General features: G+C 68.8%; 46 protein-coding genes and 2 riboswitches (1 of these 48 running past the window's edge). Of the genes, 21 read left to right on the forward strand and 25 right to left on the reverse strand.

Annotated features, from left to right (window positions below):
• Window positions 1–262 precede the first annotated feature (262 nt).
• Entirely contained in the window at window positions 263–979 is a 717-nt protein-coding gene (locus tag HWX08_RS03790) for an EthD domain-containing protein (RefSeq protein WP_174919378.1), read from the reverse strand.
• A gap of 50 nt (window positions 980–1,029) precedes the next feature.
• Complete coding sequence (locus HWX08_RS03795) at window positions 1,030–1,542, reverse strand: nuclear transport factor 2 family protein (RefSeq protein ID WP_174919379.1); 513 nt, start codon at window positions 1,540–1,542, stop codon at window positions 1,030–1,032.
• A gap of 212 nt (window positions 1,543–1,754) precedes the next feature.
• Between HWX08_RS03795 and HWX08_RS03800 the strand changes: the two genes are divergently transcribed.
• From HWX08_RS03800 to HWX08_RS03820, 5 genes are all read left to right on the forward strand, one after another.
• Window positions 1,755–2,255: a nuclear transport factor 2 family protein gene (locus tag HWX08_RS03800; RefSeq protein WP_174919380.1), complete on the forward strand. Its 501-nt coding sequence runs from the start codon at window positions 1,755–1,757 to the stop codon at window positions 2,253–2,255.
• 56 nt (window positions 2,256–2,311) lie between these two features.
• A complete protein-coding gene (locus tag HWX08_RS03805) occupies window positions 2,312–3,178 on the forward strand; it encodes an SDR family NAD(P)-dependent oxidoreductase (RefSeq protein ID WP_174919381.1) in 867 nt (288 codons plus the stop codon).
• Between the two features lie 9 nt (window positions 3,179–3,187).
• The gene (locus tag HWX08_RS03810; protein ID WP_069260018.1) at window positions 3,188–3,943 is read left to right on the forward strand and encodes an SDR family NAD(P)-dependent oxidoreductase; all 756 of its coding nucleotides are present in this window, start codon (window positions 3,188–3,190) and stop codon (window positions 3,941–3,943) included.
• 121 nt (window positions 3,944–4,064) lie between these two features.
• A complete protein-coding gene (locus HWX08_RS03815) occupies window positions 4,065–4,841 on the forward strand; it encodes a glucose 1-dehydrogenase (RefSeq protein WP_174919382.1) in 777 nt (258 codons plus the stop codon).
• 525 nt (window positions 4,842–5,366) lie between these two features.
• On the forward strand, window positions 5,367–7,232 hold the full coding sequence (locus HWX08_RS03820) for a phosphoenolpyruvate carboxykinase (GTP) (protein ID WP_174919383.1): 1,866 nt from the start codon (window positions 5,367–5,369) through the stop codon (window positions 7,230–7,232).
• 97 nt (window positions 7,233–7,329) lie between these two features.
• Here HWX08_RS03820 and HWX08_RS03825 read toward each other — a convergent pair whose 3' ends face one another.
• The 4 genes from HWX08_RS03825 to HWX08_RS03840 all read right to left on the reverse strand — a co-directional run bounded on the left by HWX08_RS03825 (window position 7,330) and on the right by HWX08_RS03840 (window position 10,537).
• Window positions 7,330–8,238: an NAD-dependent epimerase/dehydratase family protein gene (locus HWX08_RS03825; protein WP_069260015.1), complete on the reverse strand. Its 909-nt coding sequence runs from the start codon at window positions 8,236–8,238 to the stop codon at window positions 7,330–7,332.
• Window positions 8,239–8,296: 58 nt separating this feature from the next.
• Window positions 8,297–9,133: an SDR family NAD(P)-dependent oxidoreductase gene (locus tag HWX08_RS03830; protein WP_174919384.1), complete on the reverse strand. Its 837-nt coding sequence runs from the start codon at window positions 9,131–9,133 to the stop codon at window positions 8,297–8,299.
• Between the two features lie 126 nt (window positions 9,134–9,259).
• A complete protein-coding gene (locus HWX08_RS03835; RefSeq protein ID WP_174919385.1) occupies window positions 9,260–10,117 on the reverse strand; it encodes an SDR family NAD(P)-dependent oxidoreductase in 858 nt (285 codons plus the stop codon).
• A 3-nt stretch (window positions 10,118–10,120) separates the two neighbouring features.
• Window positions 10,121–10,537 carry a nuclear transport factor 2 family protein gene (locus HWX08_RS03840; protein WP_069260012.1) on the reverse strand — a complete coding sequence of 139 codons (417 nt, stop codon included), beginning with the start codon at window positions 10,535–10,537 and terminating at the stop codon, window positions 10,121–10,123.
• A gap of 458 nt (window positions 10,538–10,995) precedes the next feature.
• Between HWX08_RS03840 and HWX08_RS03845 the strand changes: the two genes are divergently transcribed.
• Both HWX08_RS03845 and HWX08_RS03850 read left to right on the forward strand, forming a co-directional pair.
• On the forward strand, window positions 10,996–11,205 hold the full coding sequence (locus HWX08_RS03845) for a hypothetical protein (protein ID WP_069261146.1): 210 nt from the start codon (window positions 10,996–10,998) through the stop codon (window positions 11,203–11,205).
• Between the two features lie 318 nt (window positions 11,206–11,523).
• Window positions 11,524–13,020, forward strand: a complete 1,497-nt coding sequence (locus HWX08_RS03850) for an FAD-dependent oxidoreductase (protein ID WP_174919386.1) — start codon at window positions 11,524–11,526, stop codon at window positions 13,018–13,020.
• A gap of 99 nt (window positions 13,021–13,119) precedes the next feature.
• Here HWX08_RS03850 and HWX08_RS03855 read toward each other — a convergent pair whose 3' ends face one another.
• On the reverse strand, window positions 13,120–14,784 hold the full coding sequence (locus HWX08_RS03855) for an acid phosphatase (protein ID WP_174919387.1): 1,665 nt from the start codon (window positions 14,782–14,784) through the stop codon (window positions 13,120–13,122).
• Between the two features lie 464 nt (window positions 14,785–15,248).
• Between HWX08_RS03855 and ftsH the strand changes: the two genes are divergently transcribed.
• Entirely contained in the window at window positions 15,249–17,219 is a 1,971-nt protein-coding gene (gene ftsH / locus HWX08_RS03860) for an ATP-dependent zinc metalloprotease FtsH (protein WP_174919388.1), read from the forward strand.
• 69 nt (window positions 17,220–17,288) lie between these two features.
• Here the strand turns inward: ftsH and otsA are convergent, their stop codons facing one another.
• The 3 genes from otsA to HWX08_RS03875 form a co-directional block, all read right to left on the reverse strand.
• Window positions 17,289–18,695, reverse strand: a complete 1,407-nt coding sequence (gene otsA / locus HWX08_RS03865) for an alpha,alpha-trehalose-phosphate synthase (UDP-forming) (RefSeq protein WP_174919389.1) — start codon at window positions 18,693–18,695, stop codon at window positions 17,289–17,291.
• A gap of 643 nt (window positions 18,696–19,338) precedes the next feature.
• Window positions 19,339–20,958, reverse strand: coding sequence for a methyl-accepting chemotaxis protein (locus HWX08_RS03870; RefSeq protein ID WP_174919390.1), 1,620 nt, complete (start codon window positions 20,956–20,958; stop codon window positions 19,339–19,341).
• A gap of 465 nt (window positions 20,959–21,423) precedes the next feature.
• A complete protein-coding gene (locus HWX08_RS03875; protein WP_236858336.1) occupies window positions 21,424–23,502 on the reverse strand; it encodes a TonB-dependent receptor in 2,079 nt (692 codons plus the stop codon).
• Between the two features lie 339 nt (window positions 23,503–23,841).
• Between HWX08_RS03875 and adhP the strand changes: the two genes are divergently transcribed.
• Complete coding sequence (adhP, locus tag HWX08_RS03880; RefSeq protein WP_174919391.1) at window positions 23,842–24,870, forward strand: alcohol dehydrogenase AdhP; 1,029 nt, start codon at window positions 23,842–23,844, stop codon at window positions 24,868–24,870.
• Window positions 24,871–24,919: 49 nt separating this feature from the next.
• Here adhP and HWX08_RS03885 read toward each other — a convergent pair whose 3' ends face one another.
• Window positions 24,920–25,351: a MarR family winged helix-turn-helix transcriptional regulator gene (locus HWX08_RS03885; protein WP_069260004.1), complete on the reverse strand. Its 432-nt coding sequence runs from the start codon at window positions 25,349–25,351 to the stop codon at window positions 24,920–24,922.
• The gene (locus tag HWX08_RS03890) at window positions 25,348–26,265 is read right to left on the reverse strand and encodes an alpha/beta hydrolase family protein (RefSeq protein WP_174919392.1); all 918 of its coding nucleotides are present in this window, start codon (window positions 26,263–26,265) and stop codon (window positions 25,348–25,350) included. The genes HWX08_RS03885 and HWX08_RS03890 overlap by 4 nt, the downstream gene beginning before the upstream one ends.
• Window positions 26,266–26,583: 318 nt before the next feature.
• On the opposite strand from HWX08_RS03890, the gene HWX08_RS03895 reads away from it, so the two are divergent.
• Both HWX08_RS03895 and HWX08_RS03900 read left to right on the forward strand, forming a co-directional pair.
• A complete protein-coding gene (locus tag HWX08_RS03895; protein ID WP_069260002.1) occupies window positions 26,584–27,531 on the forward strand; it encodes an ABC transporter substrate-binding protein in 948 nt (315 codons plus the stop codon).
• Window positions 27,532–27,583: 52 nt separating this feature from the next.
• Window positions 27,584–28,678 (forward strand): LLM class flavin-dependent oxidoreductase, encoded by a 1,095-nt coding sequence (locus HWX08_RS03900; RefSeq protein WP_174919394.1) that lies wholly within the window; start codon window positions 27,584–27,586, stop codon window positions 28,676–28,678.
• A gap of 99 nt (window positions 28,679–28,777) precedes the next feature.
• Here HWX08_RS03900 and HWX08_RS03905 read toward each other — a convergent pair whose 3' ends face one another.
• The 6 genes from HWX08_RS03905 to HWX08_RS03930 form a co-directional block, all read right to left on the reverse strand.
• Complete coding sequence (locus HWX08_RS03905; RefSeq protein WP_174919395.1) at window positions 28,778–29,710, reverse strand: ABC transporter substrate-binding protein; 933 nt, start codon at window positions 29,708–29,710, stop codon at window positions 28,778–28,780.
• A 34-nt stretch (window positions 29,711–29,744) separates the two neighbouring features.
• On the reverse strand, window positions 29,745–31,535 hold the full coding sequence (locus HWX08_RS03910) for an amino acid ABC transporter permease/ATP-binding protein (RefSeq protein WP_174919396.1): 1,791 nt from the start codon (window positions 31,533–31,535) through the stop codon (window positions 29,745–29,747).
• A 73-nt stretch (window positions 31,536–31,608) separates the two neighbouring features.
• Window positions 31,609–32,961, reverse strand: coding sequence for an LLM class flavin-dependent oxidoreductase (locus HWX08_RS03915; protein WP_069259999.1), 1,353 nt, complete (start codon window positions 32,959–32,961; stop codon window positions 31,609–31,611).
• A gap of 7 nt (window positions 32,962–32,968) precedes the next feature.
• Complete coding sequence (locus HWX08_RS03920; RefSeq protein WP_069259998.1) at window positions 32,969–34,018, reverse strand: LLM class flavin-dependent oxidoreductase; 1,050 nt, start codon at window positions 34,016–34,018, stop codon at window positions 32,969–32,971.
• Window positions 34,019–34,095: 77 nt separating this feature from the next.
• Window positions 34,096–35,043 (reverse strand): ABC transporter substrate-binding protein, encoded by a 948-nt coding sequence (locus HWX08_RS03925; protein ID WP_174919397.1) that lies wholly within the window; start codon window positions 35,041–35,043, stop codon window positions 34,096–34,098.
• A gap of 56 nt (window positions 35,044–35,099) precedes the next feature.
• A complete protein-coding gene (locus HWX08_RS03930) occupies window positions 35,100–35,660 on the reverse strand; it encodes a GNAT family N-acetyltransferase (RefSeq protein ID WP_174919398.1) in 561 nt (186 codons plus the stop codon).
• Between the two features lie 426 nt (window positions 35,661–36,086).
• On the opposite strand from HWX08_RS03930, the gene HWX08_RS03935 reads away from it, so the two are divergent.
• Window positions 36,087–36,545 carry a GNAT family N-acetyltransferase gene (locus HWX08_RS03935; protein WP_069259995.1) on the forward strand — a complete coding sequence of 153 codons (459 nt, stop codon included), beginning with the start codon at window positions 36,087–36,089 and terminating at the stop codon, window positions 36,543–36,545.
• Window positions 36,546–36,657: 112 nt separating this feature from the next.
• Here HWX08_RS03935 and HWX08_RS03940 read toward each other — a convergent pair whose 3' ends face one another.
• The 3 genes from HWX08_RS03940 to HWX08_RS03950 form a co-directional block, all read right to left on the reverse strand.
• Entirely contained in the window at window positions 36,658–37,692 is a 1,035-nt protein-coding gene (locus HWX08_RS03940) for a succinylglutamate desuccinylase/aspartoacylase family protein (protein WP_069259994.1), read from the reverse strand.
• A gap of 266 nt (window positions 37,693–37,958) precedes the next feature.
• Window positions 37,959–38,234, reverse strand: a complete 276-nt coding sequence (locus HWX08_RS03945; RefSeq protein WP_069259993.1) for a hypothetical protein — start codon at window positions 38,232–38,234, stop codon at window positions 37,959–37,961.
• 259 nt (window positions 38,235–38,493) lie between these two features.
• The gene (locus tag HWX08_RS03950) at window positions 38,494–40,044 is read right to left on the reverse strand and encodes a sensor domain-containing diguanylate cyclase (protein ID WP_174919399.1); all 1,551 of its coding nucleotides are present in this window, start codon (window positions 40,042–40,044) and stop codon (window positions 38,494–38,496) included.
• Window positions 40,045–40,544: 500 nt separating this feature from the next.
• Between HWX08_RS03950 and HWX08_RS03955 the strand changes: the two genes are divergently transcribed.
• From HWX08_RS03955 to HWX08_RS03965, 3 genes are read left to right on the forward strand one after another with little or no spacing between them, the layout of a single operon-like run.
• Window positions 40,545–43,421: a xanthine dehydrogenase family protein molybdopterin-binding subunit gene (locus tag HWX08_RS03955; protein WP_174919400.1), complete on the forward strand. Its 2,877-nt coding sequence runs from the start codon at window positions 40,545–40,547 to the stop codon at window positions 43,419–43,421.
• Window positions 43,418–44,113 (forward strand): (2Fe-2S)-binding protein, encoded by a 696-nt coding sequence (locus tag HWX08_RS03960; RefSeq protein ID WP_174919401.1) that lies wholly within the window; start codon window positions 43,418–43,420, stop codon window positions 44,111–44,113. The genes HWX08_RS03955 and HWX08_RS03960 overlap by 4 nt, the downstream gene beginning before the upstream one ends.
• Window positions 44,110–45,369, forward strand: coding sequence for a cytochrome c (locus HWX08_RS03965; protein ID WP_174919402.1), 1,260 nt, complete (start codon window positions 44,110–44,112; stop codon window positions 45,367–45,369). Before HWX08_RS03960 ends, HWX08_RS03965 begins: the two co-directional genes overlap by 4 nt.
• Before the next feature lie 85 nt (window positions 45,370–45,454).
• Here the strand turns inward: HWX08_RS03965 and HWX08_RS03970 are convergent, their stop codons facing one another.
• The 3 genes from HWX08_RS03970 to HWX08_RS03980 form a co-directional block, all read right to left on the reverse strand.
• Window positions 45,455–45,619, reverse strand: a complete 165-nt coding sequence (locus tag HWX08_RS03970) for a hypothetical protein (RefSeq protein WP_167375399.1) — start codon at window positions 45,617–45,619, stop codon at window positions 45,455–45,457.
• A gap of 280 nt (window positions 45,620–45,899) precedes the next feature.
• On the reverse strand, window positions 45,900–46,391 hold the full coding sequence (pal, locus tag HWX08_RS03975) for a peptidoglycan-associated lipoprotein Pal (RefSeq protein ID WP_174919403.1): 492 nt from the start codon (window positions 46,389–46,391) through the stop codon (window positions 45,900–45,902).
• Between the two features lie 407 nt (window positions 46,392–46,798).
• Window positions 46,799–48,010: a porin gene (locus HWX08_RS03980; RefSeq protein ID WP_174919404.1), complete on the reverse strand. Its 1,212-nt coding sequence runs from the start codon at window positions 48,008–48,010 to the stop codon at window positions 46,799–46,801.
• Between the two features lie 209 nt (window positions 48,011–48,219).
• On the opposite strand from HWX08_RS03980, the gene HWX08_RS03985 reads away from it, so the two are divergent.
• Window positions 48,220–48,408 carry a hypothetical protein gene (locus tag HWX08_RS03985; protein ID WP_174919405.1) on the forward strand — a complete coding sequence of 63 codons (189 nt, stop codon included), beginning with the start codon at window positions 48,220–48,222 and terminating at the stop codon, window positions 48,406–48,408.
• Between the two features lie 188 nt (window positions 48,409–48,596).
• Here the strand turns inward: HWX08_RS03985 and HWX08_RS03990 are convergent, their stop codons facing one another.
• The gene (locus HWX08_RS03990; protein ID WP_174919406.1) at window positions 48,597–49,619 is read right to left on the reverse strand and encodes an ABC transporter substrate-binding protein; all 1,023 of its coding nucleotides are present in this window, start codon (window positions 49,617–49,619) and stop codon (window positions 48,597–48,599) included.
• A 137-nt stretch (window positions 49,620–49,756) separates the two neighbouring features.
• Window positions 49,757–49,878, reverse strand: a riboswitch (guanidine-I (ykkC/yxkD leader).
• A gap of 432 nt (window positions 49,879–50,310) precedes the next feature.
• Window positions 50,311–50,445: riboswitch (guanidine-I (ykkC/yxkD leader) on the forward strand.
• A gap of 57 nt (window positions 50,446–50,502) precedes the next feature.
• Here HWX08_RS03990 and HWX08_RS03995 point away from each other — a divergent pair.
• The 5 genes from HWX08_RS03995 to HWX08_RS04015 form a co-directional block, all read left to right on the forward strand.
• A complete protein-coding gene (locus HWX08_RS03995; RefSeq protein ID WP_174919407.1) occupies window positions 50,503–51,258 on the forward strand; it encodes an urea amidolyase associated protein UAAP1 in 756 nt (251 codons plus the stop codon).
• Window positions 51,259–51,269: 11 nt separating this feature from the next.
• Window positions 51,270–51,926: an urea amidolyase associated protein UAAP2 gene (locus HWX08_RS04000; protein WP_174919408.1), complete on the forward strand. Its 657-nt coding sequence runs from the start codon at window positions 51,270–51,272 to the stop codon at window positions 51,924–51,926.
• A gap of 130 nt (window positions 51,927–52,056) precedes the next feature.
• Entirely contained in the window at window positions 52,057–55,656 is a 3,600-nt protein-coding gene (gene uca / locus HWX08_RS04005) for an urea carboxylase (protein ID WP_174919409.1), read from the forward strand.
• Window positions 55,653–57,569 (forward strand): allophanate hydrolase, encoded by a 1,917-nt coding sequence (gene atzF, locus HWX08_RS04010; RefSeq protein WP_174919410.1) that lies wholly within the window; start codon window positions 55,653–55,655, stop codon window positions 57,567–57,569. Before uca ends, atzF begins: the two co-directional genes overlap by 4 nt.
• Window positions 57,570–57,633: 64 nt before the next feature.
• Window positions 57,634–57,671, forward strand: the 5' end (the start) of a protein-coding gene (locus HWX08_RS04015) for an ABC transporter permease (protein ID WP_174919411.1). The gene runs 937 nt beyond the window's last position; 38 of the gene's 975 nt are visible here — the first part of the coding sequence; its start codon is at window positions 57,634–57,636; the stop codon falls past the right edge of the window.

A 57,671-nucleotide genomic window follows, 5' to 3' on the forward strand; every position in this document is an offset into this window, starting at 1 on the left:
GTGGGTCGGCAGTGGTCTGATGTTGATTTTGGCAAGTTCGCGTGACGGGAGGAAATCCGGAGAAGCTCGCGCAACAATGTCGAACGACTGCTCCTGGAGGCCGGCAACGCTTGCCCCCGGTCGATCGACACCCACCACGGAACTCCGCAAAGCGGAAAGGTACAAGCCGGCGACACGCAAAAAGCGTTCCACCGGGCCGGGCCGCAACGCAACGCCGCAATCGATCCAGACAAAGACGACCGCACCGCGCGGTCGCCCAAGCTCACCCCCGCACAGCCTTCACCACATACTGACTCGTCGGCACCACGTCGATCTTGTCGAAGTCGATGAAGCGCCCGCAGCTGTCCATCATCTCGGCCACGTTCCGTTGGAATTTCTCTTCATCGCCCACCGCATCGAAAAACGCATGCGGATCGGTCATCGCCGCGGCGGGGAAGCACTCTTCGACGATCGCGTCGTAACCGGGCGCCGCATGCGTGAGCGCGCGCACGACGACGTTCTGCACGTACTGGAAATTGTCCTGCGTATCGATCGCGACGCGCGTGTGATGCCCATGCCACACGTCGAGCCACGCTTCGTGCGTCAGCCGCGGCGGCCGCTTCAGAAATGCGAGCTGCGAAAACCCGGTCGTGCGCTCGCCCGGCCGCGCCGGAAAGCGCGTATTCGGAATCGGCTGCGATTCGGTGACGAGATACGCCGCCATGTGCGGGACCACGGCGCGCACCGCATCGTCGAACGGCTGGCGGAACATCGCGTTCGCGCTGTCGAGCCACACGGCGACGATCCCGTCGATGCCCGGGTGCGTGCTGGTCTGCTTCAGGCCGGCGGCCGGCGCGACATCCGCGTCCGCGACGTTCACCTGTACGCCGTGCGCGCCGAGCGACAGCAACCTGTCGCCGAGTTGCGCACGCACCGTGCGGCTCCACTGATCGGGCGCGGCGTGCGTATCGCGCCACAACACGTAAATGACTTTCTCCATTGCTCAGGCTCCGGGGGGAATGACGGGATCGGCGGCGTGGCCGCCGGGGTTCAGGAAGCGGTTTCCGGCGATCCGGCCGCCGGGTGCGCGTTGGGCGCGAACCGGTTCGCGGTCAGCGTGAACGACGGCGGGATCGGCGACGTGACGGTTTCGAACAAGCGTTCGTGACGCGTCGCGTGAATGCGCCACACGCCGTCGCGTTTCACGTACTGATCGTCGTAGAACGCGCTGCCGTGCAGCAGGTAGTTATCCTCAAGATTGATCGCGTGATCCTCGAGAAACCACACACCGCACGCATGCTCGGCGGACACCAGCGTGAGCTCGGGATGGTGGCCGTGATGCATCGTCAGGAACGTCGGCTTTCCGATCAGCGCGCGCAGGTTCGATACGAACGCATCGCGGCTGTCGTACGCATAGCGGCCGCCGTACAGCCGCACCTCGCAGTCTTCGGTCAGGCAGTCCGCGAGCAGCGCCCAGTCGTGCGTGTCGACCGCGCGGAAATACCGGTACTTCAACTGTCGGATCTGCTCGTACTCGTGGAGCGTGCGGGTCGTGTCGTCCATCGCCGGGTCTCGTGGTGGTGTCGTTCGATAGTAGGAACGAAGCCGCCCGCATCACATCGTCTGTTCAGACGAACGCCGTCGTCGCGCGCATGCCGCGCTGCCGGGACGAATCGCCGACTTCATCCGAACGGGTGATGGCTGCCGCAGCGCGCGGCGGTAACGTGGCATCGACGCGGCGTTCGAAGCGCGCCGGCACCGAATCAGGAGACAGCATGACCCTCATCGAATCGCTGGAAGCGCGCGTGCGCCGGCTCGAGGACGCCGACGCGATCCGCCGGCTGAAAGCGCGCTATTTCACGTGCTGCGATCGCAAGGATCCGCAAGGGATGCGCGACTGTTTCGCGCCCGGCCGCGTGCACATCGACTACGGCCGCATCGGCACGTTCGACAACCCCGACGCGCTCGTCGACGTATTCGTGCAACTCGGCTGCCATGCGCACATCGTCGAGATGCATCACGGCGTGAATCCGGAGATCACCGTACTCGACGACGCGCATGCACGCGGCACGTGGGGCCTGCACTACCAGATGATCGACACGAACGCGCGCACGCTCACGCAGCTCGGCGCGTACTACGACGACGAATACCGCAAGGTCGACGGCGAATGGAAGATCGCGGGCACGCGCTGCGTCGTCACGTCGACGCTGTCGGCCCGCTACGAAGGCGATGCGCGCGGCGTGCTGTTCGCCGGCGCGCAGCCGCCGGCCGCCTGACGCACGCGAACGCTATCCACGCGGCACACAGCACATTCCAACAGGAGACATCGAACATGACACAGAACCACGATGCGCCGGTCGCCGTCGTGACGGGCGCATCGCGCGGCGCGGGCAAGGGCATCGCGCGCGCGCTCGGCGCGGCCGGCATGACCGTTTACGTGACGGGCCGTTCGCAGCACGAAGGCGATGCGCCGCTGCCCGGCACGATCCACGAGACCGCACGCGAGATCGACGCGCTCGGCGGCCGCGGGATCGCGGTGGCCTGCGATCACGCCGACGACGCACAGGTGAAGGCGCTGTTCGAGCGTGTCGAGCGTGAAAGCGGGCGGCTCGACATTCTCGTCAACAACGCGACCTACCTGCACGATCAACTGATCCTGCCGGGCCCGTTCTGGGAGAAGTCGCTCGACCTCGTCAACATCCTCGACGTCGGGCTGCGGTCGGCCTATGTCGCGAGCTGGCACGCTGCGCCGCTGATGGCGAAGCGGCGCAGCGGGCTGATCGCGTTCACGTCGTCGTTCGGTGCGAGCTGCTACATGCACGGCGCGGCTTACGGTGCGCAGAAGTCCGGCGTCGACAAGTTCGCGAAGGACATGGCCGTCGACCTGAAACCGTTCGACGTCGCGGCCGTGTCGATCTGGATGGGCCCGCTGCGCACCGAGCGCACGACGCGCGTGTGGGAAGAACATCCGGATCTGTACAAGGAGTTCTCGCTCGTCGCGGAAAGCCCCGAGTTCACGGGGCGCGTGATTCACGCGATCCACGGCGATCCGCAGCGCATGACGCTGTCCGGGCAGGTACTCGTCGGCGCGGAAGCCGCGCTGCGATACGGCATCGCCGATCTCGACGGCAAGCAGCCGCCGTCATATCGCGAGCTGCTCGGCGGGCCCGTGCAGGCGCATCCGGCGATCGTCGCTTAAGGAGCGCACATGGGCATCCTGACAGGCAAGGTCGCGCTCGTGACGGGCGCGGGGCAGGGCGTTGGCCAGGGCATCGCGCACGCACTCGCGGCGGAGGGCGCGCACGTCGCGGTGGTCGGCCGTACCCGCGACAAGCTGCTCGCGACCTGCGAAGCAATCCGTGCGCGCGGCGGCGTGGCCGAGCCGTTCGTGTGCGACGTGATGGACGCCGCGCAGATCGTGCAGTGCGTCGGCAATGTCGTCGCGCGATTCGGCAGCGTGCAGATCCTGATCAACAACGCGCAGGTCGTGCCGCTCGGCCGCCTGCTCGACGTGACCGATGCGGATTTCCTCGCGGGGCTCGAATCGGGGCCGATCGCGACGCTGCGGATGATGCGCGCGTGCCATCCGCATCTGAAGGGCGACGGCGTGATCGTCAATTTCGCGTCGTCGGCAGCGGTGCGCTGGGATGCGTCCGGCTACGGCGCATACGCGGCGACCAAGGAGGCGATTCGTGCGCTGACGCGCGCGGCGGCCTGCGAATGGGGCGCGGACGGCATCCGCGTGAACGCGGTTGCGCCGCATGCGTTGTCGCCGGGCCTGAAAGGCTGGGTCGATGCGAATCCGCAGGAAGCCGCCGCGTTTTTCCGCACGATTCCGCTTGGGCGCGTCGGCGACTGCGAGCAGGACATCGGGCGCGCGATCGTGTTTCTCGCGAGCCGCGACGCCGCGTACCTGACGGGCGCGACGCTGCCGCTCGACGGCGGGCAGGCTTACTGGGGCTGAAAGCGGGACTGACGGCGCAAGCCGCCGGCATGCGGCGCCCGCCGCGTGCCGATCATGATCCGGCACGCGTGCGCACGCCGGTGCGCGGCAGCCGGCAAACCGGATTCGAGGAGAGAACGACATGGGTCGACTGGAAGGCAAGGTGGCGATCGTCACGGGCGGTGCGCGTGGCATGGGGGCGGCGACGTGCCGGCTGTTCGCTGCGGAGGGCGCGCGCGTGGTGATCGGCGACGTGCTCGACGAGCCAGGCGAAGCGCTTGCGCGCGAACTCGGCGACGCGGCGCGCTTCATGCGGCTCGACGTCGCGGACGAAGCGAACTGGATACGCGTGACCGAAGCGACGATCGAGCAGTTCGGCCGTATCGACGTGCTGGTCAACAATGCGGCCGTGCTGACGTTCGGCGGCATCACCGAACTGTCGAAGCGCGATTTCGAGCGGGCGGTGTCGATCAATCTCGTCGGCACGTTCGTCGGTATCCGGACGATCGCGCCGCACATGATCGCGCGGAAGAGCGGGTCGATCGTCAACATTTCGTCGGTGGACGGGCTGCGCGGCGTGAACGCGCTGGCCGCGTACGTGTCGAGCAAATGGGGCGTGCGCGGGCTGACGAAGGTCGCGGCGCTCGAACTCGGCCATCAAGGCGTGCGGGTGAATTCGATTCATCCGGGCGGCGTGAACACCGCGATGTCGAACCCGACCGGCGCGCCGCTCGACGAAATCAACAAGCACTACGCGAACGTGCCGCTGCAACGCGTCGGCCTGCCCGACGAAATCGCGCGCGCGACGCTGTTTCTCGCGAGCGACGAAGCGTCGTACTGCAACGGCGCCGAGCTGGCCGTCGACGGCGGGATGGCGGCGGGCGCGTATTACCCCGGATTGCCCGGCGCGCCGTTTTGAGCGGTGGCGCGTGTCATGCGTTTGCGTCCGATGTTTGTGGACGCAACCTAATTCGGGGTTTCCCTCAGTAGCGAAAACGCGAATTCGCTCGACCCGGGTTCGCGTGTGCCGCGCGCGGGCGCGCTGCGCCGCCTTTTCCGCTTCCGCGAAACCCTTGCCGGACGGCGGTCCCGGCCGTTTCGTCGCCGAATCGCGCACAACGGTGCTGTAAAAAAGACTCACATGCAACCGGCGTGCCGGCTCGCCGACACGGTTGTTTCTTGTTGCAACGCAACGTTTGCCGAATAACGGCGATGGTATGCTGGCCGGCATGGAGTTGTACGGCAGGTTGCTTGCATGGCGAAACTCGCGTTCGCACCCATTACAGAGACATCACCTTCTCTCGCCCGCATCGCGGCATCGACGCGCGCTCCGCTCGCGCGTCCCGTCCTGCGCGCCGCCGTACCCTGCGCTCCAATCGCATACCCCATCTCGCGGGCCCGCCCCGCAACCCCCATCCCCGCCCAATAATCTGGAGACATTGTCATGTCGCAAAACACCTTGGCCGAAGCGACACACGGCCCGCTGATCGCTCCGCCGGCTTTCGTCAAACATCGCAAGCTGATCGACTGGGTGTCGCGCATCGCGGCGCTCACGGAGCCCGAGCGCATCGTATGGTGTGACGGTTCGCAGGAAGAAAACGATGCGCTGTGCCAGGCGATGGTCGACCAAGGCACGCTCAAGCGCCTGAACCCGGCGAAGCGCCCGAATTCGTATCTCGCGCAATCCGATCCGTCCGACGTCGCGCGCGTGGAGGATCGCACGTTCATCTGCGCGGCCTCGCGCGACGACGTCGGCCCGACCAACAACTGGATCGAACCCGCCGAAATGCGCGAGACGCTCAACGGCCTGTTCCGCGGCTCGATGCGCGGCCGCACGCTGTACGTCGTGCCGTTCTCGATGGGCCCGCTCGGCTCGCCGATCGCGCACGTCGGCGTCGAACTGTCGGACAGCCCGTACGTCGCGGTGAACATGCGGATCATGACGCGCATGGGCCGCGACGTGTACGACGTGCTCGGCGAGGACGGCGATTTCGTGCCGTGCGTGCACAGCGTCGGCCATCCGCTCGAAGCGGGGCAGAAAGACGTGCCGTGGCCGTGCAACCCGGTCAAGTACATCGTGCATTTCCCGGAAACGCGCGAGATCTGGAGCTTCGGCTCGGGCTACGGCGGCAACGCGCTGCTCGGCAAGAAATGCTTCGCGCTGCGTATCGCGTCGACGATGGGGCGCGACCAGGGCTGGCTCGCCGAACACATGCTGATCCTCGGCGTGACGTCGCCGGCCGGCAAGAAGTATCACGTCGCGGCCGCGTTCCCGTCCGCGTGCGGCAAGACCAACTTCGCGATGCTGATTCCGCCGCAGGGCTTCAACGGCTGGAAGGTCACGACGATCGGCGACGACATCGCGTGGCTGAAACCGGGCCGCGACGGCCGGCTGTATGCGATCAACCCGGAAGCCGGCTTCTTCGGCGTCGCACCGGGCACCGGCGTGAAGACCAACCCGAACGCGATTTCGACACTCACCGAAAACGTGATCTTCACGAACGTCGCGCTGACGGAAGACGGCGACGTGTGGTGGGAAGGGCTGACCGACACGCCGCCCGCGAAGCTGACCGACTGGCAGGGCACCCCGTGGACGCCGGAAATCGGCAAGGAAACAGGCCGCAAGGCGGCGCATCCGAATTCGCGCTTCACGGCGCCGGCCGCGCAGTGCCCGTCGATCGACGCCGACTGGGAGAACCCGGCCGGCGTGCCGATCGACGCGTTCATCTTCGGCGGTCGCCGTTCGACGACCGTGCCGCTCGTGACCGAGGCGCGCGACTGGGTCGAAGGCGTGTACATGGCCGCGACGATGGGCTCGGAAACCACCGCCGCGGCGGTGGGCCAGCAGGGCATCGTGCGCCGCGACCCGTTCGCGATGCTGCCGTTCTGCGGCTACAACGTCAGCGATTATTTCGCGCACTGGCTGAAGATCGGCAAGCAGCTCGAAGGCGCGGGCGCGAAACTGCCGAAGATCTACTGCGTGAACTGGTTCCGCAAGGATGCGAACGGCAAGTTCGTGTGGCCGGGCTTCGGCGAGAACATGCGCGTGCTGAAGTGGATGCTCGATCGCCTCGAAGGCACGGGCGGCGGCGGCGAGCATGCGTTCGGCGTGTCGCCCGCGTATGAAGACCTGCACTGGGACGGCCTCGACTTCACGCGCGAGCAGTTCGATGCGGTGACGTCGATGAACGCCGACGAATGGCGCGAGGAGCTGAAGCTGCATGCGGCTCTGTTCGACATGCTGAAGCTGCGTTTGCCGGCTGAAATGACCGACACGATGAAGAAGATCGAGCAGCGCCTGGGCGCCTGACGGTTCGTATCCGCGGCATCGTCGCGACGTCCCGCCGCCGGCATGCATGGCCGGCGGCGGGACGTTTTTGCATCGGCCCCGCCATCGCATCGTTGGCTTACTGCGCGCGGCAATGCGCGACGACTTCGTCCACCGCGCGCTGCACGTCGCCGCGCCGGTAGCGCAGAAGCGCGCTGTCGGCCGGATCGGGCTCGTACGACACGACGTTGCCGCGCCCGGTGTAGATCGCGATGTCGGGCAGCAGCGGATGCTCCTGGTCGAGCGACGGCACCGGCTGCGGGTTCCCGGCCGCGCGGAAGAACGCCGCGAAGTAGTCGGCGAAGCTCAGGTTCTCGTCGCCGACGAGGTATGCCTTGCCCGCTTCGCCGCGCTGCAGCGCGCCCCAGATCGCTTCCGACAGCGATTGCGTCGAGATGAAGTTGCTGCCGCCGGCCGGCCCGAATACGGGCAGCCCCGCGAACTGGCCCTGCGCGTAGCCCGTATAGGCCGCGAACATCTCGTTGCGCAGCCCCGGCACCGACCCGACGACGAACGGCGCGTTGACGCTGCATACCGCGAACGACGGCGTCGCGAGCGCGCGCACGCGTTCGTCGGCGAGATGGCGCGAGCGCACGTACGGCACCGTGTCGACGAGCGCCGGCGCGACCTGCGGATAGAAACTGCCGACCAGCACCGCGCGCTTCACGCCCGCGTCTCGCGCGAGCGCGAAAAAGCGCGGCACCGCGTCGACGTTCGCGCGTTCCCAGTGCGCGGCTTCGTCGGTGCCGGGCGGCAGGTGACGGATATCGTTGCCGGCCGCGAACACCACCGCGTCGAACGGCGCGAGATCGTCGCGTGTGAAGTTGCCGGCCACGTAGTCGCGCAGCAGCACGTCGAATTGCGCGAGCGCGCTGCCCGGTGCGGGCGGCTTGCGCGCGGCGAGCGTGACGAGATTGCCCTGCGCGTGCAGGTGCAGCGCGGCGTGGCCGCCGATCAGGCCGGTGCCGCCGACGATCAGGATCTTCATGGTATCTCCGGTAAGGGCGCATTCGCGCCACATGAAATCAACGGGCGAGCGGTGGCGCTCAGAAATCGAAGCCGTTGCCCGTGACGACGGGCAGGTTGGTCCAGAAGCCGTTCGGGTCGCGATACCAGCCGGCCGCCGCGAGCGCGCCGCCGTCGACGTGCAGCGTCGTGCCGGTGACCCATGCGGCGAGCGGGCTCGCGAGGAACAGCGCGGCGCCCGCGATATCGCCGGCCGTGCCGAAGCGCCCGAGCGGAATCCAGCGCGGGATGTGTTCGCGATGCGCGGCCGCGACCATCGCGCTGACGGGCACCTGCGGCGTTTCGGTGGTTTCGGGGGCGATCTGGTTCACGCGTATGCCGGCCGGCCCGAGTTCGACGGCAAGGCTTTTCGTGAAGCCGGTCAGCGCGGCCTTGAACGACGCGTACACGGTGCAGTTCGGAATCGCGCGAAAGCCCTCGATCGACGACACGCCGACGATGCTGCCGCCCGCGCCGCGCTTGCGCAGCAACGGCAGCATCGCGCGCGTGACGATGAAGACCTGGCGCAGATTCACGTCGAACAGCCGCGCGATGTCGTCGTCGGTGCAGGCGTCGAACGGTTTCGCGATCTGCAGGAAATCGCCGACGTTGTTGACGAGCACGTCGAGGCCACCGAAACGTGCGTCGACGGTTTGCGCGAACGCATCGACGTCGTCGCGGCGCGTGACGTCCACGGTGCCGACGAGCGCATCGACGCCCGCTGCTTCGAGCGCGTGACGCACGTCCTGCGCGCGGGCCGGGTCGATCTCGGCCACGGCGACGCGCGCGCCGGCCGCGCCGAATGCTTCCGCGCACGCACGGCCGATGCCCGCGCCGCCGCCGGTGACGAGTACGGTCTTGCCGGTGAATGAAATCATCGATGAACTCCTTTGAACGGGAAAGCAGCGGGGCGCGTCACAGCGACGACACCCGTTGCGCGTGGTCGATCCGCAGCGTCGCACCGTTCACGAAACGCGATTCGTCGGATGCGAGAAGACAGGCGCTCATGCGGCGCCCGGCGCGCGGCCGGCCTTGATCGCAGCGAGCGCGGCCGCGCCGTAGATCTGCGCGATCGTGTCGTCGACGCGCGGGTTGGTACGCAGTTCGTGGCCGCCGTCGACCGCGAAGCTCTGGCCGGTCACCCAGCCCGACTCGGGGCCCGCGAGATAGCGCACCGCATGCGCGATCGCCTCCGGTTCGCCGAGCGTGCCGAGCGGGATCTGTTCGAGAAAGCTGTCGACGAGTGCAGGGTTATCGAACATCGGCGCGGTGGCCTCGGAGCGCGTGAGGCCCGGGCGCACCGCGTTCACGCGGATCTTCGCGCCGGCCAGTTCCTCGGCCGCGCCGCGCACGAGCGCTTCGAGCGCGGCCTTCGCGGTGCAGTACGCGGACAGCCAGCGGAAATTGATCTGCGCGGCCGTCGACGAGATGCAGACGATCGCGCCGCCGCCGCTGTCGGCGAGGCGCGGCGCCGCATGACGGATCGCGGTGAACGCGCTGTGCAGGTTCAGGTCGATTTCGGCGCGGAAGGTGTCGGCGTCGTGCAGCAGCAGCGGCCGGAAGCCCGCGCCCCCGACGGTCGGCACGACGATGTCGAGGCGCCGGTCGAGCGCCCACGCGCAGTCGAGCGCGGCCTGCAGGTCGCCTTCGTCGCACGCGTCGCCCGCGTGGATCGCGACGCGGCTGCCGGGCACGGTGTCGGTCAGTTGCCGCTGCGTGCGTTCGAGCGCGTCGCGGCGCCGGCCCATCAGCACGACGGCCGCGCCGTCGACAACGAGTGCCTGCGCGCAGGCCGCGCCGATGCCGCCGGCGCCGCCTGTGACGAGCGCGGTGCGGCCTTCGAGGGGAGCGGAGGGGCGCATCGGTCAGCCCTCCAGCGGCAGGTCTTGCGCCCAGTCGACGTGCAGCGTGCGCGCCGCGAAGCGCCACGTGCCGCCGTCGAACGTGCAGCGGTCGCGATAGCGCAGCCCCCAGTCGAGCTTGCGTTTCACGCCGTCGCGCACGTAGACGTGGCAGGCAACGCCGTAGGTCTCGACGTCGGCTTCGCCGCCGTCCAGCGTGACGAGCTGGTTGTGCACGTGGTGCTGGGTCGCGTCATAGCGCTCGATCACGCGCATGCCGGCGACGATCGCGTCGCGGTCGTCGAAGCGGAAGCCGGGGCCGGCTAGCGTGGCGTCGTCGGTGAAGAGCGCGGTGAGTCGCGGCCAGTCGCGCCGGTCGACGGCTTGCGCATAGCGGCACGCGAGGTCGTACAGCGCGTGGCGGGGATTGGAATCGGTCATGGGGGCTCCCGTGGAAGAACGGAACGTGTCGGCCGCGCGACGCGGGCCGACGCGGCGGCATTGCAGCGTCGACGCGCAGGTTCGCACCGGGCCGTCCGCGATTCATCATCCATACGGAGCAGGGCGAGGGTCGGGGAAAACACCGGGGCGCCCGCCGCGCATCACGTGAAGGCGCACGGATGCTGCGGTGCGGCAGCCCGCGTGCGCCCCGCGCCTGATGATCGGCACGGCAGGCCGCGACAGGCGCGTGGCGTCCCGCGTTGCTTCAACGAGCGCGACGGCTTTACTTGCCATGGTGCGATGCATCAGGCCACCCGCGCGGCGCTCAGCGTTTGCCCCTAGTCGAAACGGACGATGGCCGGCGGCCCGGTGCTGGCTACCGTGCAGTCATCCGGCGCCGCATGCGATGCGCGCCGGACACGAACCGCACCAGCGGGCAACCGGAGGGGACGACGATCATGAGACTGACGACTCGCAAACTGTGCGTATTGGCGATGGGCACGTTCGCTGCGATGGCGATGGCGCGATACGGCGCCGATCGGGTCCCGTCGCCGCCGTATGCGGCCGGCATCCTGCAATGCCGCTCGGTCGATGCGAACGGCCTGCCGGCCGGCTGCGTGCCGATCGATCCGTCGCACTTCGGTTTCGCCGCGCTGCGCGGCATGTGACGCCGGGGGGGCCGCGCGCCGCATGGTCGACCGTCGTTGCAATGCGACGGTGTACGAACGGTTTTCGCCATTGCCACGGCGTGTTCGTCGCGCGCCGGGCGGGTGGCGCTGCCGATACGGCTTCACGACGTTTCATCGCCGTTCGGCTTCGACCGCCGAAGCGACGGCGCGCGGTTTCCGAATACGCACCGTCGCACGCATACGGCGGCAGCGCGGCAACACAACGACGTCCGCGTCAGGCCGCTTGCTCTTGCAAGACCTAAGCCCTCGCCACATCCGCCGCTTCCCACTCATTTCCTACACGCTGATCCATTCCTCATGTCATCCGACCATTCCCCGACTCACCCCCTGAATACCCGCGACGTGCATCGCTGGGATGCCGAACACGATGTCGTGATCGTCGGCTTCGGCGCGGCCGGCGCGTGCGCGGCGATCGAAGCGGCGAGCGCCGGCGCCGATACGCTGATCGTCGAGCGCGCGTCGAGCTACGGCGGCACGAGCGCACTGTCGGGCGGCGAGATCTACCTCGGCGGCAGCGGCGGCACGCCCGCGCAGCGGCAGGCCGGCTTCACCGACGACACCGAGGATCTGTACCGCTATCTGATGCTGGCCGGCGGCCGCGATGCCGACGAAGCGAAGGTGCGCCTCTACGCGAACGAAAGCCTCGCGCACCACGACTGGCTCGTCGCGCAGGGCCTCACGTACAAGAACACGTTCATCGCCGAGCGGATCGTCGAACCGGAAACCGACGATTGCCTGATCTGGTCGGGCAGCGAGGAAGCGTGGCCGTTCAGCGACGCGGCGAAACCGTGCCCGCGCGGGCATACGCCGCAATGGCCGGGTTGGGGCGGCGGACAGATGCTGATGCGCGTGCTGGCCGATCGCGTGGCGGCGCTCGGCGTGGCGACGCGCTACGACACGCGCGCGCTCGCACTGATCGTCGACGACGACGGTGCGGTGCGCGGCGTCGTGCTGCGCGCGTATGGCGAGACGGCGTTCGTGCGGGCGCGCCGGGCGGTGATCCTGTGCGCCGGCGGCTTCGCGATGAACCGCGACATGGTGCGTCGGCATGCGCCGCAATTCCTGCGCTCGGACGAACCGATCGGCAGCCCCGGCGACGACGGCTCGGGCATCCTGCTCGGCCAGAGCGCGGGCGGCGCGGCGATCCACATGGATCAGGGCTTCGTCAGCCTGCCGTTCTATGCACCGGAATCGTTGATCAAGGGCATCTTCGTGAACGCGCGCGGGCAGCGCTTCATCAACGAGGACGGCTATCACGGCCGCACCGGCCATCACGCGTTCCATCAGCCCGACGATCGCATCTACCTGCTCGTCGACCACGCGACCTACCAGGAGCCGCCTGCGATCGCGCGAATCGGCATCGCGGCGGCCGGCGACACGTGGGAGGAAGTCGAACGCGACCTGGGCATGCCGGCCGGCACGCTCACCGCGACCGTCGACGTCTACAACCGCCACGCGGCCGAAGGCGTCGATCCGCTGTTCCACAAGGCGAAGAAATGGCTGCAGCCGCTGATCGAGCCGCCGTTCGTCGCGCTCGACTGCCGGATCGACTACGCGTTCTATCCGCACTTCACGCTCGGCGGGCTCGACACGCTGCCGACCGGGCAGGTGGTCGATGCGCGGCGCGCACCGGTGCCGGGGCTCTATGCCGCCGGCCGCACGACCTGCGGGTTGCCGCGCTGGGGCGCGGGATACAGCTCGGGGCTGTCGCTCGCCGATGCGACGTTCTTCGGCCGGCAGGCCGGCCGTCATGCCGCGCAGACGGGGTGCGGCGCGCTGCGCGACGCCGCGTAGCGTTGGCCGGCTGGAAACGAACGACGCCCCGGGCAACGGCATGCACCGGGGCGTCGTCGTTTCAGGCGGCCGGCGGCGGGTCAGCCGGGCGGCCCGCCGTCAGCCGAGGTCGAGCGCATTCGTCAGATCGCCCGGCGGCGTCGCGCCGCGCGCGGCGAACGCGTTGTCGCGCCGGACCACGCCGTCGAGCGGCGCGAGTCCGTGCACGCGGCTGATGAAGCGCAGGATCGAGTTCGTGTCGTACAGCGTGTGATCGACGAAACCCTTTTTCGCGAACGGCGAGATGATCAGCGCCGGAATCCGCGAGCCCGGCCCCCAGCGGTCGCCCTCCGGCGGCGCGACGTGGTCCCACCAGCCGCCGTTTTCGTCGTGCGTCATCACGATCACGGTGTTCTCCCACTGCGGCCCGCGCCGGATATGGTCGATCACGGTCGCGATGTGACGGTCGCCCGATTCGATGTCCGCGTAGCCCGCGTGCATGTTCAGGTTGCCCTGCGGCTTGTAGAACGCGACGGCCGGCAGGCGGCCCGCGTCGATGTCGGCGATGAAGCGGTTGGTCGACGGATCGTCGCCGAGCCCCGCGTCGCGCAGATGCTTGCTGCGCGCCTCGGTGCCGGGCGCGTAGTTCACGAAGTAGTTGAACGGCTGGTGGTGATACTGGAAATCGGGCACGGTGCCCGTGTCGCGATGCTCGAGCGCGTATTGCCACGCGCCGCTGTACCACGCCCAGTCGACGTGCTTCTCCGACAGGCGGTCGCCGATCGTCGCGTAGCCCTGCGGCGGCATCACGCGATGGTCGGCCGGGTCCGCGTACGCGGCGTTGCCCGGATCGGGCGGCGGCACGTAGCTCGGCTGATACGGCGGCGCCATCGTGTTCACGCCGTAGCCGTCCGGCGTCAGCGGGCCGTCGGCCGCGAACTTCGGCGGACCGTCGAGCGCGGACGCCGGCGAATCCTTCGCGAGCTTCAGGCGCGTGCCGGCCGGATCGTCGCCTTCGACCTGCGACAGCAGTTTCGCCGCATGCGGATGCTTGTGGGCGTCCGGATACAGCGGCGGCTGCGCGGAGATGAGGAACATGTGGTTCATCCACGAGCCGCCGAAGGCCGCCATGAAGAAGTTGTCGCACAGCGTGTATTGCCGCGCGAGATTCCACAGTCGCAGCGTGTCGGCCGAATTGCGGTAGTGGCCCATCACGAGGCCGCCCGAATCGGCCCATGCGGCGAACTGGTTGTTGCGGCCGGCCGCGATCTGCATCTGGTTCTGGTAGAAGCGGTGCCACAGGTCGCGCGTGATCACGCCGTTCGGCAGCGGCTGGCCCTGCGCGTCGGCGATCCGGAACGGTGCGTTCGGCAGCTTGTCGATGTCGCGCTCGGCGATCGCGTAGCGCTTGCCGCCCACTTCCTGCGCCTGCGGCACGAGCCCGCCCCAGATCTTCGGCAGCACGGGCAGCGGCGTCTTGCCGTCGCGATCGAGCTGTTGCGCGTGTTCGGGCCGGACCTCGCCGAGCGGATGCTGCACGCCGGGGAAATCGCCGTACAGGTTCGAGAAGCTGCGGTTTTCCGCATAGATCACGACGATGTGCCGCACCCGCTCGCGCAACGCTGCGTCGATGCGCAGGTCGGCGGCCGAACGCGGCGCATGGCCGGCAGTGGTTTCGCAGCCGCCGAGCGCGACGCCCGCACCGAGCGCGGCGAGGCCGCCGAGTACGCGGCGGCGGTCGGGATCGGCGGGCAGGTCGTCGGGGCGATCGGGGGTGTCGGTCACGTCGTGGGGCTCCTCGAATGGGCGGGTGGGCGGCGTCGCTCGGGCTGCCGCGATGCGTGATGCAATGCATGACGCAATGCAACGCCTGGGGGCCGCGCGGCAGGCGCGTGATTTCTTTGTCACACAAATGTCACGAGCGCGACTATAACGCGCCGGGCGCCGCGAGTGAAAGCCGTTTGTCGGACGAATCGCCGCGCGCGGCGGGCGGTGCGCGACGCCCTTGCGCGAACTAGACTGAATTCAGGGGCGGCGCGTCGCGGCGTGCCGCCCGGGCGACGATCGCCCCGCGGCGCCGGCCGACGGCGTCGCCGCGGCATCGTCGACACGACGAGCGACACCACACAGCGAGGCGACGATGGCAACGATGCGTGCCGTTTTCGCATGGCCGCCGGGGCCGCGCGCCGGTTGCGCGTGCGCGCCCGCGTGAGCGCACGCCGCGCAGCGCATCCGTCCGGCCCGATGCCATGGACAGGAAATTCGACTACCCGGGATTGCTGATCGCGGCGGGCTTCTTCGTGCTGTTCGCCGCGCAGTTGCTGATGCTGCGCCCGTCGTCGGCGTCGATCGCGTACAGCGATTTCCACCGGCTCGTCGCCGCGCGGCTCGTCGACGATCTCGAGATCGCCCCCGCGACGATCTCCGGCACGCTGAAGATGCCGCAGGCCGGCACGATGCTGCCGGCGTCCGAAGCCGCGGCGGTGCAGCAGGGCGGTGCGCCGTGGCACTTCACGACCAATCGCGTGAGCGACGACCATCTCACCGACACGCTGACCGCCGCCGGCATCCGCTATCACGGCGCACCCGATACGAGCTGGGTCGCGTCGCTGGCATCGTGGCTGCTGCCGCTCGTGCTGTTCGTGTTCATCTGGAACATGATGCTGCGCAAGCGCGGCGGGCTGCAGGATTTCACCGGGATGGGCAAGAGCCGCGCGCGCGTGTACGTGCAGCAGGAAACCGGCATCACGTTCGACGACATCGCGGGCATCGACGAAGCGAAGGCCGAGCTGCAGCAGCTCGTCGCATTCCTGCGCAACCCCGACCGCTACCAGCGGCTCGGCGGCAAGATCCCGAAGGGCGTGCTCGTGGTCGGCGCGCCGGGCACCGGCAAGACGCTGCTCGCGCGTGCGGTGGCCGGCGAGGCGGCCGTGCCGTTCTTCTCGATCAGCGGCTCGGCGTTCGTCGAGATGTTCGTCGGTGTGGGCGCGGCGCGCGTGCGCGACCTGTTCGAGCAGGCGCAGCAGAAGGCGCCGTGCATCGTGTTCGTCGACGAACTCGACGCGCTCGGCAAGGTGCGCGGCGTCGGCCCGATGTCGGGCAACGACGAACGCGAGCAGACGCTCAACCAGTTGCTCGTCGAGATGGACGGCTTCCAGGCCGGCTCCGGCGTGATCATCATGGCCGCGACGAACCGGCCGGAGATACTCGATCCCGCACTGCTGCGCCCGGGCCGCTTCGATCGCCACATCGCGATCGACCGGCCCGACGTGAACGGCCGCAGGCAGATCCTCGGCGTGCACGTGAAGCGCGTGAAGCTCGCGGCCGACGTCGATCTCGGCGAGCTCGCGTCGCGCACGCCGGGCTTCGTCGGCGCGGATCTCGCGAACGTCGTCAACGAGGCCGCGCTGCATGCGGCCGAACTCGGCAAGCCGGCGATCGGCATGGCCGATTTCGACGAGGCGATCGACCGCGCGCTGACGGGCCTCGAGCGCAAGAGCCGCGTCATGAACGCACAGGAGAAGCTGACCATCGCGTATCACGAAGCGGGCCACGCGCTCGTCGCCGAAAGCCGTAAGCATTGCGACCCGGTGAAGAAGGTGTCGATCATTCCGCGCGGCGTGGCTGCGCTCGGCTATACGCAGCAGGTGCCGACCGAGGATCGCTACGTGCTGCGCAGGAGCGAGCTGCTCGACCGGATCGATGCGCTGCTCGGCGGGCGCGTGGCCGAAGAGCTGGTGTTCGGCGACGTGTCGACGGGCGCGCAGAACGATCTCGAACGCGCGACGGCGATGGCGCGCCACATGGTCATGCAGTACGGGATGAGCGAGAAGATCGGGCTCGCGACGTTCGACGACGGCGATGCGCACGCGGGCCTGCCCGGCGCATGGCATGCGGGCGACAGGCGCTGCAGCGAACACACCGCGCGGATGATCGACGACGAAGTGCACACCCTGCTCGCCAATGCGCACGCGCGGGTCGCGGCGACGCTCGGCGAACGCCGCGATGCGCTCGAACGGATCGCGCGCCGGCTGCTGCAATGCGAGGTGCTCGAACGCGACGCGCTGCAGGCGCTGATCGACGGGCGTGTCGAAGCGCAGCCGGCAACGGTGCCGGACGACGCAGCCGGTGCACGCGGCGGCGCGATCGAAAAGGAGCAGGGGCGGGCGGCCGCGCGCGATTTCGTCGCGTACGGGCCGCCGCGCGAACCCGATCGTTGAAGAGGCGGTTCAACCCGCGAGCGGCACGCGAAGATGCGACGACGCACGCGTGAGCGTGCGTCAGGTGGGTCAGGATTCGGCCGCGGCCGCGACTTCGGCCGCTTCGGTGAGCGCGTCGAGAAAGCGCGTGCGCCACCAGTGCACGTCGGTCTTGCGTACGATCGCCATCAGCGCCGCGTGACGCTGGCGGCGTTCTTTGAGCGGCATCGCGAGCGCGCGCTGGATCGCCTGCGCGGTGCCTTGCGTGTCGTACGGATTGACGAGCAGCGCCGGCTTCAACTGCTCGGCCGCACCGGCGAAACGCGACAGCACGAGCACGCCCGGATCGGCGGCGTCCTGCGCGGCGAGAAATTCCTTCGCGACGAGGTTCATCCCGTCGCGCAGCGGCGTGACGAGCGCGACGCGGCTTGCGCGATAGAGGCCCGGCAGGCGCTTGCGCGCGACGGTGCGGTGGATGTAGCGCATCGGCATCCATTCGAGTTCGCCGTAGTCGCCGTTGATCGCGCCGCACAGGCTGTCCATCTCGCGTCGCAGGTCGTCGTACGCGCCGAGATCCTCGCGGCTCGGCGCGGCGATCTGGATCAGCGTCGCGCGGTTGCGGTTTTCCGGGTATTGCTCGAGCAGCTGGCGGAATGCGTGCACGCGCTGCGGCAGCCCCTTCGTGTAGTCGAGGCGGTCGACGCCGACCAGCAACTGCCGGCGCGAATATTCGTCGCGCATCCGCTCGAACATGTCGAGGCCGTCGCGATCGCGCGCGAGCGATTCGAACTCGTCGACGTTGATGCCGATCGGAAACGCGCCGGCCGACAGCGTGCGGCCGAACGCGCGCATGCGGCCGTCGGGCAGCCGCGCGGCGCCGGCTTCCGCTTCGACATAATGCTCGAAGTGGAGCAGATCCGATTCGGTCTGGAAGCCGACGAGGTCGTACGCGAACAGCGAGCGCATCAGCCATTCGTGTTCCGGGATCGCGGCCATGATCGGCGGCGGCGGCATCGGGATGTGCAGGAAGAAGCCGATCGGATTCGTGCAGCCCATCGCGCGCAATTCGGCGGCGAGCGGAATCAACTGGTAGTCGTGAACCCAGATCGTGTCGTCGGGCCGCAGCAGCGTGCGCAGCTTGCGCGCGAACAGCTGGTTCACGCGCCGGTAGCCGTCGGCGAAGCGGCGGTCGAACTGCGCGAGATCGAGCCGGTAGTGAAACACCGGCCACAGTACGTTGTTCGAATAGCCGAGGTAGTACGCGTCGTAATCCTGCGGATCGAGATCGATCGTCGCGAGCTGGATGCCGCCGACGTTCTGGATCTGCACGTCGTCGCCGTGCGCGGGCTGATCGTCGCCGCCGCGTAGCCTGCCGCTCCAGCCGAACCAGACGCCGCCGGATTCCTGCAGGCTGTCTTTCACGGCGACGGCGAGCCCGCCGGCCGCGGCTTTACGGGGATCTGCAATGCGATTGGATACGACGACGAGGCGGCTCACCAGCTCTCCTTACGATCGTTGAGGGAATGTTTCGTGCGGCCGTGGCGCGAGAAGCGGACGCCGCCATCGCAGCGCCGTGCGCGAAGCGATGAGGCCGCAATGCGTTCGGACGGGAGTCAGGGCACGCGATTCGCCGTCCGAGCGGGGTGTGCTTTTAAAGCATACTCGTCATTCGGTCGTTTTAAAAGTGTGCGTAGATGCGCAATGCGCGTGCGAATGGGCGGCGATACGCCGTGTCGCCGGGGAGACGGCGCGCGATGCAGGAGCGGGATCGAATCTTGCGCAGCGCTGCGAATGCAGCGTGCGCGAGGCGCCGCGCCGGCGGCCGCATGGCGTGCGAGCGAGCGTTCGTGGCGATGCGTATGGGCTGACACTCACACGATGTTGCGTCGGCCGCCTGTCGTCGTTGGCCACCGATTCCGATGCAGTGGCGCCGACGAACGCGCTACACGCACGCGAGCCGCAAACGCGCGATGCGAACCGGCGAAGCGCGACGTCGTGCATGTGAACGGGTCGCGCCGGACAACGATGCCCGGCCGCACCGTGTCCCGCGCGCAGTCGCACCGCGCGCCGTGCGCGCAAGCGTGACTCAGGCGCCCCGGTAAAACGCGTGCGCAGGATCGTCGTCGCGTCGCGACACCCGTTACACGGCGGCCGGTTGCCAGCGCGGCGCGGCGGGTTCCTGCGCGTGCAGGCCAGGCGACGTTGCCTGCGAACCGGACGGCATCCGGAACGCGGCGACCGTTTCGGACAGCTCCCGGCCTTGCGCTTCGAGCGACTTCGACGCGGCCGCGGCCTGCTCGACGAGCGCCGCGTTCTGCTGCGTGGTCTCGTCCATCTGCGTGATCGTCAGGTTCACCTGGTCGATGCCGCGGCTTTGCTCCGCCGATGCGGCCGCGATCTCGCCCATGATGTCCGTCACGCGCGCGACGGCCTGCGTGACGTCCGACATCGTCTTGCCGGCTTCGCCGGCGAGCGCCGAGCCGTCGCGGATCGTCTGCACCGAGGCGGAAATCAGTTCCTTGATTTCCTTCGCCGCCGTCGACGAGCGCTGCGCGAGACTGCGCACTTCGCTCGCGACCACCGCGAAACCGCGGCCCTGTTCGCCCGCGCGCGCCGCTTCGACGGCCGCATTCAGCGCGAGGATGTTGGTCTGGAATGCGATGCCTTCGATGATGCCGGTGATGTCGGCGATCTTCGACGAGCTGTGGCCGATCTCCGTCATCGTGTCGACCACGCGGCCGACCACCGAGCTGCCGCGATGCGCGACGTCCGATGCGTTCGCGGCGAGCGTGCTCGCCTGTTGCGCGTTCTCCGCGTTCAGCCGCACCGTCGACGTGAATTCCTCCATCGTCGCGGCGGTTTCCTGCAGCGACGCGGCCTGTTCCTCGGTGCGCTGGCTCAGGTCGAGGTTGCCCGATGCGATCTCGCTCACCGCATGCGCGATGCTGTTCGACGAATCGCGCACGCGGCCGACGATGCCGATCAAGCGCTCGTTCATCGTCCGCAGCGCATCGAGCAGATCGCGCGTCTCGTCGTTGCCGCTCACGTGGATGTGGCTGCCGAGATCGCCGTTCGCGACCGTGCGCGCGACGTCCACGGCCGTGCCGATCGGCACGGTGATCTTGCGCGTCAGCCACAGGCCGCCGCATCCCGCGACCACGATCGCGATCAGGCAGATGCCGGCCAGCAGGTTGCGCTCTATCTCGTAGCGGTCCGCGAACTGCTGCGCGATCGCGCGTTCGCGTTCGTGCGTATAGGTCGCGTAGGCGTCGGTCGCGCGCACCAGTTGCGCGAGCAACGGGCGGCAGTTGTCGTCGATGTCGGCGGCCGCCTCGTCTTTCTTGCCGGCCTGCGCGAGCCCGACGATGCGCAGCGCGACGGGCCCGTAGCGGGTTTCGATGCGCACGATGTCGGCCACGAGTTCGCGTGCGCGATCGGAGGTGTCGGTCGCGTTCGCCATCATGTCCTTGAGTTTCGCGAGGTGGTCCTGCACGTCCTTGTGCGCCTGGTTCACCTCGGCCAGTTCGAGCTCGACATCGGACGGCTTGGTCACGAGCACGAGGTTGCGCGCAGCGATCGCGCGCCGGTCGACCGCGGTGCGGATCTGCGCGGACAGCGTCGCGCGCGCATTGATGCCGTTCATGTAGCCGGAGAATTCGGTGTTCGTATCGGATAGCGCCTTGAGTGCCATGCCCGACACGATCACGACGATCGCGGCAAGCAGGCCGAAGCCGCCAAGGAGTTTTGTTTTGATGCTCATTCTGGCGATTTTCACAGTGTGCCTCTGTGCGTGTGGTTGGCGAATCGAGTTTATTGTTCGAACCGATACAGGCTCGTGCCGGAATTAACGGGTATATCGGATCAATCTTTACCCATTGAAAACCCTGATATTAGTTTTTTTAGCGATGGAAGCCTTGCCGGACGGACGTTCTTGATTTAGATCAAAAATCGCCGCAGCGCCCGTGATTCAAAGGTTTATATGTGGAATTGGGAACCTCTTTTCATGGGTGAAACAGAAGCAATGCTTTTGCTAATAATCGTATGATGAATCTGTTTCGATTTACGGATGAATAACCGGATTATTTTGAGAATTGAGAGGAAGGGGAGTCGGGACGCAGGTTTGGCCTGCACCGCGCGATTGGCGGGATAGACCGATAAATACGGATTCGCGGCGCAGGGGGCGCCGGAAAGCGGCCCGCGGCGGGCGCCGCGGGCCGTGGGAGGGTCAGAACGTGGTGCGCAATCCGGCCATCACGCTGCGGCCGCCTTGTGGCGCGAAGCCGCGCACGACCGACGTCGCATAGCGGATGTCCTGGTTCGTCAGGTTGTCGCCGCGCAGGTACGTGAGCCAGTGCGTCGCGCCGACGCGGAACTTGTAGGTCAGCATCACGCCGAGCGACGTGTAGCCGTCCGTCGAGAAGTCGTTGTCGGGCACGCGATGCTGCGACCACGCATGCGTGACCTGCGCGCGTGCGCCGAACGGGCCGTAGCCGTAGTCGGCCGCGAGCGTCGCACGCAGCGGCGCGATGCGCGGCAGCGGCTGGCCCGTGTCGACGTTGCGCGCGTGCGTGTAGTCGGCCGTCAGTTCCAGGTCGACCGTATGGCCGCGCCGCGCGAACGCGCGCCACTTGCCGTCCAGCTCGATGCCGTAGAACTCGGCGCGCACGCCGCGATAGATCGCCTCGTTGAGCGCACCGTCGGTGCCGGGCGCGACCGGTTCGTCGTCGCCGTCCACCACGCGGCCCGTGTTGTATTCGGTCAGGTAGTTCGAGAAGCGGTTGTAGAACACGCCGACGCTGCCGCGATTCGGGCCGCTCGCATAGCGCAGCGACAGGTCGGTCGACACCGCCTTTTCCTTCGACGCGTTCGGGTTGCCGATCAGGAACTGGCCGGTCGCATCGTGCGGGCCGTTCGAATACAGCTCGTAGAAGGTCGGCGCGCGTTCGGTGTACGCGACGTTGGCCGCCACCGACCACACCGGGGTGAGCGAGAACAGCGCGCCGGCCGACAGGCTGCCCGCATTGAATTCCCGCGGCTGCGCGCCCGCGAATTTCTCGACGCCGGCCGGATCGGGATCGACCTTCACGTGCTCGAAACGGCCGCCGACGCTCAGCTTGAGCGCCGGGACGACCTGCCATTCCTCGAGGCCGAACAGCGCGACGCTGTTCGTGCGCGTGGACGGCACGAGCATCTCGTCGCCCAGCGCGGAGAACGTGTTCTGCCCGAACTGCACGCCGATCGCGCCTTCGAACGGGCCGATCTTGCGATGCGTCGCCTCGATGCGCGCCTCGTAGCCGCGATTGCGGAAGGTGGTCGCGGTTTCGCCGTTGTCGACTTCCTTGTGGCGGTAGTCGGTGTACGCGAAATCGAACTTCAGCTTCGTGAACGGCCCGCTCAGGTTGCGCACCTCGGACGCGAGCGCGAGACGTTCCTGGCGCATCCGCAGCCGCACGTCGCTTTCCGCGACGGAACCGTAGTTCGATTCGTAGCCGCTGTAGGACAGTCCCGCGAAGCCGTCCGCCCACGTGTACGACGCGCCGACCGCGCCGCCGTGCACACGGCCGTCGCTGTTCGGCACGTTGCCTTCCGGCTGCGGCGTGTCGGGGCCGTCGATCGCGCGCTGCGCGCTGCTGCGCGCATAGCCGGGGATGCGCAGCTTGCTCGTTTCGTGGTCGAACGCGTCGACGTGGAACGCGAAGCGGCCGTTGCCGCCTTCGACCTGCGCGGCGCCCGCGCGCATCGAGTTCGCGCCGCCGTAGCGCGCGTCGAGCGCACCCGTCACGCCCTGGATCGCTTCGCGCGGAATCCGGTTGTCGATCGTGTTGACGACGCCGCCCACCGCGTTGCCGCCATACAGCAGCGCGGCCGGCCCGCGCACGATCTCGACGCGCTCGATCGACAGCGGGTCCTGCGGCACCGCATGGTCGTACGACAGCGACGATGCATCGTAGGCCGCGACGCCGTTCTGCAGCAGCCGGATCCGGTCGCCGTCCATCCCGCGGATGATCGGGCGGCCGACCATCGGCCCGTAGGTAGTGGTGGATACGCCGGGCAGCCCGTTGAGCGTTTCGCCGAGCGAATCGGCCTGGCGGCGCGTCAGCGCATCGCCGGAAAGCTGGACGGTCGGCGCGATCAGTTCGCCGTCGCCGAGCGGGTTCGCGGTCACGAAGATCGGCGCGAGCGCGGTGGTCGGCGGCGTGCCGGAGGCGGCTGGCGCATCGGTCTGCGCGTGCGCGACGGCGGCGAACAGCATCAGCGAAAGGGACGAGAGCGGGCGTAGCGGTAGACGAGGGAGGTCGCGCATGGTTGGTGAATCGGTTGGAATCGGATCGGATAACGAGCGATGCGGGTCACGGCTGGATACGATATATTGTTGCGTCTGCGACGCGCAGTGACCCGTTGGACCTCGCTCGGCGAGGCTCGACTACCCGAGGTTGAACGGCGTCAGGCGGGCGAGCACCCGGCATGATATGTTATATCATTGCAAATTCCAAGCAGCTGGCGGGATTCTGTCAGGTTTCCGTCGGATGGGTGAAATGGCGGCGGCCATCGCCGTGCATCGTCCCGCGTGTTGATACGTATCAACGTCGTTCGATTCCGAATCCGGATACTGGATCGCTTACCGACCAGGCAGGAGCGACCCATGACCCAGACCATGAAAGCGGCCTTCGTGCACGCATTCGGCGAACCGCTACGCATCGAGGAGGTGCCCGTGCCGATGCCGGGGCCCGGCCAGATTCTCGTCAACATCCACGCGTCGGGCGTGTGCCATACCGATCTGCACGCGGCCGACGGCGACTGGCCGGTCAAGCCGTCGCTGCCGTTCATTCCGGGCCATGAAGGCGTGGGCATCGTCGCGGCGGTCGGCGCGGGCGTCACGCATGTGCGCGAAGGCGATCGCGTGGGCGTGCCCTGGCTCTACACGGCCTGCGGCCATTGCGAGTACTGCCACACGGGTTGGGAAACGCTGTGCCACGGCCAGCAGAACACCGGCTATTCGGTGAACGGCAGCTACGCGGAATACGTGCTGGCCGATCCCGACTACGTCGGCCATTTGCCCGCGCAGGTTGCGTTCGACGAGATCGCGCCGATCCTGTGCGCGGGCGTCACCGTCTACAAGGGCATTCGCGTGACCGATACGCGCCCGGGCCAGTGGCTCGCGATTTCCGGTATCGGCGGCCTCGGGCACGTGGCCGTGCAGTACGCGCGCGCGATGGGCCTGCACGTCGCGGCCATCGACATTTCACCCGACAAGCTCGCGCTGGCGCGGCAGCTCGGCGCACAACTGACGATCGACGCGTCGGTCGACGATCCGGCCAAGGTCATCCAGAAGGAGATCGGCGGCGCGCACGGCGTGCTCGTCACGGCCGTGTCCCGCAGCGCGTTCGCGCAGGCGCTCGGAATGGTGCGGCGCGGCGGCACGGTGGCGCTGAACGGCTTGCCGCCCGGCGATTTCCCCTTGCCGATCTTCTCGACCGTGCTGAACGGCATCACCGTGCGCGGGTCGATCGTCGGTACGCGGCGCGACCTGCAGGAATCGCTCGATTTCGCGGCCGACGGCCTGGTGCGCGCACATATCCATCGCGACCGGCTCGGCAACATCAACGACGTGTTCGCGAAACTGCGCGCAGGCAAGGTCGACGGCCGCATCGTGCTGACCGACATGCATTGATGCGATGTACGCAGCACGTGCCGTCGACGGCGCGACGGCGTCGCGCTGCTTATCGTTCCGCCGGAAACCGCTCCTGCAGCGCATGCAGCCAGCGCGCGACGACATCGAGTTCGTCGTCGGAAAACCCGTCGCACAGCTTGCCGTTGAGTTCGCGCAGCAGCACGCGCGCACGCTTGAGCGCCGCATGGCCTTCGTCGGTCAGGTACAACCGCGTCGCGCGGCCGTCGTCCGAGTCGGCGTGACGCGTGATCAGGCCGGCTTTCGCCATCCGGTCGGCGAGCCCCGTCATCGCGGACGGCGCAAGCTGCAGCGCGGCGCCGACTTCGCCGACCAGCGCGCCGTCCTGTTTCGCGAGGCAGAACAGCGCGCCGGCCTGCGCGGCGCTCGCGTGCGTGTCGGTCTCCGCCTTGCGGTCGATCCAGCGCTGCACGCGCCGCTGGCCGATGTTCAACAGGAAAAACAGTCGTCGGTCTTCGCTCAAGCTGGGTTCCCGGCTGCAATGAAAAGAGAGGGGCGGCCCGCGGCGCGCGGCGTGTCCAGTGCCTGCGCGAGCCAGTCTGCCACGCCGGGCCACAGCACGGCGCCGGGGCGGCTGCGGAAGAAGCCCATGTGCCCGACCGGGCCGCTGCCCGCCGCATGCGGATCGATCTGGCGGCGCTCGACCGCCGCGCGGGTCAGATAGCTTACCAGCAGCCCGATCGCGGTCGGGTTCGCCCACGGGTCGTCGTCGAAGCCGAGCGCGAGGATCGGCAACTGCTGTTTCGCGTAGCGCTCGGCCGCGCCGAGCGTCGGATCGTCGAAGAAATAGTGCGGCAGCGTCGTCCAGCGGCTCCATTCGCGGAACACGCCGGCCGGCATGTCCTCGCCGAGCCCGAGCCGCTTGCCGGGCACGTAGCCGAGCAGCGCCGCCATCAATGGGCCGAGGACGCGCAGGATCAGCCGCACCTTCACGCGTTCGGCCGCCTGCATGATCAGCCGCGTGCTGCCCGCGTGCGCGGCGACGAGCACGGCCGCGCGCAGGTACGGCGTGGCGGCGGACAGCCCGATCGCATGTCCGCCGACGCTATGGCCGACCGCCAGCAGCGGCAAACCTTCGTACGCCTGCCGCGCCCACGCAGTCGCGCCGCCCACGTCGAGTTCCATCCAGTCGCGCATGCGGGCCTTCAGCGCGCTCAGGCGCGCGGGCCGCGACGCGCCGATGCCGCGGTAGTTGTAGGTGAGCGCCGCGAAGCCGCGTTCGGTCAGGAAGCGCGCGAAGCCCGCATACAGCCGCTCCGGCACGGCCGTGGCCGGATGGATCAGCACCAGCGCGCGCGGCTCGGCGTCGGGCGACCACAGCGTGCCGTGCAGCACGTAGCCGTCGGCGGCGGAAAACGTGATGGGTTCAGCGGTCATGGCCGTCCTCGTCCGGGGAGTTATTTCGTATGCGAAATATAGTTCGGGATTTATTTCGTGCGCGAAATATCTGTCGAGGATTCATTCGAACCGCGTTCCGGCAAGCGCGCCGGACGGCATTCGGCGCCGCCGGTCACGTCATAAAACATTTGCATCTTTGCATAGAAGAATATTGCGTTTGTTTCATGATGAAGATCGCCGTATCTTCACCGGTTCCATCCGTTCCGCCGGCCGCCGTGCACGGTGGATCGCGAGTCGCCGCCATCGCGCGGCCGTTTGCCAACTCTCCGGGAGATCACGTTGTCGAGCCGAATCGTCATGGCGCTCTTGCTGGCGCTCGCCGCGCAGCCGGGCATGGCCAAGGACACCGTCACGCTGCGCGTCGGTGAACAGAACTACTTCAACATCCAGGCGTCGATGGAGGCGTCCGGCGTGCTGAAGGACCTGCCTTACACGATCGAGTGGAAGCATTTCCAGGCCGCCGCGCCGGTGGCCGAATCGCTGAACGGCAATGCGATCGACGTCGGCTTCCTCGGCGATTCCGCGCTGCTGACGCTGGCCGCGCGAGGTGCGCCGGTGAAGGTGGTCGCCGTGTCGCGGCAGAGCCTCGACGGCGTCGCGATCCTCGTGCCGAAGGATTCGCCGGTGCGCACCGTGGCCGACCTGCAGGGCAAGACCGTCGCCGTCTGGCGCGGCGCGTGGAGCCAGCAGCTGGTGCTGCGCGCGCTGGAGCATGCGGGCCTGCGCGCGGATTCGGTCAAGTACGCATACCTGATGCCGATCGATGCGACCAACGCGCTCGCGAACGGCTCGGTCGACGCGGTGTCGCTGTGGGAGCCGTTCGTCAGCACGCTCGCGTTGCGGCAGGGCGCGCGGCCCATCACCACCGCGCAGGGCTTGATGCCCGCGCTGAGCTTCGTCGCCGCGAACGAGCAGGCCGCAACCGGCAAGCGCGCCGAGATCACGGATTTCCTGAAGCGCGTGGTAGCCGCGCGCCAGTGGGTCGACAGCCATCCGCGCGAGTACGCGGACCTGTGGGCGAAGCGCGCGAAGCTCGAACCCGATGTCGCGTATCGCTGGCTCGGCAACGCGAAGCAGCGCGTGGGCCCGGTCGACGAGACAGCCGCGAAGGACGCGCAGAACACGGCCGACTTCCTTCACAAGGCCGGCGTGATTCCGGCCGCGTACGACACGTCGAAGCTGCTCGACCGCTCGTATGCGGGCGCGTTCGCGGCGCCTGCGCAGAAGGCGGCCGCCGCGCAGTAAGCGGACCATCCCGACCACGAATTCCGATCGAAAACCACGAGGACACCCCGACATGCCAGTCGACATCATCGGCATGATCACCGCGACGCCCGGCGCGGAGGTCGACGTACCGGGCGGCGCGGCCGTCCAGCCCGACTACGTGCGCCGTTTCGCGCAGGCGCACGAGGCCGCCGGCTTCGACCAGATCCTGGTCGGCCATTTCAGCAACGCGGCGGACGGTTTCATCGTTGCATCGTTCGCGGCCGCCGCGACCGAACGCATCCGCATCCTGCTCGCGCACCGGCCCGGGGTGATCGTGCCGTCGGCCGCCGCACGGCAGATCGCGACGCTCGACGTATTCAGCGGCGGCCGGCTCGCGCTGAACGTCGTGTCGGGCGGCGACGATACGGACCTGCAGCGCGACGGCGATTTCGTGCCGCACGATGCGCGCTACCGCCGCACCGGCGAATATCTCGACGTGCTCAAGCGGATCTGGCAGGCCGACGCACCGGTCGACCACGACGGCGCGTTCTACCGGCTGCGCGGCGCGTCGCCGCTCGTGAAGGGCGTGCAGCGGCCGCACGTGCCGATCTATTTCGGCGGGTCGTCGCCGGCCGCGCTCGCGGTCGCGGGCGAGCACGCCGATGTCTACATGACGTGGGGCGAGCCGCTCGCGTCGGTGCGCGAGCAGATCGCACGCGTGCGCGCGGCCGCCGCCCCATTCGGGCGTGCGCCGCGCATCAGCGTGTCGTTCCGGCCGATCGTTGCCGACACCGAGGCGGCCGCATGGGAGAAGGCCGAGGCGATCCGCGCGCGCGTGCGCGCGGCACGGCTCGCGAACGGCCAGCCGATCGCCGGCCATGCGCCGCAGAATGCGGGTTCGCAACGGCTGATGGCGGCCGCCGCGCAGGGCGACGTGCTCGACGAGCGGCTGTGGATGGGCGTCGCGAACCTGACCGGCGCGCGCTGGAATTCGACCGCGCTGGTCGGCACGCCGGAACAGGTTGCGCGCGCGCTCGGCGCGTATTACCGGTTGGGCGTGTCGACGTTCCTGATTCGCGGGTTTGATCCGCTGGACGATGCACTCGATTACGGGCGTGCGCTGATTCCGGCGATTCATGCGCAGGTGGCCGAGCTTGACCGGTCTCACGCGGCGGTGACGGCGTAGGCCCGGCGTTCCACCCGACGGTGTCGTTTCACGCGCCCCGGCATTGCCGTCATGGAATGCCGGGGCGAAGTCGTGTCGGGCATCGTCCCGGCATCGCTCTCAGAACGACGGCAACCCCGGCGGATTGGTTTCCGCGTGCGCGATGGCCTCGCTCTGCAAGCCCCAGCGCGCGAGCGCCTGCCCATAGCGGCCGCTGCCGATCAGCGCGTTCGTCGCGAGCGTCAGCGCGGGCGCGAGCCCGCTGCCGCGCCGCGTCGCGATCGCCACATCGGCATGGGCCGGCCAGCCCGCATTGACGACGCCGACGCGCCGGATCTTGCCGGTGCGCGCCGCCTCGTACGCGAGCGACGCGTTCGGGTTCAGCTCCGCATCGGCGCGCCCCGACAGCAGCGCGACGCGCGCGGTCGCATCGTCGTCGAAATAGAGCAGCTCGGCCGGCTTCAACCCTTGCGCCACGTTGCGCTTGTTCCATTCGAGCAGGATGTGCTCCTGGCTCGTGCCCGCGCCCGTGATGATGCGCAGGCCGGCGATGTCCTTCGGCTGCGCGAGCGTCGCGATGGGGCTGCTGGTGCGCACGTAGAAGCCGTGCAGCCCGAGCCGGTAGGTCGTGAAATCGTATTTTTCCTTGCGCTTCTCGGTCACGCCGACGTTCGAGATCACCGCGTCGTACTTGCCGGACGTCAGCCCGAGCGGCCAGTCGGCCCACGCGATCGGCACCAGCGCGAGCGTGCGGCCGAGCGCGTCCGCGACGAGCTGCGCATAGTCGGGATCGGCGCCCACCACGGTGCGCGCGTCGGTCGCGTAGGTCGACACCGGCGGCGCGTGCGGGGAGATCGCGACCGTGAACGCGCCGTCGCGTACCCAGCGGTAGCCGGCTGCCGCGCGGATCGCCGCGTCGTCGCGTTGCGCGCGAATGCGGCCGGCCTGGCGTGGGTCGAGGTCGGCCGTCGCGGCGGCCGCGCGCGCGGCGTGCCACGGCAGGCCCGTTGCCGCGATCAATGCGGCGGTCATGAAGCGGCGTCGGTCGGTCATCGCGCGGCCCCTCGCAGGTGTGCAGCGGCGCGCATCACAGCACCCGCGACAGGAATGCACGCGTGCGCGGATGCGCGGGCGCGTCGAGCACGACGGCCGGCGGGCCGGCCTCGACGATGCGCCCGCGCTCCATGAACAGCACGTTGTCCGCGACTTCGCGCGCGAAGCCGATCTCGTGCGTGACGATCACGAGCGTCGTGCCCGAGCGCGCGAGTTCCTTGATCACGTCGAGCACCTCGTTGACGAGCTCGGGATCGAGCGCCGACGTCGGTTCGTCGAACAGCAGCACCTTCGGGCGCAACGCGAGCGCCCGCGCGATCGCCACGCGCTGCTGCTGGCCGCCGGACAACTGGCGCGGATACGCATCGGCCTTGTCCGCGAGACCGACGCGCGCGAGCAGCGCGCGGGCGATGCGTTCGGCCGCGTCGCGCGTGACGCCGCCGACGGCGACCGGCGCTTCGACCAGATTCTCGAGCACCGTCAGGTGCGGGAACAGGTTGAAGTTCTGGAACACCATCCCGACGGCGGTGCGCCGCGTCAGGACGTCGCGCTCCGGCAGCTCGTGGAGCACGTCGCCGTCGCGGCGATAGCCGATCAGTTCGCCGTCGATGTCGATGAAGCCGTCGTCGACGCGTTCGAGATGGTTGATCGTGCGCAGCAGCGTCGACTTGCCCGAGCCCGACGGCCCGACGATCACGGTCACGCTGCCGCGCGGGGCGACGAACGACACGTTGTCGAGCACGCGCTGCATGCCGAACTGTTTCGATACGTGATGCACGGCCACTTCGCCGCCGGCGCGCAGCGCGACCGCGGTCGCGGCGTCGCCGTCGCGATGAGCGGCCGCGACCGGGGCCGCGCGACGGGCGGCAATGCGCCGCCACAGCTTGCCGACGCGCGCGAGCGCGAACGTGACGACGGACGGCGGCGGGTTGCGCAGCGCGCCGCGCGCGTAGTGCCGCTCGACCTGCACCTGAATGGTCGACAGCACGGTCAGGATGATCAGGTACCAGACGGTCGCGACCATCAGCAGCGGGATCACTTCGAGATTGCGGCGATAGATCACCTGTACCGTATAGAACAGCTCGGGCATCGCGAGCACGTAGACCATCGACGTGCCCTTGGCGAGCATGATCAGGTCGTTGAACGCGGTCGGCAGGATCGCGCGCATCGCCTGCGGCAGCACGATCCGCGTGGTCTGGCGGCCGCGCGGCAGCCCGAGCGCGGCGGCCGCTTCGAGCTGGCCCTGGTCGACCGCGAGAATGCCGCCGCGGATCACCTCCGCGGAAAACGCCGCGTGGTGCAGCGTGAGGCCGAGTACGGCCGCGCAGAACGGGCTGATCAGGTCGGTGGTCGGCGCGTCGAACCACACGATGTCGGTGAACGGCACGCCGAGCCGCACATGCTCGTACAGGTAGCCGAGATTGTTCAGGATCAGCAGCAGCACGATCAGCGGAATCGAACGGAACAGCCACACGAAGGTCCACGCGCTGGCCGACAGCAGCCGCGAACGCGACAGCCGCGCCAGCGCGACGAACGCGCCGAGCACGAGGCCGAACACCGCGCCGAGCAGCGTCAGCACCAGCGTGCGCGCGAGCCCCGACAGCACCGGCGGCGACAGGAACCATTCGGCGAACACCGGCCAGCCCCATTGCGGGTTGCCGAGAATCGAATGCAGGACGATCGCGATTAGCGCAACGGCGAGCACGGTGCCGGCCGTGCGCGACCGGTGGCGCGCGGGCACGATCCGCAAACGCGTGCCGGCGTCGCGCGCGCCGGGAGAAGAGAGCGGCGGCAGCGCGCCGCCGAGGTGGGTCGTATCGCTCATATCGGTGGAAATCCTCGAATCGGTCGGGCGGGCGCGCCGCGCACGGGCGGCGCGGCGGCGGGTGTCGGGCGTCTCAGGCGTGCGCTTCGGCCGCGGTGGCCGGTGCAACCCCGGGCGCCGCGTGGCGGCTGGTCTTGCGCGGCAGCCCGAGGTGGTCGCGCAGCGTCGCGCCGGGCAGGTCGCGGCTGTAGCGGCCGCGCGCCTCGAGTATCGGGATCACGAGTTCGACGAAATCGTCGACACCCTGCGCCTGCACCGCGAAGCCGAGGATGAAACCGTCGCCGGCGCCGGCGTCGTGCCAGCGGATCAGCTCGTCGGCGACGTGTTCGGCCGTGCCGATGAAATTCGGGCGCGGCGTGGCGACCGCGAGCGCCGTCTCGCGCAGCGACAGCCCTTTCCGTTTCGCGTCGGCCTTGATCCGGTCGGTGGTCGAACGAAAGCTGTTGCGGCCGAGCTCGCCGAGTTCCGGGAACGGCGCGTCGAGCGCGTACTGCGTGAAATCGTGGTGATCGAAATAGCGGCCGAGGTACGCGAGCGCCTCGTCGATCGTCAGCAGGTCGCGGATCGCCTGGTATTTGTCCTCGGCCTCCTGGGCCGTGCGGCCGACGATCGGTCCGATACCGGGGAAGATCTTCACGTCGCCGGGTTGCCGGCCGTGCTCGACCGCACTTTGCTTCACGCGCCGCGTGAACGCGGCCGTTTCGTCGAGCGACGGCGAATGCGTGAACACGGCGTCCGCATACTTGCCCGCGAGCCCGATCCCGGTGTCGGACGAACCGGCCTGGAAGATCACCGGCTGCCCCTGCGGCGAGCGCTGGATGTTCAGCGGCCCCGCGACCTGGAAGAAGCGGCCGTGGTGATCGAGCGTATGCAGCTTGTCGCGATCGAAGAAGCGGCCGCTCGCGCGGTCGCGCACGAATGCGTCGTCGTCCCAGCTGTCCCACAGGCCCTGCACGACGTCGAGGTATTCGTCGGCAATCTCGTAGCGCAATTCGTGGTCGGGATGCGCCTTGCCGAAATTCTTCGCGGTGCCTTCGAGCGGCGTCGTCACGACGTTCCAGCCCGCGCGCCCGCCGCTGATCACGTCGAGCGACGCGAGCTGGCGTGCGACGGTGAACGGCTCGCTGTACGACGTCGAGATCGTGCCGGCCAGCCCGATCTTCTTCGTCGCGACCGCGAGCGCCGACAGCACGGTCAGCGGCTCGAAGCGGTTCAGGAAGTGGGGGATCGACTTCTCGTTGATGTAGAGGCCGTCGGCGACGAACGCGAACGCGATGCCGGCGGCTTCCGCCTTGCGTGCGATGCCGATCGCGAAGTCGAGGTTGATGCTCGCGTCCGGCGGGTTGCTCGGGTGCCGCCATGCGTTCATGTGGCTGCCTGCGCCCTGGAGCATCAGGCCGAAGGGGATCGATCGTCGGGTCGTCATGGGAGCGTCACGCGTTCTGGTCGGGGGAAAGGGAGCGGTCGGCCGCGACGGCCGCCTGCCAAGATGTGGCCGACTGCGCGCCGCCGAGCCATTCGGCCGACGCGAGCCGCGCCGCGTAGTCGGTCACCGGCGAATCGATCACGAATGCGTCGACGTCGAGCCGCCGGCTCAGCGCGTCGAGCGCGCGGTGCACGCGCTCGGGCGTGTCGGCCAGCACGGTCGGGCGCAGTTCGTCGATCCGGTAGTCGGATGCGCCGCTTTGTCGCGCGAATTCGGCGGCGGCCTGCGCGCTCGCGAGATTGAAGCTCTGGCCGCCCGCGAACTGCAGCTTGAAGATCTTCAGCGGCCCGATCAGTTGCTCGGCCGCGTCGCGCGTCGGCGCGGCCACCGCGTACAGCGCGACCAGCGGTTTCGTACCGCCCGCGCTGCGGTACGCGTCGAGCGAACGTTCGAGGTTCGCGTCGTCGCCGTTGAAATGCCCTGCGTAGCAGAAGCGCCAGCCGTTGCGCGCGGCGAGCGCGCCGCTGTCCGGCGAGCCGCCGAGCAGGATGCGTTCGGGCGCCTGCGGCGGCACCGGCATCGCGACGGCGCCGGCGAGCGGATGATCTTCGGCGACGCCCCAGCCGAGGAACGCGTCGAGTTCCGCGAGCTGGCCCGCGAAATCCGGCTTGCGCGCCTTGTCGTGGAACCACTGCAGCGCGCGCGTGGTCAGCGGCAGCCCGCCGGGTGCCTTACCGACGCCGAGGTCGACGCGGCCCGGCGCGAGCGCGGCCAGCACCTTGAACGTCTCGGCGACCTTGAACGGGCTGTAGTGCTGCAGCATCACGCCGCCCGAGCCGACGCGGATGCGCGACGTGTGCGCGAGCAGGTGCGCGACGACGATCTCCGGCGCCGAGCTTGCGAAGCCCGGCGCGCCATGATGCTCGGCGACCCAGAAGCGTTCGTAGCCGAGCTGTTCGGCGCGTTGCGCGAGCGTCGTGGTGAAGCGCAGCGCGTCGGCGGCGCTCGCGCCGTCGGCAATCGGACTCTTGTCCAGCAGCGATAGCGAGTAAGACATGGTGAGCGGCGTTCCTGCGGGAGCGTGAAATGAGCGTGAAGTGAACGTGACAGGGCGTGACGATGGGCGCGCGGCGCTCAGCTCTTCGGCAAGCCCGGCGGATTCGTGCGCGACCGGTCGATCGCCTCGGAGGCGAGGTTCCAGCGGTCGAGCACCTGCTGGTAGCGGCCGCTCCTGATCAGTCCGTTCAGCGCGACGGTGAGCGGATCGGCGAGCCCGCTGCCGCGACGCGTCGCGATCGCGATGTCGGCCGTGCGCGGCCAGCCGCCGCTGATCGCGCCGACGAGCCGGGTCTTGCCTTGCTGCGCGCTCTGGTACGCGAGCACCGAGTTCACGCTGAACACGGCGTCCGCGCGGCCGGACTGCACGGCGACGATGCGCATCGCCTGGTCGTCGTAATACTGGATCTGCACGGGTTTCAGCCCGTGCGCGATGTTCTCGCGATCCCACGCGAGCAGGATCTTTTCCTGGTTGGTGCCGGCGTCGGTCACGACGCGCAGCCCCGCGACGTCCTTCGGCTCGCGGATCGCCTGGATCTTGCTGTCGTTGCGCACGTAGAAGCCGACCTGGTCCTTGCGGTAGGACGAGAAATCGAACTTCTGCTTGCGTTCCTCGGTGACGGTGACGTTCGAGATCACCGCGTCGACTTTTCCGGATTCGAGCGCGAGTGGCCAGTCGGCCCACGCGAGCGCGACGATCTTCAGCTTGCGCCCGAGGCTGTCGGACACGAGCTGGCCGATGTCGGCGTCGAAGCCGATCACCGTGCGCGCGTCGGTCGCATACGTGCTGATCGGCGGCAGGCTCGGCGCGATGCCGATCGTCAGCGTGCCGGGTTCGGCGAACCTGAACGACGCGGGCACCGCGCGCTCGACGGCCGCATCGGCCGCGCCGCGCGGGCGGCCGAGCTGTTCGGGGCTCAGGTCGAACGTGGCCGCGGCGGCGGCCGCGGCGAACGCGCTCAGGCCGATCAACGCGGTGGCCAGCGTGCGCGCGGCACGGGAGGAAAGCGGTACGGCTCGTGGCATGAAAACGTCCTGTGATGGCAAGCGAAGAGAGGGAAGCGTCAGCGGTGCGGGCGCGGTCAGCGCGGCAGCGCCGGTTCGGGCGCGGGCGCCCACAGGTCGGCCAGCGTCGACGTGCGCAACGGGTCGACGAGATCCTTGCCGAAGCGCAGGTGGAAATACGCTTCGGGGGCGATCGACGCATCGAACAGCCGCGTATAGCCGGTGCGGTCGTACAGCGCCCACGCTTCGGGCTGGCGAAAGCCGGTGGTCAGGTAGACGCGCCGATAGCCTTGCTGCACGGCGCGCTGTTCGAGCGCGTCGACGATCACGCGTGCGAGGCCCTGGCGGCGCAGGTCCGCGCGGGTCCAGATGCGTTTGAGCTCGGCAGTGTGCGCGTCGTAGCGCTTGAACGCGCCGCCGCCGATCGTCTCGCCGTCGCGCAGCAGCAGCACGAACGCGCCTTCGGGCGGCGCGAACAGTTCGGCCGGATAGCGTGCGAGTTCATCGCGCGCGGACGCGCGGCTGTCGGGGCGATACGCGTTGTAGCGGGTCGCATACTCGTCTATCAGCGCGTCGATCAGCGGCTGCGCGCGGACGTCGAGCGGCGACGTGTCGATGATGCGGTCGGTCGTGGCCATGGGCATCGCGAAGGGCGCGCGATGCGGACGTTCCTGGCGGGGTGCGGGCACGCGGCCCGTCCGGTCTGTTCCGCTATCGCGACGGAGTTGTCGTGATGACGGTGGCCGGCGCGCATCCCGTTGCTGCGATGCCGATGGCGGGCCGCCGTCGTTTCGAACACGTTAGCGGCGCGGCCGGCAAAGACGAACGAAGCAATTTCGATAAGGATTTCGCGGGCGGCGTCAGAAGGCTTGCAGCGGGCGTGGGGTGGGGTAGCATCCGGTGTCGCCGATACGCTCGAGACGGCGACGAAGTCGTTCGGGCGAAGGGGAGCACGGCGCGTGTGCGCGGCTGACCGGTATCGGCCGGGATTCGCGCGCACGTGCTGTTCCGTTGCGATCGCATCGCGCCAGACGACACTTTTTCGACGATTCCGGAGTGGGTATATGCCGTTGATCTTGCGCCGGGCAACGCCGGCCGACGCCGCGGAGTTGGGCGACCTGTATCTGCGATCCCGCAACACGATGGCATCGTATGCACCGCTCGCGCACACGGAACCGGAAGTCCGCGACTGGGTCGCCAACATCCTGATTCCGTCGGGTGGCGTGATCGTCGCCGTCGACAACGATCGGTTGGTCGGCATGGCCGCATACTCCGTCACCGATCGCGTGACATGGCTCGACCAGTTGTACGTGTGTCCCGAGTCGACGCGGCGCGGGATCGGCACTTGGCTGCTGGAGGCGGTGAAGTCGCAGACCGATGGCACGCTCCAGCTTTACACGTTCCAGATGAATCGTGCTGCCGCCGCGTTCTACGAAAAGCAGGGATTCATTGCGGTCGCGTACAGCGATGGAAGCAGAAACGAGGAACGCTGTCCCGATGTTCTGTATGCGTTGATGCGGTAACCGGGGGCGACGCGGACCGTTTAGCGGATGGCCGGTTATCGGCTCTCGCGACAGCGTCGACGTGGGGCGTGGCCGACGCTCCCCGGTCGCGACTTCTCCCCAGTCACACGCATCACTCGATGACACGCGGCGGCGTCGACAACTCCGCCAGCTGAAACAGGCAATCTCCGCGCCGAACCTGCGCGGGCACGCGCTTGCACACCACTTCGCCGTCGCCCTTGAACCGGTGCAGCACCGGTTCGCGCAGCGGCGTATCGGGGAAATGCACCCACGCGGCCGGCTGTCCGGCCGTCACCTGGTCGCCGAGTTCGACGAGCGGCTCGTACAGCCCTTGCTCGTACGCATAGACGAAGTGACGCTCGCCGTCGACGCGCATGAAGCGCGTGACGGTCGGCGGCGCATCGGGCACCAGCGCGCCGCGCAGCAGCCCGATATGACCGAGGTAGTGCAGCAGCCCGTGGCGGCCCATCCGGATCAGCGACGGGTCGGCCATGCCGGCGCCGCCGAGCTCGGTCACGATCGAAATCGCGCCCTGCCGCCGCGCGGCCGACGCCGAGTGCACGGGGTTCGGCGCATGCAGCAGCGCATTGTGCAACCCGAACGCGACCAGCAGCCCGTTGAGCTTCGCGGCTTCGTCGTCGTCGAGCGGATCGATCGCGAGCATGTTGCCGCCCTGGTACAGCAGCGAGCTGCCGCCCGAATGCAGGTCGACCAGATACTGCGCGCGCGACAGCAGCATGTGCTCGATGTAGTGGGCGATCATCTGCGTCGGCGTGCCGGCCGGGTCGCCGGGGAAGCTGCGGTTCAGGTTGCCTTCGTCGAGCGGCGACACGCGCAGGCCCGCGTCCGCCGCCGGGAAATTCGCCATCGGCAGCAGGATCAGCTGGCCGCTGACCATGTCGGGCTCGATCTCGCGCATCAGTTGCGACACGATGATCTGGCCTTCGTACTCGTCGCCGTGGTTGCCGGCCATCACGAGCGCGACCGGGCCGTCGCCGTTGCGGATCGACGCGATCGGGATCGGCAGCCAGCCGTACGCCGAGCGATGCACGGAATGCGGCAGCCGCAGGTAGCCGGCGTGCTTGCCTTGCGCGTCGAGATCGATTTCGCAGTGGATGGGATTACGGGGTGAGGAAGAGGCGGTCATGGCGGCGTCGTTCGATGAACGGAATCTGCCATCTTATCGGGAAACGACCGCCGCGCGCCGCGCCGGGCGCGCGCCATGCCGAATGCGGTGGCGAACTGCGATCGACCGGCAAGCCCATCGATGCGTGCGGACGCGTTGCAACGTCGATACGTGGAACCCTTGCGATGTTGCAGCGGTGAACGCATGCGGGCACGTCGGCCGGCCGCATTCGAGCGTGATGTTTCGCGCCGGCCCCCGCCGCGAGAAGGCCGGCGCGCGCAACCGGCTTACCGGCCCGATGTTTCAGCTTCGAGACGACCTTCTTCCCACAGTGCCCAGAAACGGCTGCCGGCGCGATACGGATTCGCGCGGCGCGCGTGGTGATCGGCGATGCCCTGGCGAAATGCGCCGTACAGCGTCAGCGGCGGATTGTCGACGCATCGGGCTTCGCGTGCGGCCGGCATCCGGCGTTCCGACACGAGCCGGCGGATCAGCGATGCGCCGTCGATCACGTCGAGTTCGTCGATGGTTTCGCTGCGGCTGAGGACTTCGACGGTATTCATGCTGGGTCTCCCTGACAACCTGTTTCCGTGACAGGGAGCAATAAGAGTGCCAGGCTCGAAAAGCCTCGCGCTGCGTCGATCGTGCCGGCTTCTGCGGCCAACGTGACGCGTGGCGAGCGGCGATGTTACGGAACACGTCACGTGACACGCGAACGCGCGGCGCCACGCGCGGCCGCGCAAAGCGTTTCGGAATTGCATCGTCGGCAGGTGGCGGACGCGGGGGAAAGCGCGCGACGTCGCGGGCCTGCGTGCGGCCGGTTCAGCTCGCGGTGGCCGGCGCGACGCGGCGGCTGCCGCTCGAATAGAACCGGTAAATCCCCTTGCCGGCCGACTTCGCTTCATACAGCGCGCTGTCGGCCTGCCGGATCAGTTCGTCGGCGGAACCGTGGCCGTCGTCGAGCGCGATGCCGATGCTGATTCCGAGGCTCACGGTCTCGCCGATCGACAGCCTGTACGGTGCCGAGATCTGCCGGATGATGCGCGTGGCGAGGAGCGAGCACGCGTGCATCGTCGTGTCGTCGAGCGCGACGACGAACTCGTCGCCGCCGATTCGCGCCGCGAGCTCGCCGGGCGGCAGCGTCTTGCCGAGCCGCTCCGCGACCTGCGTGAGCACGTCGTCGCCGGCCTGGTGGCCGAACCGGTCGTTGATCGCCTTGAAGCCGTCGAGGTCGAGATACATGACGGCGAGCGCGGGGCCCGGCATGCGCGGCCGGCGCGCGAGCATCCGCTTGAGCCCGGCATGCAGTTCGTGGCGGTTCGGCAAGCCCGTCAGCGCGTCGTGCCGCGCGAGATGCCGGATGTGCTGTTCGGTCCGGCGGCGCGCGGTGACGTCCTCGACGATGATCACCGCGTTGCCGTCCGGCACGCGGTGGCGGGTCAGTTCGAGCTGGCGGCCGTCGGCGAGCGCGACGTCGAGCGGCGCGGGTTCGTCGCAGGCCAGCCACAGCTCGCACTGCGCGGCGAGCTGCGTGCCGCCGGGATCGGTCGCGTCGTTCGCGCCGAGCGTCGCGACGACGGCGGGCAGCGGCGTATCGAGCATGATTTCGCGCGGCGAGCCGAACAGTTGCGCGGTGCGCCGGTTCGCGACGATCACGCGGCGCTCGCCGTCGATCATGCACAGGCCGTGCGGCATGTAGGTGAGCGCGGCGTCGAAACGCGCGACGAGTTCGGCGTTGCGCTGGCGCGCGGCGATCAGCGCGACGAGCACACGATAGTGGCGCTGGACGACCGTGCGCATCGCGGCAAGATAGATCGCGAGCGGCGGCAGCAGCAGCCATGCGCCCGAGCGCTGGGCCAGCAGCGCACCGACACCGATCGGCAGCACGCCGAGCGTGACCTGCATCATCGCGAGTCGCGGCAGCGCCGCATTGCGCGACGCGATCCCGCCGAACACGCCGCCCGCGACCATCACCGACAGCGTGCCGAGTTCGACGTCGACGGCCTGCACGCAGCCCATCACGCCGAGGCCGAGCACGAGGCACGCAACGAGCGACACGGGCGCGTAGCGCATCGCCCAGTATTCGGCGCGGTCGTTGCCGGCGTTGCGCTGAACCGTGTACGCGCGCGCGATTGACAGCCGCGCGACGAGCAGGCAGACGTCGGCGATCAGCCATGCCACGCACCAGAGTTGCTGCAGCCGGAGCAGCGCGACGGCCGCGACGAAGCCGCTCGCGAGCCCGGACAGCGCCATCGGGCGGACGTCCTCGAACAGGGTGACGAGCATCGACGGACGCAGCGCGTCCGTCACACGGTGGTTGCCGGAGGGAGGAGTGGCGAGAACGGAGTGCAGGAGAGACGCCCTGACTGCCATGGTTGTTGACCTCGACACGATGTCGCGCGATGACGCGATGGCTGGCGGCTTCGCACGGCACGTGGCGAAGGCCCGGCCAGACCGGATGCGCACGACATTACCATGAAACACAAGCGGCGCGGCGCCGTGCGCGACGCCGGCCACTAGTCGTAAACCACGCCCGTGGAAGTCTTGCGCATTCGTCGGCGCGGAGGCAGCATCCTTGCGAACGGCATGCGGTGCGGGGGCCGGCAGGAGACAGGTCGCCGTGGGCACGGTGCGGACCCATCGGTTGCGGCCGACACGATCGAAACGGCTGCAACGGAGGGGCGCGACGCGCTCGAATCGCTTCGTGCGACCGGCCGTCGCAGCCCGGCTGAATACCGTTATAAGAGATTCAATAAGTATTTCATGCGAGAAATACTATAGGCGATATATCAAAAACAATGCCAGAATGCGCGCCGCTCCGAACGTCGCGACACCCGATCGCCGTCCGAGCCGCATCAGGAGGTTCTCCCCCAATGAAAAACCACGGCCTGTCACGGCGGGGTTTTCTGAAAGCCAGCGTGCTGGCGGGCGTCGCAGTGTATGTCGCGCCGCTGGGCAGCCGCGCATTCGCGGCGCTCTTCGAAGAAAAACTCCTCACCCCCGTCAAATGGGATAGCGTCACCGGCATCCCCCAGTTCCGCATCGACGGCATCGCGAAGGTCACGGGCTCGAAAGTATTCGCCCGCGACGTGCGCGCCGCCGACATGCCGCACTGGCCGCAGCAGCAGTCGCATGCGCTGATCCTGCGCGTCACGCAGGCCGACCGCACGTACGAAGGCTTCGACCTGTCGCTGCTCGGCGACGACCTGAAGCCGGACCGCGTGGTCACGGCCGACGATCTCGCGCGCGACGGCGTCGCGTTCCCGACGTTCTACGGCGACGACATGCTGCTGCCCGCCGGCAAGACGCCCGCGTATCTCGGCCATGCGGTCGCGATCCTCATCTACCACGATTTCGCGCGCTTCCGCTTCGCGAAGAACGCGCTGAAATTCCGCGACGACGTGATCCGCTACGGCGCGGTCACGGGCCCGCTCGAGCGCGATCCGTGGGGCACGTTCCGCTACGTGCGCGTGGGCGGCAAGACGGCCTACGACGACGACGTCTATTCGAGCCTGAAGGATGCGCCGATCTTCCCGAGCATGATGCGCAAGCACCTGCCGGTGTGGCCGGACGGCAAGGAGCACGGCAAGCTCGACGAACAGGGCATGTTCCTGGCCGGACAGATCGCGAACGAGCTCGACCATCCGTCGGCCGACTGGCTCGTGTTCGACCGCGAGTACAACACGCAGTCGGTCGACACGGCCGCGCTCGAACCCGACAACGCGAACTGCTGGTACGACACCGCGACGCAGTCGCTGCACCTCGTCGTGCCGACCCAGTCGCCGCTCGAAGTGGCGGAGAATGCGGCCGCGATGGTCGCGAAAACCCGCTTCCCGGTGAAGAAGCTGTTCGTGCATCCGTGCTACACGGTCGGCTACGGTTCGAAGGATCACTTCAACGTGCCGTTCTACGGCCTCGTGTGCGCGTTGTACGCGGACGGCCGCCCGGTGCGTTTCGCGAACGACCGCTACGAGCAGTTCCAGACGTCGCTCAAGCGTCACGCGTTCAAGATGCACTACCGGATCGCGGTCGATCGCAACACGGGCCTGCTGCAGTCGTTCAAGGGCGACTTCGAGGCGAACGGCGGCGGACGCTCGAACTTCTCGCCGTCGGTCGCGATGGTCGGCGCGACGGCTGCGCAGTCGATCTACTACTTCCCGAAGAGCGACCTGGCCGCGGTCGCGATCGCGTCGCGCGCGATCGACGCCGGTTCCGCGCGCGGCTACGGCACGCTGCAGAGCATGGCGGCGACCGAGATGGCGGTGGACGAAATCGCCGCGCAGCTGAACATCGATCCGATCGATTTCCGTCTGCGCAACGCGCTGCGCTCGGGGATGAAGAACACGCAGGGTGCGATTCCCGCCGGCGCGCTGCGCGTCGACGAAGTGCTCGAGCGCGCGAAGCAGCATCCGCTGTGGACGCATCGCGTCGCGCGCAAGGCCGAATACGAGGCCGCGAACCCGGGCAAGCGCTACGGCGTCGGCTTCGCGTGCGTGCAGAAGGATTTCGGCACGGGCGCGGAAGCGTCGTTCGCGAAGGTCGAATTCGACGAGAACGGCAAGGTGTCGCTGCAGCATACGGCGGCCGAGATCGGTACCGGGATGTCGACGTCGCAGGCCGTCGCGGTCGCGAAATGGCTCGGCCGTCCGGCCACCGACGTGCGCGTGGCCGTGACCGAATGGCCGGACCTGCCGGTCGAGACGAGCGGCGATCCGTATCTCATGTCGCAGGCCGACCAGGATCGCCTGAGCGCGAACCCGCGCTGGTCGCCGGGCTATGCGTCGCCGTCGAGCGCGACGAACTCCGCGTACTACTTCACGCACAGCACGCGCGAAGCCGCGCGCGCGGTGTTCCGCTACGGCCTGTGGCCGGCCGCGATGTCGATCTGGACGCGCGGACTCGGCGGCGGCCAGGCGGCGCCGTACACGATCCGCATCGAGGACGCGCGCTGGGTCGACGGCAAGCTGACCGCCGACGGCCTCGAGCCGCTGTCGTTCGAACAGCTCGCGAAGCAGGCGCATGCGCTCGGCCTGCCGACCGGCGCCGTCGTGCACGTGTTCAACCGCTGGCAGTGGGCCGACGCCGAGTTCGACGTGGGCGGCACGGTCGAACGCCTGCCGATCGACGGGCTGTCGCTGCGGGTCGGCGCGCCGAAGACGGGCGACAACGGCCCGATGCCCGGCACCGCCGCACCGGCCGGCGCAACCGCGATGCATGGAACGCTGGCGCCGACCGCGAACGGCTACCGCGTGCTGGACCGCAAGCGCGTGTTCATTCCGCCGACGAGCCGCAACAACGCGGCCGTCACGTACTACACGGCAGTCGGCACGCTGGTCGAACTGGCCGTGCACGAAGCGACCGGCAAGGTCGAGCTGCTCACGCACCACTCGATCATGGAATGCGGCAACCAGATTTCGCCGCAGCTCGTGTCGGGCCAGTTGCAGGGTGGTCTCGCGATGGGTATCGGCCATGCGCTGCACGAATACCTGCCGCTGTATGAAGACGGCCCCGGCAACGGCACGTGGAACTTCAACCGTTACCAGCTGCCGCGCGCGTCCGACGTCGCCGTCTGGACGCAGACGGGCGACGTGTTGCCGCCGCTGTCCGAGACCGATCCGCCGAAGGGCGTCGCCGAAGTGGTGATGATTCCCGTCGTCGGCGCGATCGTGAACGGCATCGCGCACGCGATCGGCCATCGTTTCACCGACCTGCCGGTGACCCCGCAAAAGATTCAGGAGGTGCTCGCATGACGACCGCCCAACCCGCGGCTTCGGCCGCGAGCGCCAGCGCCACTGCGACCGGCGCTTCCGCGCCGAGCGTGGCTTCGGCCGCACCGGCATCGGCCCCGGCAGTGCCGGCCCCGGCTGCGGCCGCCGTCGAGCGTCCGCTCGTGCGGTTCCAGTCGAAACCGCTGTCGATCAATATCAACGGCAAGTCCGTCGGCCCGATGCAGGTGCCGGAAGGGCTGATGATGATCGAGTTCCTGCACGAGTACGCGGGCCTCACCGGTTCGCGGCTCGGCTGCGGGCAGGGCATCTGCCATGCGTGCGTCGTGATCGTCGACAAGCCGGACGGCACGAGCGAGGAAATGCGCACGTGCATCACCGGCGCGCATTTCTTCCACGGCCGCTCGATCCGCACGATCGAAGGCCACGCGAAACGCAACGAAGCGGGCGAAGTGGTCGAGCTGTCGCCGATCCAGCAGAAGTTCCTCGATCATTTCAGCTTCCAGTGCGGCTATTGCACGCCGGGCTTCGTCAACGCGGCCACCGTGCTGATCGAACGCCTGAAGCGCGAGCCGGTCGCGAAGGCCGACGTCGAGCGCACGATTACCGAGGCGCTCGATGCGCATCTTTGCCGCTGCACGGGCTATGTCCGCTACTACGAAGCCGTCAAGGACGTGGTACTGACGACCCCGGGACTCGTGAAGGACGCCGCATGAAACGCACATTCGCTCACCGTGTCGCGCGCGCCGCGGGTCTGCCCGCGATCGCCGCGGCCTGCGCGCTGCTGCTCGCTGCGTGCGGCGGCCATGACGCACCGGCGTCGAACGCGGCGTCCGGCGCGCCCGGCGCCGACTCGATCGCACGCGGCCGCTATCTCGTCAAGGCTGCCGACTGCGCAGCGTGCCACACCGCGAAGGACGGCGCGCCGTTCGCCGGCGGCGCACCGCTCGAATCGCCGTTCGGCACGTTCTACGGCTCGAACATCACGCCCGACAAGGATCACGGGATCGGCAGCTGGAGCGCGGACGACTTCTACGCCGCGCTGCACGACGGCAAGGCGCCGGGCAAGCGCCTGTATCCGTCGATGCCGTACACGTCGTACCGTCAGCTCACGCGCGCCGATTCCGACGCGATGTACGCGTACCTGAAGACCGTCAGGCCGGTCGCGCAGGCAAACCGCGAGCACGAACTGAAGTTCCCGTACAACCTGCGCTTCGGGATGGTCTTCTGGGACATGGTGTTCCTGAAGGACAGCCTGCCCGACGCCTCGACGGGCCAGTCCGCCGACTGGCAACGCGGCCGCTATCTGGCGGGCGCGCTCGGCCACTGCGCGGAATGCCATACGCCTCGCGCGTTCACCGGCCAGCTCGACAGCGCGAAACCGTTCGCGGGCGCGGCGCTCGGCCGCGTGGCCGCGCCGGACATCACGCCGGCAGGTCTTGCCGCGCGCGGCTGGACGGGCGCGGACCTGCAGACGTTCTTCGGCGTCGGCATCGCGCCGCAAGGCTCGGCGTTCGGCGAGATGTATCCGGTCGTGCACCTGAGCACGCAGTACATGACGAAGGACGACCTGCGCGCGCTGTCGGTGTACCTGCTCGGCGACACGCCGCCCGCGCCGCAACCGGTGAAGCCGGTGTCGGCCGACGCCGCGCAGCTCGCGGCCGGCCGCTCGGTGTATCTCGCGGTCTGCGCGGGCTGCCACGGCTTCAACGGCGAAGGCAAGCCGCACGTCGCGGTGCCGATGAACGGCAACTCGACGGTGCGCCAGGGCGACCCGCGCAACCTGCTGGTCGCGATGCTCGACGGCATCGGCGAGCAGAAGTTCGCCGGTTTCGAGAACCTGCAGCCGATGCCCGGTTTCGCGCACACGCTGAGCGACGACGAACTCGCGCAGCTCGCGAACTACCTGCGTGCGACGTGGGGCGGCCAGCCCGCGAGCGTCACGGCGGCCGACGTGAAGGCGATGCGTTAAGCCGTGCCGAGGGGCGGGGCGTCGCGTGCGATCCAGCCGGTTTCCGGCGCGCGCGGCGCCTCGCCCGATTTTTTGCGGCGGCCCTTCAGTAGCCGCTGCCGCCTGCGCCTCCGCTGCCGCCCGAGCCGCCACCGCCATACCGGCTCATGCCCGGCCCCTGCGCGGGGCCGCTCCCCGACGACGTACATCCCGCCGACAGCACGAGCACCAGCGCGGCGATCAGCGCCGCGGCCAACGTTGCCGATTTCATGTTCCGCCTCCTTGCGACGCGCAGGCCGCGGGAAAGGCCGGTTCGCGTGAACCGTGCGCCTGCGCGCTGACGAAACGTTTCGGGCGGGGCGTTTATTCCATGTTGGTTGCGGGTCGTCGAATGCGACGGGGACGGATCGGAGGGGCGCACGGCGCCCGAATCGTCACCTGGGCTTCACCGGCGAAACGTACATGAACCAGACGCGCGGACGGCGCCGCACGTCACAGGCGGCGCGCGGCGGGTGTCGCCCCACGCGAGCCGCCTGCACGATGGCTTGCGATCAACGATAGACGAGATCGGCGCGGCGGTTCTGCGCCCAGGATTCCTCGTCGTGGCCGAGCGCGACCGGCTTTTCCTTGCCGAGACTGACGGCTTCGAGTTGCGTGGCCTGCACGCCGAGCGTTTCGAGCGCGCTCATCACGGCTTGAGAGCGGCGTTGGCCGAGCGCGAGGTTGTATTCGGACGTGCCGCGTTCGTCGGTGTTGCCCTGGATGAGCACGTGCCGTGCCGGATGGCTGCGCAGGTAATCGGCATGCGCCTGCAGCAGCGACTGGTATTCGGGCTTGACGGAGTACTGATCGAAATCGAAGTAGATGCTGCGCTTCGCGAGCGGGCTGTTCGGATTATTGAGGTCGTCGGCCGTCACCGTTGCGACGGCTTCGCTCGAGGGGGCCGGCGCCATGCCGGCATTCTCGGGCGTCTTGGCCGCGTGATGGCACCCGGCCAGCAGCACGACGGTTGCGAGGGCCGCAATTCGGTTCATTTTGCTCATCGTTCGTCTCCTGCGGTTGACTGCGTTGAACGCGCGGGGCGTGCGATCGGCACGTCCGTATCCGGCCGCAACGGCGCGAAAGATCCGGTACGCACGACGTGAATCGTGTTCGTAAGCCGGTGGTGCGCCATATGAAAGAGTGTTGCGACCGGAGCGCCGAATCACGGCGCCGCTGCAAACAGATTAGGAAAAATGTCACAGCGTGACCAGTTTCTCCGCATTTATTTGCGCCGATGCGACACCCCGGGCCGCATTCCTGCCGTCTTGCCGGGTGCCGCCATGGCGCCAGGGCCGCACACGGGCACGGCCCCGGCGGCGGGAGGCAGGACGATCGAGCCGTGCCCGAACGCAAGCCGCACGCGGTCGGCGCAACGGCGTAGCGCTGCGTCGCGGCGCGCGGCGGATCGTCAGAACTTGTGCCGCAGCCCCAATGCGACGACGACCTGGTTGCTGTTCGCCGACGGCGTCAGCGTCCACACGGTCGCGTTGAACGCGGGGTTGCCGTTGCCGCCGCTCACGCTCTGGTACACGCCTTCGAGATACGCATCGGTGCGCTTCGACAGCGCATAGTCGGCCTGCGCGACGACCTGGTTCCACTTCGGGCGCGTCTGGCCGGTGCGCGTATCGAAGCGGCCCATCGTGTACGTGTAGGCAGCCGCGACGCTCAACGCCCGCGTGACGAAGAAGCGCCCGTCGACCGAGAAGTTGTCGAACACCAGCGATTCGCCCTTCAGCGGCGCGATGCCGCCGCCCTGGAGCACGCCCGTCACGCCGTCGGTGGCCGAGTGCGACCACGCGGCGCCGACCGAATGCGGCCCGAACGCATAACGGCCGGCCATCGCCCAGATCTGCTGGTTGCCGCCCGTGATCGTCGCCGAGCCGTCCACCGTGCTGAGTGCGCCGTTCGGGTTCGGCACGTTGCGGTCGCGGCTGATCTTCAGGTAGCCGGCGCCGAGCTTCAGCGGCCCGTTCGCGTACGACACGCCCGCGCTCCACGCCGCGTTGTTGGCGAACTGGCCGGCCGTGTTCGAGAAGCCGTACATCGCGCCGAACGTCAGCCCGCGATACGTCGGGCTCGTGTACTTCACCGCGTGGTTGATCCGGAGGTTGCGGTTCGAATCGTCGTTGTCGTACGGATGCACCGCGAGGTTGCCGCCCCAGCCGGGGCCGGACGCGCCGAGCGGCGTCACGAAATCGAGGATCAGGTCGTACTGGCGGCCGAACGTGATCGTGCCGGCCGTCTTCGAACTCAGCCCGATCCATGCCTGGCGGCCGAACATGTCGACGCCTTTCTGCGACAGCGCGCCGGTGGTGCCCGAAAACCCGTTTTCGAGCGTGAAGACCGCGGCCGTCCCGCCGCCGAGATCCTCGCGGCCGCGCAGCCCCCAGCGCGACGCGTTCAGCGCGCCGCTCGTCATCGCGACGGCGCCGCTGCCCGGCGAGCCGGCACCGTGCGTGCGCTGGTGGGACGCATAGGTGATAGACGTGTCGATCAGGCCGTACAGCGTCACGCTGCTTTGTGCGTGTGCGCTGGCCGCCGCAAGGGCGGTCAGGCAGGTGGCAATGGCGGTCCCCGCGAGTCGAGTGCTGGCGTGCTGGTTCATCTTGTAGGAATGCATAGGAGTTTTTATCGTTTTCCCGGCCCGGTGGCGGGCGGGTCGAGCGGCCATTATTGGAGATCGGGCGACGCGCGATTAAGGCGTTGCACAGGAAAGGTCCTCTGCGAAATCGCGCGGAATCGCGGCGAGGCGGACGCGGGTCGAGGTTCAGGCAGCGGCGCGGCGGCCGGCCGTCGACGGGCTCGGGCACGCGTGGCGACTCCGAGCCCATGGCCGACACGATCCGGTATTGCGATGCGATGGTGCACGTGCCGGCGCTGTGGCACGACGTCGAGAATGATCAACCTGTTGTGCCGCGATGCCGTGCTGGTTCGACGGTATTCGACGTGTTCGACGCGGGGGCGGGCAGGGCGATCTCATCTCCGAGTCGCAGCCTTTTGGTCGCGACGAGCATGTGACGTTCGCTGCCGATCGCGCGATACCGCTCCCGCAGCCCTGTTTCGGGCCGTTAATCGGAGCAGTGGTGCCGCGGTTTGCGCCTCCGGACGCAGCCGCGCATCGATGCAAACAACGCGCGGCGGCAACAGCAGGATGCACGTATGTGCCGAGGTGCGGGGCCGGCGCCTGAAACCCGGCCCCGCGCCCGTCAATGCGGCGTCACCAGACGCGGATCGATATACGCGTCGACGTCCTGCGACTGCTTGTACACGCCGTTGCGCACGTTGAACGCATTCGCGTTGCGCGTCGAGCCGTAGATCGAATCGAGCCCGTCGCCCTTGCGGAACGCGCGCTTCGCGGCAGCCTCGTCGAGCAGGTGCGTGCCTTTCAGCAGCGGCAGGTATTGTTCCGGCGCGAGGCCGACGCGCGCCGACATGATCCGCACCGCGTCCGCCTGCGTCTTCGGGTCTCCGATGTACGCGACGCAGCGATACCAGACCTTGATTACCTTGGCCCAGTCGGCGCGGCGCGCGGCGAGGCTGGCGGGCGCGACCGTGATCGCGTCGTAGATCAGCCCCGGCGCATCCGCCGACGTGAAGATCGCGCGTGCGCCCGGCGCGCGCTTCAGCGCCTCGCCCGCATTCGGCTGCCAGGCCGCCACCGCGGCGATGTCGGTCGACGAACCGAGCACCTGCGGCAGTTCGTTGGTTTTCGCGTTCACGAGCGTCACGTCGCCGTCCTTCAGCCCGTGCTTCTGCAGCGCGGTTTCGAGCAGCAGATGATCGACGAGGCCGAGTTCGACGCCGACCTTCTTGCCCTTCAGCGCCTCGACGCTGCGCAGCGGCGGCTTCGCGACGATCATGTCGTTGCCGGCGGAGTAGTCGGTGAGCAGGATCATCACGTTCTTCGCGCCTGCCGCGCCCGTCACGAGCGCGTCGCCGTTCGTCGCCGCGACGGCGTCGAGCTTGCCCGCGGAAAACGCGTCGAGCGATGCCGAGTAATCGAACCATTCGAAATCGACGTCGACGCCGGCCTCCTTGAACCAGCCCTTGTCGAGCGCGACCTGGAACGCGACCCAGCCGGGCCAGTCGCTGTAGCCGATCTTGAGCGGCGCTGCCGCGTGCGCGGCGGGTGTCGTGAGCAGCGTGGCGGCCGTGGCGGCCGCTCCCAATGCGTGGCGGACGGAACGGCGGGACAGCAGGCGGCGCAGCGCCGGGGCGGGACGGGTCATCGTTTTCTCCAGGAGACCGGGATCGGGATCGTCGATACGGACCATGCCAGTGCACGGTCCGGCCGCGTGGCCGGTTCCTGCGGATGCGGAACGAACGAAGCGGCCACGGAGAGGCGCGACGGCCGTTGCCATCGCCAATCTCCCGGGCTTTTGTCCCGCCGTGTAGCGTGTGCGCGTCCGGTCTCGCGACCGGACGAATCCGCGCCGGGCTGCTCTCGGACCAGACGTTCGATGAACCGGAACCCTAGCACCCCTAAGATGCGACGCCGCCGCACCTCTCGGCGTCATGTCGAGCGAGAAGCGTGCCAACGGCACGCTGCGGGCGGCCTCAGCGGCGGCGCGATGCGCGCTGCAGTTCGATGAAGCGGGCGGAGAAGAGCGCGCTCAGCACGCGCCGGAGCAGGTCGAGCTTGTTCATGAGGTGGGCCGTAGCGAGTGAAGGTGCATGCATCCAGCAATGCGCATGCCATCGACGATCGCGCGGTGCGGGCGGACGCGACGCGCACTGCGTCGGTGCGGGGGCGCGTTTGCATGGTGCGCGGCACGCCCGCCGCGAGGGCAGCCACCCGCATCCGGTGCAGTGCCTGTCGATGCGCGCATGCCGGAAAGCCGCGTGGCGCGGCGATTCCGCCACCGCTGGCACGCAACTCGCTTATTCGATGCCCGAGAGGTGCGAAGCAATTTGCATCATCTTCAGGATCGCTAGGGTTCCGGTCGTGCGGCGTTCGCGCCGCGCGATGGCTGGTCCGAGAGCAATCCGGTCTTGTCCTTCTCCTCGAGTCGAGGAAACGGCGAGGCTCCACGGAGGGATAAAAGCCCGGGAGGTCGCGATGTCGTTCGGTCGCCCTCTCACGCCTTTCGTCCAACCGACCACGGAGCCGCCATGTCGCCGAGCCCCCAAGCCGTCCTTGCCCCGCCGCCACACGTCGTGTGGGAAACGCTGATTCCCGCCGGAACCCATTGGTCCGGCATCCTGCGCCGCGGTCTCGCGCTGCGCGTCGTCGATGTCGACGGCGGCGCCAACCTGTCCGCCGTGTTTCATCGCCAGGAAGACCCACTCGAACGCTACAACATGGCCGACACGCTGAAGGCGCAGCACACCGCGCATCTCACGCGCGGCCATGCGCTGTACACCGACATGGGGCGCGTGATCGCGTCGATCACGGCCGACACGCTCGGCTGGCACGACCCGCTCGGCGGCGTCGGCGATGCGCGGCTCTTCGCGCACAAGTACGGCACCACGTCGTACCAGGCCGATCGCAACGCGATGATCCGCAACGGCCGCGACAGCCTCGTGCTCGAACTGGCGAAGTACGGGCTGTCGGCGCGCGACCTCGTCGCGAACGTCAATTTCTTCAGCAAGCTCGACACGCGCGAAGACGGCGCGCTCGACTTCGTCACCGGACATTCGCCGGCCGGCAGCACCGTCGACCTGCGCTTTGAAATGAACACGCTGGCGGCATTTTCGACGGCGCCGCATCCGCTCGATCCGCACCCGGACTACGCGCCGAAGGCCGTGAAGCTGATCGCGTACCGCGCGTATCCGGCGGACGGCGCGGCACCGGAAGACGACCCGTGCCGCCGCGCGTGCGCCGAGAACGTGCGCGGCTTCGCCAACACCGATCGCCTGTTTGCGTAAGGAGCCGAGCCATGCCGATCATCGAAAGCCGCCTCGACCCGCGCGATGCGATCCACGACACGATTCTGAACGCGGGCGAACCGTGGCTGCACGACCTGAAGCGCGGGCAGGTGTTCCGCATCCTCGACCTCGAAGGGAATCAGGCCGTCGACACGCTGTTCTACCGGTCCGACGACCCCGAGGAGCGTTACAGCGCGCAGGACACGATCCGCGCGCAGCGCAACCTGTACCTGAGCGCGGGCAGCGTGCTGCTGTCGAGCCGGGGCAACCCGATGGCGACGATCGTCGCCGATACCTGCGGCCGTCACGACACGCTCGGCGGCGCGTGCGCGGCCGAGAGCAACACCGTGCGCTATGCGCTCGACAAGCGGCACATGCACAACTGCCGCGACAGCTTCCTCAACGCGATCGCGCACTGCACGTGCGGCGCGGGCGCGCGGCTCACCAAGCGCGACCTCGTCGGCAACGTCAACTTCTTCATGAACGTGCCGGTCACGCCGCTCGGCGGGCTGACCTTCGAGGACGGCATTTCCGCACCGGGCAAGTACGTCGAGATGCGCACGGAGATGGACGTCACGGTGCTGATCTCGAACTGCCCGCAGCTGAACAACCCGTGCAACGGGTACAACCCGACGCCGGTGCGCCTCACGATCTGGGAGGGCGAATGAACACGTTCCACGCTCGCTTGCTTTGCACGGAGCTGGCGTACGCGCTCAAGCGCGACGCCGGACCGACGACACGTTCGCGGCCCTCCACGGGGGCGATTGCCTGCACCGGGGCAGCCCGTCGGGAGGCAGCATGAGATTCGACAAAGTCCTCGTCGCGAACCGCGGCGAAATCGCCTGCCGCGTGATCCGCACGCTGAAGCGGCTCGGGATCGCGTCGGTCGCGATCTACTCCGACGCCGACCGCGACGCGCGCCATGTGGCGCTCGCCGACGAAGCCGTGCGCGTCGGCCCCGCGCCGGCGGCCGACAGCTACCTGAACGTCGCGGCGATTCTCGCCGCCGCGCGCGAGACGGGCGCGCAAGCCGTGCACCCCGGCTACGGCTTCCTGTCCGAGCACGCCGGTTTCGCCGACGCGTGCGAAGCCGCGGGCCTGCGCTTCATCGGGCCGCGCGGCGACCAGATGCGCGCGTTCGGGCTCAAGCACACCGCGCGCGAACTCGCCGCCGCGCAGGGCGTCGCGCTGCTGCCGGGTACGGGCCTGCTCGACGATGCGCGGACGGCACGCGCCGAAGCCGATGCGATCGGCTATCCGGTGATGCTGAAAAGCACCGCGGGCGGCGGCGGGATCGGCATGTCCCTGTGCCGCGACGCCGCGCAGCTCGAAGCGGCGTTCGATTCCGTCGTGCGGCTCGGCACAGCGAATTTCGCGCATGCGGGCGTGTATCTCGAGAAATTCGTCGAGCACGCGCGCCACATCGAAGTGCAGATCTTCGGCGACGGCCGCGGCGGTGCGATCGCGCTCGGCGAACGCGATTGCTCGGTCCAGCGCCGCAACCAGAAAGTGATCGAGGAAACCCCCGCGCCGGGCCTGACCGACGAAGAGCGCGCCGCGCTGCACGCGAGCGCGGTGCGGCTCGCCCGCGCGGTGCGCTATGCGTCGGCCGGCACGGTCGAATTCGTGTTCGACGCCACGACGCGCCAGTTCTATTTCCTCGAGGTGAACACGCGGCTGCAGGTCGAGCATTGCGTGACCGAAGCAGTGACGGGCATCGATCTCGTGGAATGGATGATCCTGCAGGCGGAGGGCGATCTGCCGCCGCTCGACACGCTCGCCGTTGCACCGCGCGGCGCGAGCATCCAGGTGCGGATCTATGCCGAGGACCCGCACAAGCAGTTCCTGCCGAGCGCGGGGCTGCTGACGCACGTCGCGTTTCCGGACGACGTGCGCGTCGACGGATGGATCGACGCGGGCACCGAGATCAGCGCGTACTACGATCCGCTGCTCGCGAAGCTGATCGTGCATGGCGATACGCGTCGCGACGCGCTGGCCGCGCTGCGGCGCGCACTGGCGCGCACCGAGCTGTACGGCATCGAGACCAACCTCGACTATCTGCGCGCGATTGCCGGGTCGGACACGTTCGCGCGCGGCGCATCGACGACGGCCTTCCTGTCGCGCTTCGCGTTCGCGCCGCACACGATCGACGTACTCGACGGCGGCGTGCAGACCACCGTGCAGCAGGCGCCGGGGCGCGTCGGCTACTGGAACGTCGGCGTGCCGCCGTCCGGGCCGATGGACGATCGCGCGTTCGCGCTCGCGAACGCGCTGCTCGGCAATGCGCGCGACGCGGCCGGGCTGGAGTTCACGATGGTCGGCGCGACGCTGCGCTTCAACGCCGAGACGCTCTTCGTGCTCGGCGGCGCACCGCTCGCGGCATCGCTCGACGGCGCACCGGCACCGTTCTGGCAGGTGCTGCGCGCGGGGCCCGGCGCGGTGCTGAAGCTGGGCGGCGTGACGGGCGCCGGCGTGCGTGCGTGCCTGGCCGTGAAAGGCGGGCTGCAGGTGCCCGACTATCTCGGCAGCAAGGCGACCTTCACGCTCGGCCAGTTCGGCGGCCATGCCGGGCGTGCGCTGCGCAAGGGCGACGTGCTGCATCTGGACGCGCAAGCCGGGCGCGGCGAACCGGGCGCAGCGCTGGCCGCGGCCGACATTCCCGCTCTCACGCACGCGTGGACCCTCGGCGTGCTCGACGGCCCGCACGGTGCGCCGGATTTCTTCACGCCGGACGACATCGCGATGCTGTACCGCACGCAGTGGACGGTCCATTACAACTCGAGCCGCACCGGTATCCGGCTGATCGGCCCGAAGCCGCAATGGGCGCGCCCGGACGGCGGCGAGGCCGGCCTGCATCCGTCGAACATCCACGACAACGCGTATGCGATCGGCGCGGTCGATTTCACCGGCGACATGCCGGTGATCCTGGGCCCGGACGGCCCGAGCCTCGGCGGCTTCGTGTGTCCGGTGACGGTCGTGCAGGACGAGTTGTGGAAGCTCGGGCAATTGCGGCCCGGCGATACCGTGCAGTTCGTGCGCGCCCGCGTGTCGGCCGGGCCGGCCACCGGCGCGGTTGCGCGCGCGGCACCGGGCAGCGCGCCGGACGCGCCGGACGATTGCGTGCTGCATCGCGACCCGTCGGCCGGCGGCGGCATCGGCGTGGTCTACCGGCGCTCGGGCGACCGGAACGTGCTGGTGGAATACGGCCCGCTCGTGCTCGACCTGAACCTGCGTTTTCGCGTGCATGCGCTGATGTGCTGGCTCGATGCGCACCGTCTGCCCGGCATGCTCGACCTGACGCCGGGCATTCGTTCGCTCCAGGTGCAGTTCGATGCGCGGACGCTGCCGCTCGACACCCTGCTCGCGCATCTGCAGGCAGCCGAACGCGTATTGCCGGACGTCGCCGATATGCGCGTGCCGAACCGCATCGTGCATCTGCCGCTGTCGTGGGACGATCCGTCGACGCGTGTCGCGATCGAGCGCTACATGCAGTCGGTACGGCCCGATGCGCCGTGGTGCCCGAGCAATATCGAGTTCATCCGGCGGATCAACGGCCTGGCCGGCATCGACGACGTGAAGCGCATCGTGTTCGACGCCCGCTATCTGGTGATGGGGCTCGGCGACGTGTACCTCGGTGCGCCCGTCGCGACGCCGATCGATCCGCGCCACCGGCTCGTCACCACGAAGTACAACCCCGCGCGCACGTGGACGCCGGAGAACGCGGTCGGCATCGGCGGCGCGTATCTGTGCGTGTACGGGATGGAGGGGCCCGGCGGGTACCAGTTCGTCGGCCGCACCGTCCAGATGTGGAATCGTCACCGGACCACGCGGGAGTTCGAAGCCGGCAAGCCGTGGCTGCTGCGCTTTTTCGACGAGATTCGCTTCTACGAGGTCAGCGAGGCGGAACTGGCGGACCTGCGCGCGGATTTCGTCGCGGGGCGCGCCGGGCTGAAGATCGAGGAATCGGTGTTCGATCTCGGCGAATACAACCGTTTCCTGCGCGACGAGGCGGATTCGATCGCCGCATTCAAGGCGTCGCAGCAGGCGGCTTTCGACGCGGAGCGCGAACGGTGGCGGGCGGCCGGGCATGCCGAATACGTCGGCGACGCGGCACAAGGCGATGCGGAAGCCGCGCGGGAGGCCGGCGTGCTCGCCGATACGCAGCGCGCGATTGCCGCGGACGTGTCGGGCAGCGTGTGGAAGGTGCTGGTCGAAGCCGGCGAGCGCGTGACCGAGGGGCAGGTCGTCGCGATCGTCGAGTCGATGAAGATGGAGGTCGCGGTGACGGCGACGGAAGACGGCACGATCGAGACGATCGATTGCGCGCCGGGCGCGGCGGTGGTCGCCGGCCAGCGGCTGATGGTGATGCAGGCGGGCGCCGCCGAGGAGGTCGCATGAGCACGACGGAACGTTCGATCGTGCCCGGTGTGCGCTCGATCGCCGCGCTGCGGGCGCGCTATGCGGCGGGCGACCTGACGCCGCATGCGCTCGTCGACGCGATCGCCGCGCATTTTGCCGCGGGCGATCCGCATCATGCGTGGATCAGGCCGCTGACGCAGGCCGAGATGACGGCCCATGCCAACGCGCTGGCCGGGCGCGACCCCGCGTCGTTGCCGCTGTACGGCGTGCCGTTCGCGATCAAGGACAACATCGACCTCGCCGGCATCCCGACGACGGCAGCGTGCCCGGCCTACGCGTACACGCCGGCACGCAGCGCGCCCGTCGTCGAACGGCTGATCGCGGCCGGCGCGATCCCGATCGGCAAGACCAACCTCGACCAGTTCGCGACCGGGTTGTCGGGCCAGCGCTCGCCTTATGGCGCGTGCCGCAATGCGCTCGATCCGCGCCAGGCGTCGGGCGGTTCGAGCTCCGGATCGGCGGTGGCCGTGGCGCTCGGTGTCGCGTCGTTTTCCCTGGGCACCGACACGGCCGGTTCCGGGCGCGTGCCGGCTGCGTTCCACGGGCTCGTCGGGCTCAAGCCTACCAAGGGCGTGTTGAGCACGCTCGGCGTCGTGCCGGCCTGCCGGTCGCTCGATTGCGTGTCGGTGTTCGCGCATTCGGCGGCCGACGCGCGCGCGGTGTTCGCCGCCGCGCACGGCGTGACCGACGGCGATCCGTACGGGCGCGCATGGCAGCCGCTGCTGGGCGCGGACGGCCTTCGCGCGCAACCGGCGCGACCGTTCGACCAGTTGCGCTTCGGCACGCCGCGCGTCGATCAGCTGCAATTCTTCGGCGACGAATCGTATGGCGCGGCATGGCGCGCCGCGCTCGCGCGCCTGCGCACAACCGGCGCGCGGATCGTCGAGATCGATTTCAGCCCGTTCCTGGCCGCCGCGCGGCTGCTTTACGAAGGCCCCTGGGTTGCCGAACGGCTCGCCGCGATCGGTGCGTTCGCCGCGCGGGAGCCCGACGCGTTGCACCCGGTGATCCGCGAGATCGTCGGCGGCGCGTCGCGCTTCAGCGCGGCCGATGCGTTCGCCGCGTTCGACACGCTCGCGACGCTGCGTGTCGAGGCCGGCCGTGCTTGGGACGGACTGGACGCGATCGTCATGCCGACGTCGCCGACGACGGCGACCGTCGACGAACTCGAAGCCGACCCGATCGGCGTCAATTCGCGTTTCGGTTACTACACGAACTTCGTCAACCTGCTCGACCTGTCGGCGATCGCGGTGCCCGCCGGCCGCTGCGAAACCGGGCGGCATGTGGGGTTGCCGTTCGGCATCACGTTCGTCGGGCGTGCGCACGACGACGCGCGGCTGCTCGATCTTGCGCAGGCGTGGTGCGACGCGGGCGAACGCGACAGCGGCGAGGAGGGCGGCTTGCGGGCGGAAGTCGCAGGCGACGCGGGTGCAACGACGGCACCGGCGCTCGCCGCGTCATCCGGCGTCGTGCGCGTGGCGGTCGTCGGCGCGCATCTGCAAGGCGAACCGTTGAACTGGCAGCTCACGCAGCGAGGCGCGCGTTTCGTCGCCGCGACGACGACGGCGAGCGCCTATCGTCTCTACGCGCTCGCCGCGGCGGCATCCGGCGGCGTCGCCAAGCCGGGCCTCGTGCGTGTGCCGGACGGCGGCGCATCGATCGCGGTCGAGATCTGGGAGATGCCGGTGGACGCATACGGCAGCTTCGTCGCGGGCATTGCCGACCCGCTCGGCATCGGCACGCTGACGCTCGCGGACGGCGCTCGCGTGCAGGGTTTCCTGTGCGAAAGCGCGGCGCTCGACGGCGCGCGGGACATCACGCACTTCGGCGGCTGGCGTGCGTACCGCGCGAGCGCCGCGCGTGACGAGCGAGCCGCACGCGCATCGCAATGAACGTCCGGTCGCGCGGCGCTCCGGCGTCCGCGCGACCGGCACCTGAAACGATACGGAGATTTTCATGCCAACGACCCGCAACACGACCGAATGGCTTGCCGT

The sequence above is a fragment of the Burkholderia metallica genome (genome assembly GCF_902832845.1).
Lineage (GTDB): Bacteria > Pseudomonadota > Gammaproteobacteria > Burkholderiales > Burkholderiaceae > Burkholderia > Burkholderia metallica.

Coding starts and splice junctions, on each gene's coding strand:
- HWX08_RS03790 (WP_174919378.1), bottom strand. CDS start 979: ATGGAGAAAGTCATTTACGTGTTGTGGCGCGATACGCACGCCGCGCCC.
- HWX08_RS03795 (WP_174919379.1), bottom strand. CDS start 1,542: ATGGACGACACGACCCGCACGCTCCACGAGTACGAGCAGATCCGACAG.
- HWX08_RS03800 (WP_174919380.1), top strand. CDS start 1,755: ATGACCCTCATCGAATCGCTGGAAGCGCGCGTGCGCCGGCTCGAGGAC.
- HWX08_RS03805 (WP_174919381.1), top strand. CDS start 2,312: ATGACACAGAACCACGATGCGCCGGTCGCCGTCGTGACGGGCGCATCG.
- HWX08_RS03810 (WP_069260018.1), top strand. CDS start 3,188: ATGGGCATCCTGACAGGCAAGGTCGCGCTCGTGACGGGCGCGGGGCAG.
- HWX08_RS03815 (WP_174919382.1), top strand. CDS start 4,065: ATGGGTCGACTGGAAGGCAAGGTGGCGATCGTCACGGGCGGTGCGCGT.
- HWX08_RS03820 (WP_174919383.1), top strand. CDS start 5,367: ATGTCGCAAAACACCTTGGCCGAAGCGACACACGGCCCGCTGATCGCT.
- HWX08_RS03825 (WP_069260015.1), bottom strand. CDS start 8,238: ATGAAGATCCTGATCGTCGGCGGCACCGGCCTGATCGGCGGCCACGCC.
- HWX08_RS03830 (WP_174919384.1), bottom strand. CDS start 9,133: ATGATTTCATTCACCGGCAAGACCGTACTCGTCACCGGCGGCGGCGCG.
- HWX08_RS03835 (WP_174919385.1), bottom strand. CDS start 10,117: ATGCGCCCCTCCGCTCCCCTCGAAGGCCGCACCGCGCTCGTCACAGGC.
- HWX08_RS03840 (WP_069260012.1), bottom strand. CDS start 10,537: ATGACCGATTCCAATCCCCGCCACGCGCTGTACGACCTCGCGTGCCGC.
- HWX08_RS03845 (WP_069261146.1), top strand. CDS start 10,996: ATGAGACTGACGACTCGCAAACTGTGCGTATTGGCGATGGGCACGTTC.
- HWX08_RS03850 (WP_174919386.1), top strand. CDS start 11,524: ATGTCATCCGACCATTCCCCGACTCACCCCCTGAATACCCGCGACGTG.
- ftsH (WP_174919388.1), top strand. CDS start 15,249: ATGGACAGGAAATTCGACTACCCGGGATTGCTGATCGCGGCGGGCTTC.
- HWX08_RS03870 (WP_174919390.1), bottom strand. CDS start 20,958: ATGAGCATCAAAACAAAACTCCTTGGCGGCTTCGGCCTGCTTGCCGCG.
- HWX08_RS03875 (WP_236858336.1), bottom strand. CDS start 23,502: ATGCGCGACCTCCCTCGTCTACCGCTACGCCCGCTCTCGTCCCTTTCG.
- adhP (WP_174919391.1), top strand. CDS start 23,842: ATGACCCAGACCATGAAAGCGGCCTTCGTGCACGCATTCGGCGAACCG.
- HWX08_RS03890 (WP_174919392.1), bottom strand. CDS start 26,265: ATGACCGCTGAACCCATCACGTTTTCCGCCGCCGACGGCTACGTGCTG.
- HWX08_RS03895 (WP_069260002.1), top strand. CDS start 26,584: ATGGCGCTCTTGCTGGCGCTCGCCGCGCAGCCGGGCATGGCCAAGGAC.
- HWX08_RS03900 (WP_174919394.1), top strand. CDS start 27,584: ATGCCAGTCGACATCATCGGCATGATCACCGCGACGCCCGGCGCGGAG.
- HWX08_RS03905 (WP_174919395.1), bottom strand. CDS start 29,710: ATGACCGACCGACGCCGCTTCATGACCGCCGCATTGATCGCGGCAACG.
- HWX08_RS03910 (WP_174919396.1), bottom strand. CDS start 31,535: ATGAGCGATACGACCCACCTCGGCGGCGCGCTGCCGCCGCTCTCTTCT.
- HWX08_RS03915 (WP_069259999.1), bottom strand. CDS start 32,961: ATGACGACCCGACGATCGATCCCCTTCGGCCTGATGCTCCAGGGCGCA.
- HWX08_RS03920 (WP_069259998.1), bottom strand. CDS start 34,018: ATGTCTTACTCGCTATCGCTGCTGGACAAGAGTCCGATTGCCGACGGC.
- HWX08_RS03925 (WP_174919397.1), bottom strand. CDS start 35,043: ATGCCACGAGCCGTACCGCTTTCCTCCCGTGCCGCGCGCACGCTGGCC.
- HWX08_RS03930 (WP_174919398.1), bottom strand. CDS start 35,660: ATGGCCACGACCGACCGCATCATCGACACGTCGCCGCTCGACGTCCGC.
- HWX08_RS03935 (WP_069259995.1), top strand. CDS start 36,087: ATGCCGTTGATCTTGCGCCGGGCAACGCCGGCCGACGCCGCGGAGTTG.
- HWX08_RS03940 (WP_069259994.1), bottom strand. CDS start 37,692: ATGACCGCCTCTTCCTCACCCCGTAATCCCATCCACTGCGAAATCGAT.
- HWX08_RS03945 (WP_069259993.1), bottom strand. CDS start 38,234: ATGAATACCGTCGAAGTCCTCAGCCGCAGCGAAACCATCGACGAACTC.
- HWX08_RS03950 (WP_174919399.1), bottom strand. CDS start 40,044: ATGGCAGTCAGGGCGTCTCTCCTGCACTCCGTTCTCGCCACTCCTCCC.
- HWX08_RS03955 (WP_174919400.1), top strand. CDS start 40,545: ATGAAAAACCACGGCCTGTCACGGCGGGGTTTTCTGAAAGCCAGCGTG.
- HWX08_RS03960 (WP_174919401.1), top strand. CDS start 43,418: ATGACGACCGCCCAACCCGCGGCTTCGGCCGCGAGCGCCAGCGCCACT.
- HWX08_RS03965 (WP_174919402.1), top strand. CDS start 44,110: ATGAAACGCACATTCGCTCACCGTGTCGCGCGCGCCGCGGGTCTGCCC.
- HWX08_RS03970 (WP_167375399.1), bottom strand. CDS start 45,619: ATGAAATCGGCAACGTTGGCCGCGGCGCTGATCGCCGCGCTGGTGCTC.
- pal (WP_174919403.1), bottom strand. CDS start 46,391: ATGAGCAAAATGAACCGAATTGCGGCCCTCGCAACCGTCGTGCTGCTG.
- HWX08_RS03980 (WP_174919404.1), bottom strand. CDS start 48,010: ATGCATTCCTACAAGATGAACCAGCACGCCAGCACTCGACTCGCGGGG.
- HWX08_RS03985 (WP_174919405.1), top strand. CDS start 48,220: ATGGCCGACACGATCCGGTATTGCGATGCGATGGTGCACGTGCCGGCG.
- HWX08_RS03990 (WP_174919406.1), bottom strand. CDS start 49,619: ATGACCCGTCCCGCCCCGGCGCTGCGCCGCCTGCTGTCCCGCCGTTCC.
- HWX08_RS03995 (WP_174919407.1), top strand. CDS start 50,503: ATGTCGCCGAGCCCCCAAGCCGTCCTTGCCCCGCCGCCACACGTCGTG.
- HWX08_RS04000 (WP_174919408.1), top strand. CDS start 51,270: ATGCCGATCATCGAAAGCCGCCTCGACCCGCGCGATGCGATCCACGAC.
- uca (WP_174919409.1), top strand. CDS start 52,057: ATGAGATTCGACAAAGTCCTCGTCGCGAACCGCGGCGAAATCGCCTGC.
- atzF (WP_174919410.1), top strand. CDS start 55,653: ATGAGCACGACGGAACGTTCGATCGTGCCCGGTGTGCGCTCGATCGCC.